This is a genomic window from Bacillus sp. M6-12 (genome assembly GCF_002860285.1).
Classification (GTDB): Bacteria; Bacillota; Bacilli; order Bacillales; family DSM-1321; genus Peribacillus.
Genome location: NZ_PGVF01000004.1, coordinates 1 through 57,671, shown reverse-complemented (window position 1 = coordinate 57,671; position 57,671 = coordinate 1). Strand labels below are relative to the sequence as shown.

Annotated in this window: 53 protein-coding genes and 1 pseudogene; 51 read left to right on the top strand and 3 right to left on the bottom strand. The window is 43.7% G+C overall.

All coding sequences use genetic code 11. The features are described 5' to 3' along the window. Positions 1-164: 164 nt before the first annotated feature. The 4 genes from speE to argS all read left to right on the top strand — a co-directional run bounded on the left by speE (position 165) and on the right by argS (position 4,608). Positions 165-992 carry a spermidine synthase gene (gene speE, locus CVD28_RS06820; protein ID WP_101591625.1) on the top strand — a complete coding sequence of 276 codons (828 nt, stop codon included), beginning with the start codon at positions 165-167 and terminating at the stop codon, positions 990-992. Between the two features lie 404 nt (positions 993-1,396). Then, complete coding sequence (speB, locus tag CVD28_RS06815; RefSeq protein WP_101591624.1) at positions 1,397-2,278, top strand: agmatinase; 882 nt, start codon at positions 1,397-1,399, stop codon at positions 2,276-2,278. A gap of 215 nt (positions 2,279-2,493) precedes the next feature. Further along, positions 2,494-2,934: a DUF1934 domain-containing protein gene (locus CVD28_RS06810; protein ID WP_180954020.1), complete on the top strand. Its 441-nt coding sequence runs from the start codon at positions 2,494-2,496 to the stop codon at positions 2,932-2,934. 3 nt (positions 2,935-2,937) lie between these two features. Then, positions 2,938-4,608, top strand: coding sequence for an arginine--tRNA ligase (gene argS / locus CVD28_RS06805; protein WP_101591622.1), 1,671 nt, complete (start codon positions 2,938-2,940; stop codon positions 4,606-4,608). A 664-nt stretch (positions 4,609-5,272) separates the two neighbouring features. On the opposite strand, the gene uvsE is transcribed toward argS, so the two are convergent. Further along, a complete protein-coding gene (gene uvsE, locus CVD28_RS06800; protein WP_101591621.1) occupies positions 5,273-6,229 on the bottom strand; it encodes a UV DNA damage repair endonuclease UvsE in 957 nt (318 codons plus the stop codon). 16 nt (positions 6,230-6,245) lie between these two features. Next, positions 6,246-7,451, bottom strand: coding sequence for a cardiolipin synthase (gene cls / locus CVD28_RS06795; RefSeq protein WP_101591620.1), 1,206 nt, complete (start codon positions 7,449-7,451; stop codon positions 6,246-6,248). A 219-nt stretch (positions 7,452-7,670) separates the two neighbouring features. On the opposite strand from cls, the gene CVD28_RS06790 reads away from it, so the two are divergent. From CVD28_RS06790 to CVD28_RS06750, 11 genes are all read left to right on the top strand, one after another. Continuing rightward, the gene (locus tag CVD28_RS06790; RefSeq protein ID WP_101591619.1) at positions 7,671-9,782 is read left to right on the top strand and encodes a heterodisulfide reductase-related iron-sulfur binding cluster; all 2,112 of its coding nucleotides are present in this window, start codon (positions 7,671-7,673) and stop codon (positions 9,780-9,782) included. A 314-nt stretch (positions 9,783-10,096) separates the two neighbouring features. Continuing rightward, positions 10,097-11,287, top strand: a complete 1,191-nt coding sequence (locus CVD28_RS06785) for an acetyl-CoA C-acetyltransferase (protein ID WP_101591618.1) — start codon at positions 10,097-10,099, stop codon at positions 11,285-11,287. Between the two features lie 55 nt (positions 11,288-11,342). Further along, positions 11,343-12,194 (top strand): 3-hydroxybutyryl-CoA dehydrogenase, encoded by an 852-nt coding sequence (locus tag CVD28_RS06780; protein ID WP_101591617.1) that lies wholly within the window; start codon positions 11,343-11,345, stop codon positions 12,192-12,194. Next, the gene (locus tag CVD28_RS27945) at positions 12,181-12,354 is read left to right on the top strand and encodes a hypothetical protein (RefSeq protein WP_180954018.1); all 174 of its coding nucleotides are present in this window, start codon (positions 12,181-12,183) and stop codon (positions 12,352-12,354) included. Before CVD28_RS06780 ends, CVD28_RS27945 begins: the two co-directional genes overlap by 14 nt. Continuing rightward, the gene (locus CVD28_RS06775) at positions 12,338-13,468 is read left to right on the top strand and encodes an acyl-CoA dehydrogenase (RefSeq protein ID WP_101591616.1); all 1,131 of its coding nucleotides are present in this window, start codon (positions 12,338-12,340) and stop codon (positions 13,466-13,468) included. The genes CVD28_RS27945 and CVD28_RS06775 overlap by 17 nt, the downstream gene beginning before the upstream one ends. A gap of 26 nt (positions 13,469-13,494) precedes the next feature. After that, positions 13,495-14,637, top strand: coding sequence for an acyl-CoA dehydrogenase (locus CVD28_RS06770; protein ID WP_101591615.1), 1,143 nt, complete (start codon positions 13,495-13,497; stop codon positions 14,635-14,637). Between the two features lie 447 nt (positions 14,638-15,084). Continuing rightward, positions 15,085-15,732, top strand: coding sequence for a TetR/AcrR family transcriptional regulator (locus tag CVD28_RS06765; RefSeq protein ID WP_101591614.1), 648 nt, complete (start codon positions 15,085-15,087; stop codon positions 15,730-15,732). Between the two features lie 12 nt (positions 15,733-15,744). Then, the gene (gene icmF / locus CVD28_RS06760) at positions 15,745-19,011 is read left to right on the top strand and encodes a fused isobutyryl-CoA mutase/GTPase IcmF (RefSeq protein WP_101591613.1); all 3,267 of its coding nucleotides are present in this window, start codon (positions 15,745-15,747) and stop codon (positions 19,009-19,011) included. Positions 19,012-19,369: 358 nt separating this feature from the next. After that, a complete protein-coding gene (locus CVD28_RS27940; protein ID WP_180954017.1) occupies positions 19,370-19,531 on the top strand; it encodes a hypothetical protein in 162 nt (53 codons plus the stop codon). Positions 19,532-19,731: 200 nt separating this feature from the next. After that, positions 19,732-20,316 carry a DNA-directed RNA polymerase subunit delta gene (gene rpoE / locus CVD28_RS06755; protein WP_101591612.1) on the top strand — a complete coding sequence of 195 codons (585 nt, stop codon included), beginning with the start codon at positions 19,732-19,734 and terminating at the stop codon, positions 20,314-20,316. 340 nt (positions 20,317-20,656) lie between these two features. Then, on the top strand, positions 20,657-22,261 hold the full coding sequence (locus CVD28_RS06750) for a CTP synthase (protein WP_101591611.1): 1,605 nt from the start codon (positions 20,657-20,659) through the stop codon (positions 22,259-22,261). Between the two features lie 174 nt (positions 22,262-22,435). Here CVD28_RS06750 and CVD28_RS06745 read toward each other — a convergent pair whose 3' ends face one another. Continuing rightward, on the bottom strand, positions 22,436-22,975 hold the full coding sequence (locus CVD28_RS06745; RefSeq protein ID WP_101591610.1) for a DUF2529 family protein: 540 nt from the start codon (positions 22,973-22,975) through the stop codon (positions 22,436-22,438). 311 nt (positions 22,976-23,286) lie between these two features. On the opposite strand from CVD28_RS06745, the gene CVD28_RS06740 reads away from it, so the two are divergent. The 36 genes and pseudogenes from CVD28_RS06740 to CVD28_RS06555 all read left to right on the top strand — a co-directional run. After that, positions 23,287-23,658, top strand: a complete 372-nt coding sequence (locus tag CVD28_RS06740) for a response regulator (RefSeq protein WP_101591737.1) — start codon at positions 23,287-23,289, stop codon at positions 23,656-23,658. A gap of 285 nt (positions 23,659-23,943) precedes the next feature. Next, positions 23,944-24,801: a class II fructose-bisphosphate aldolase gene (locus CVD28_RS06735; RefSeq protein ID WP_101591609.1), complete on the top strand. Its 858-nt coding sequence runs from the start codon at positions 23,944-23,946 to the stop codon at positions 24,799-24,801. Positions 24,802-24,906: 105 nt separating this feature from the next. Beyond that, positions 24,907-25,557: a fructose-6-phosphate aldolase gene (gene fsa / locus CVD28_RS06730; RefSeq protein ID WP_101591608.1), complete on the top strand. Its 651-nt coding sequence runs from the start codon at positions 24,907-24,909 to the stop codon at positions 25,555-25,557. A 383-nt stretch (positions 25,558-25,940) separates the two neighbouring features. Further along, positions 25,941-27,224 (top strand): UDP-N-acetylglucosamine 1-carboxyvinyltransferase, encoded by a 1,284-nt coding sequence (locus CVD28_RS06725; protein ID WP_101591607.1) that lies wholly within the window; start codon positions 25,941-25,943, stop codon positions 27,222-27,224. Between the two features lie 149 nt (positions 27,225-27,373). Next, a complete protein-coding gene (glpX, locus tag CVD28_RS06720; RefSeq protein WP_101591606.1) occupies positions 27,374-28,336 on the top strand; it encodes a class II fructose-bisphosphatase in 963 nt (320 codons plus the stop codon). 850 nt (positions 28,337-29,186) lie between these two features. Beyond that, complete coding sequence (rho, locus tag CVD28_RS06715) at positions 29,187-30,476, top strand: transcription termination factor Rho (RefSeq protein WP_101591605.1); 1,290 nt, start codon at positions 29,187-29,189, stop codon at positions 30,474-30,476. A gap of 194 nt (positions 30,477-30,670) precedes the next feature. Further along, positions 30,671-30,883, top strand: coding sequence for a 50S ribosomal protein L31 (gene rpmE / locus CVD28_RS06710; RefSeq protein WP_101591604.1), 213 nt, complete (start codon positions 30,671-30,673; stop codon positions 30,881-30,883). 225 nt (positions 30,884-31,108) lie between these two features. Further along, positions 31,109-31,729: a thymidine kinase gene (locus tag CVD28_RS06705; RefSeq protein ID WP_101591603.1), complete on the top strand. Its 621-nt coding sequence runs from the start codon at positions 31,109-31,111 to the stop codon at positions 31,727-31,729. 370 nt (positions 31,730-32,099) lie between these two features. Beyond that, positions 32,100-32,558 carry a hypothetical protein gene (locus CVD28_RS06700; RefSeq protein ID WP_101591602.1) on the top strand — a complete coding sequence of 153 codons (459 nt, stop codon included), beginning with the start codon at positions 32,100-32,102 and terminating at the stop codon, positions 32,556-32,558. 81 nt (positions 32,559-32,639) lie between these two features. Then, positions 32,640-33,710 (top strand): peptide chain release factor 1, encoded by a 1,071-nt coding sequence (gene prfA, locus CVD28_RS06695; protein WP_101591601.1) that lies wholly within the window; start codon positions 32,640-32,642, stop codon positions 33,708-33,710. Then, complete coding sequence (prmC, locus tag CVD28_RS06690; RefSeq protein ID WP_101591600.1) at positions 33,703-34,572, top strand: peptide chain release factor N(5)-glutamine methyltransferase; 870 nt, start codon at positions 33,703-33,705, stop codon at positions 34,570-34,572. Before prfA ends, prmC begins: the two co-directional genes overlap by 8 nt. Before the next feature lie 326 nt (positions 34,573-34,898). Further along, the gene (spoIIR, locus tag CVD28_RS06680) at positions 34,899-35,669 is read left to right on the top strand and encodes a stage II sporulation protein R (protein ID WP_101591599.1); all 771 of its coding nucleotides are present in this window, start codon (positions 34,899-34,901) and stop codon (positions 35,667-35,669) included. A 372-nt stretch (positions 35,670-36,041) separates the two neighbouring features. Continuing rightward, entirely contained in the window at positions 36,042-36,491 is a 450-nt protein-coding gene (locus CVD28_RS06675) for a hypothetical protein (protein WP_101591598.1), read from the top strand. 171 nt (positions 36,492-36,662) lie between these two features. Continuing rightward, a complete protein-coding gene (locus tag CVD28_RS06670) occupies positions 36,663-37,706 on the top strand; it encodes an L-threonylcarbamoyladenylate synthase (protein WP_101591597.1) in 1,044 nt (347 codons plus the stop codon). A gap of 127 nt (positions 37,707-37,833) precedes the next feature. After that, complete coding sequence (locus tag CVD28_RS06665; RefSeq protein WP_101591736.1) at positions 37,834-38,349, top strand: manganese efflux pump MntP; 516 nt, start codon at positions 37,834-37,836, stop codon at positions 38,347-38,349. A 726-nt stretch (positions 38,350-39,075) separates the two neighbouring features. After that, positions 39,076-39,513, top strand: a complete 438-nt coding sequence (locus CVD28_RS06660) for a low molecular weight protein arginine phosphatase (protein ID WP_101591596.1) — start codon at positions 39,076-39,078, stop codon at positions 39,511-39,513. 65 nt (positions 39,514-39,578) lie between these two features. Then, positions 39,579-40,871 carry a methyl-accepting chemotaxis protein gene (locus CVD28_RS06655; protein WP_441296801.1) on the top strand — a complete coding sequence of 431 codons (1,293 nt, stop codon included), beginning with the start codon at positions 39,579-39,581 and terminating at the stop codon, positions 40,869-40,871. Between the two features lie 207 nt (positions 40,872-41,078). Beyond that, positions 41,079-41,525 (top strand): ribose 5-phosphate isomerase B, encoded by a 447-nt coding sequence (gene rpiB, locus CVD28_RS06650; protein ID WP_101591594.1) that lies wholly within the window; start codon positions 41,079-41,081, stop codon positions 41,523-41,525. Positions 41,526-41,781: 256 nt separating this feature from the next. Next, positions 41,782-42,375, top strand: coding sequence for a TIGR01440 family protein (locus tag CVD28_RS06645; protein ID WP_101591593.1), 594 nt, complete (start codon positions 41,782-41,784; stop codon positions 42,373-42,375). 274 nt (positions 42,376-42,649) lie between these two features. Then, complete coding sequence (gene glyA / locus CVD28_RS06640; RefSeq protein WP_101591592.1) at positions 42,650-43,894, top strand: serine hydroxymethyltransferase; 1,245 nt, start codon at positions 42,650-42,652, stop codon at positions 43,892-43,894. Positions 43,895-44,053: 159 nt separating this feature from the next. Then, positions 44,054-44,683: a uracil phosphoribosyltransferase gene (gene upp, locus CVD28_RS06635; RefSeq protein ID WP_101591591.1), complete on the top strand. Its 630-nt coding sequence runs from the start codon at positions 44,054-44,056 to the stop codon at positions 44,681-44,683. Positions 44,684-44,702: 19 nt separating this feature from the next. Beyond that, positions 44,703-45,854, top strand: a complete 1,152-nt coding sequence (wecB, locus tag CVD28_RS06630; protein WP_101591590.1) for a non-hydrolyzing UDP-N-acetylglucosamine 2-epimerase — start codon at positions 44,703-44,705, stop codon at positions 45,852-45,854. Positions 45,855-46,051: 197 nt separating this feature from the next. Further along, positions 46,052-48,277 (top strand): S8 family serine peptidase, encoded by a 2,226-nt coding sequence (locus CVD28_RS06625; protein WP_101591589.1) that lies wholly within the window; start codon positions 46,052-46,054, stop codon positions 48,275-48,277. Between the two features lie 245 nt (positions 48,278-48,522). Next, positions 48,523-48,744: an AtpZ/AtpI family protein gene (locus CVD28_RS06620; protein ID WP_101591735.1), complete on the top strand. Its 222-nt coding sequence runs from the start codon at positions 48,523-48,525 to the stop codon at positions 48,742-48,744. An 8-nt stretch (positions 48,745-48,752) separates the two neighbouring features. Then, the gene (locus tag CVD28_RS06615; protein WP_101591588.1) at positions 48,753-49,121 is read left to right on the top strand and encodes an ATP synthase subunit I; all 369 of its coding nucleotides are present in this window, start codon (positions 48,753-48,755) and stop codon (positions 49,119-49,121) included. Positions 49,122-49,142: 21 nt separating this feature from the next. Then, positions 49,143-49,877, top strand: a complete 735-nt coding sequence (atpB, locus tag CVD28_RS06610; RefSeq protein ID WP_101591587.1) for a F0F1 ATP synthase subunit A — start codon at positions 49,143-49,145, stop codon at positions 49,875-49,877. A 77-nt stretch (positions 49,878-49,954) separates the two neighbouring features. After that, positions 49,955-50,179 (top strand): F0F1 ATP synthase subunit C, encoded by a 225-nt coding sequence (gene atpE, locus CVD28_RS06605; RefSeq protein ID WP_101591586.1) that lies wholly within the window; start codon positions 49,955-49,957, stop codon positions 50,177-50,179. A gap of 170 nt (positions 50,180-50,349) precedes the next feature. Next, complete coding sequence (atpF, locus tag CVD28_RS06600; protein WP_101591585.1) at positions 50,350-50,877, top strand: F0F1 ATP synthase subunit B; 528 nt, start codon at positions 50,350-50,352, stop codon at positions 50,875-50,877. After that, on the top strand, positions 50,874-51,410 hold the full coding sequence (locus CVD28_RS06595; protein ID WP_101591584.1) for a F0F1 ATP synthase subunit delta: 537 nt from the start codon (positions 50,874-50,876) through the stop codon (positions 51,408-51,410). Before atpF ends, CVD28_RS06595 begins: the two co-directional genes overlap by 4 nt. A 25-nt stretch (positions 51,411-51,435) precedes the next feature. Continuing rightward, positions 51,436-52,944, top strand: coding sequence for a F0F1 ATP synthase subunit alpha (gene atpA / locus CVD28_RS06590; protein WP_101591583.1), 1,509 nt, complete (start codon positions 51,436-51,438; stop codon positions 52,942-52,944). Positions 52,945-52,979: 35 nt separating this feature from the next. Then, positions 52,980-53,837, top strand: a complete 858-nt coding sequence (gene atpG / locus CVD28_RS06585) for an ATP synthase F1 subunit gamma (RefSeq protein ID WP_101591582.1) — start codon at positions 52,980-52,982, stop codon at positions 53,835-53,837. 136 nt (positions 53,838-53,973) lie between these two features. Then, positions 53,974-55,371, top strand: a complete 1,398-nt coding sequence (gene atpD, locus CVD28_RS06580; protein ID WP_101591581.1) for a F0F1 ATP synthase subunit beta — start codon at positions 53,974-53,976, stop codon at positions 55,369-55,371. Positions 55,372-55,395: 24 nt separating this feature from the next. Continuing rightward, the gene (locus CVD28_RS06575; protein WP_101591580.1) at positions 55,396-55,800 is read left to right on the top strand and encodes a F0F1 ATP synthase subunit epsilon; all 405 of its coding nucleotides are present in this window, start codon (positions 55,396-55,398) and stop codon (positions 55,798-55,800) included. A 693-nt stretch (positions 55,801-56,493) separates the two neighbouring features. Next, positions 56,494-56,868: an NADH-quinone oxidoreductase subunit A gene (locus CVD28_RS06565; RefSeq protein WP_101591578.1), complete on the top strand. Its 375-nt coding sequence runs from the start codon at positions 56,494-56,496 to the stop codon at positions 56,866-56,868. Next, complete coding sequence (locus CVD28_RS06560; RefSeq protein WP_101591577.1) at positions 56,859-57,371, top strand: NuoB/complex I 20 kDa subunit family protein; 513 nt, start codon at positions 56,859-56,861, stop codon at positions 57,369-57,371. Before CVD28_RS06565 ends, CVD28_RS06560 begins: the two co-directional genes overlap by 10 nt. Before the next feature lie 2 nt (positions 57,372-57,373). Further along, positions 57,374-57,671: pseudogene (locus CVD28_RS06555) on the top strand (NADH-quinone oxidoreductase subunit C); the annotation flags it as partial.

Below are 57,671 nucleotides of genomic sequence, written 5' to 3'. Positions count from 1 at the left end.
ATAGGGCATTTGCATTTCTGGGTTTGTAATTTCTTTGTTGGGGAACTTTAATAATGACTCGGTATTAAAGCAAGGTTTCCTGTATTTGTCTGGAAACTATTGATGAACCTTGCTTTTGAAAGCGATAACTTCATTTAATTTGGAAAAAGGAAGGAAGAGATACAATGGGAATTTGGTTTACTGAAAAACAAACAGAGAATTTTGGCATAACGATGAAGGTGAATCGTACTTTACATACAGAACAAACAGACTTTCAAAAGCTTGATATGATCGAAACGGCAGAATGGGGCAATATGCTTCTTCTTGACGATATGGTTATGACATCAGTTAAAGATGAATTTGTATACCATGAAATGGTGGCACATGTGCCGTTGTTTACTCACCCGAATCCTGAAAACGTCCTTGTTGTAGGCGGGGGGGATGGAGGAGTTATCCGTGAAGTCCTAAAGCATCCAAGCGTAAAAAAAGCAACCCTAGTTGACATTGATGGCAAGGTTATTGAGTATTCCAAGAAATACCTTCCTGAGATTGCAGGAATGCTAGATGATCCGCGTGTTGATGTTCAGGTTGATGACGGATTCATGCATATTGCAAAAAGCGAAAATGAATACGATGTTATTATGGTTGATTCCACGGAGCCAGTCGGGCCTGCGGTAAATTTATTCACAAAAGGGTTTTATGCTGGAATTGCAAAAGCGCTTAAAGAAGACGGAATTTTTGTAGCTCAAACAGACAACCCTTGGTTTAAAGCTGACCTGATTACTGAGGTTCAAAGAGATGTTAAGGAAATCTTCCCGATCACAAGCCTTTACGTTGCGAACATCCCAACTTATCCAAGCGGATTGTGGACATTCACAATCGGTTCCAAAAAGCACGACCCTCTGCAAGTGAGCGAAGAGCGGTTCCATGAGATCGAAACAAAGTATTATACAAAAGAACTTCATAAAGCAGCTTTTGTATTGCCTAAGTTTGTCCAAGATTTGATTAAGTAATTATAGTAACTATATCCTTGCCGGAGGCCCACAGGACAAGGAAGCCTTCGCTGCGATGCATCGCACGACACAAAGCGTTGCTTTGTGAGGATGTGGGTCAAAACGGCCTTGCCACAGGACAAGGAAAGCTTCAGCAGCGATTCATCGCACGAAACAAAGCGACAGCTTTGTGAGGACGCGACTTTACCTTTGTGATAGGACAAGAAACTCTGCGCCAGCACATCGCACAAAACAAAGCGTGTAGCTTTGTGAGGATGTGCTGGCGTCGGCGTTTGGCACAGGACGGAGGTTGAAGAGGCCTTAGATTTCAGCCCTGCCAGTTACTAGCCGATGTTCCTTTTGTCTGCCGGCAAGGTTTTCTATGGTTTTCAAAAGCAATTTTAAATAAGAAAGAGGGATTCTCTATGCGTTTTGATGAAGCCTATTCAGGAAATGTTTTTATAAAAAGCCACCCGAATTTTGAAGAAGCAGAGGCAGTCATTTATGGAATGCCGATGGACTGGACAGTCAGCTACCGTCCGGGCTCACGGTTCGGGCCTGCCAGAATTCGTGAGGTATCAATCGGATTAGAGGAATATAGCGCCTATTTAGACCGTGAACTGGAAGAAGTAAAGTATTTTGATGCAGGGGACATCCCGCTTCCATTTGGCAATCCGCAGCGAAGCCTTGATATTATCGAAGATTTTATTGATACGCTTCTTGCTGAAGATAAGTTTCCGCTTGGCATGGGGGGAGAGCACTTAGTTTCCTGGCCGGTCATGAAGGCAGTTGCCAAGAAATATCCTGATTTGGCAATCATCCATATGGATGCCCATACAGACCTTCGTGAGGAATATGAAGGGGAGCCGCTTTCCCATTCCACGCCAATCCGTAAAATTGCCGAGCATATTGGGCCGCATAATGTCTATTCATTTGGAATCCGTTCAGGGATGAAGGAAGAATTCCAGTGGGCCAAGGAAAACGGAATGCACATCTCTAAATTCGAAGTGCTTGAGCCATTAAAGGAAATCCTGCCAACATTAGCGGGCCGTCCGGTTTATGTAACAATTGATATTGATGTTCTTGACCCGGCACACGCTCCTGGAACAGGAACAGTAGATGCAGGCGGCATCACTTCCAAAGAGCTTTTGGCGTCGATTCATGCCATTGCAAAATCAGACATTAAAGTGGTGGGCTGCGACTTGGTGGAAGTAGCTCCAATTTACGACGTATCAGAACAAACAGCAAATACAGCCAGCAAGCTTATCCGTGAAATGATACTTGGCTGGGTTCAAAAGCGAAAATAATAATTAATTGGCAGTCCGGATATATTTCCGGGCTGTTTTTTAATAACTAAATTCTGGCTTATGCAGTCCTGTCGATGTATGAAATATGGAAAAGAAGCTGCCTGTTCACCATTTTTATTGAACATTTGTTTTTTCTTAGAGGATAAGTTGAAACTTATGTAAAGAATAATTATACTTATTAAGTTATAGGGCAATAAATTATGGGAGCGGTCACGATGTCTCTTAATGGTACAGACAAGAAAAATGTCGCCATTACACTAAAAACAGCGATACATAACGGCGGAGAAACCGAGACATATGAACTGGTCTTATCCGGCATCCAAATCTTTAAGAATGCAGCAGTATATCTGCAATTTGAAGAAGCTGGTGAAAACGGTGCTATCAAAACCATTATTAAATATACAGAAGATGAGGCACTGCTGATGAGAAGCGGCGCAGTTAAGATGCGGCAGGTGTTCAGACCTGGCGAACTAACAAATGGGCATTATGAAAGCATCTATGGAACCTTGCCAATGGTAACGAATACTCATGAAATGGCTCGTAAAATAAGCGGCCAGGACCATTCTGAAGAAATTATTTTTCGATATAACCTGGAAATGAACGGAGACAATCTTGGTCTTTACGAAATGTCGATAAAATACAGGGAGGAAGAATAAACGATGAACATAGTTGCTCAGGTACAAGAAAAGCTGAAACAGGAAATTAAAGCTGCCGTGCAAAAAGCAGGGCTGGCCGCTGAAGACCAGATTCCAAATGTAGTACTGGAAATTCCAAAGGAAAAGGCACACGGGGACTATTCCTCCAACATGGCCATGCAGCTGGCAAGGGTCGCCAAAAAGGCACCGCGCATGATTGCGGAAGCCATTATTGAAAACTTTGACCGTTCAAAGGCATCGATCGAAAAAATTGAAATTGCAGGACCGGGCTTTATTAATTTTTATATGGACAACGGGTATCTGACTAAACTGATTCCCACTATTTTAGAAGCGGGAGAACGTTACGGGGAGAGCGATTTTGGCAAGGGAGAAAGGATCCAGGTTGAGTTTGTTTCCGCAAACCCGACAGGCGACCTTCACCTTGGACATGCCCGTGGTGCTGCAGTAGGCGATTCGCTGTGCAATGTTCTTGCTAAAGCAGGATATAATGTATCCCGGGAATATTATATTAACGATGCAGGAAACCAGATCAACAATCTGGCTTCGTCCGTTGAAGCACGCTACTTCCAGGCGCTGGGTCTTGATAAAGAAATGCCGGAGGACGGTTATCATGGTGCGGACATCATCGGAATCGGTCAGGAACTGGCTAAGGAATATGGCGATAAGTTTGTCGATGTACCTAAGGATGAGCGGTTTGAGTTTTTCCGCGATTACGGCTTAAAGTATGAAATGGAAAAGCTGAAGAATGACCTGGAAAACTTCCGCGTCGGCTTTGATGTATGGTATTCAGAAACTTCTCTTTACAAGAACGGCAAAATAGATGAAGCCCTTTCCGTTTTAAAAGAAAGAGGCCATATTTATGAACAGGATGGAGCTACGTGGTTCAGGTCTACAGAGCTTGGCGACGATAAAGACCGCGTATTAATCAAGCAGGATGGATCTTATACGTATTTGCTTCCTGATATCGCTTATCACCGTGATAAGCTTCAGCGCGGCTTTGAAAAGCTGATTAATATTTGGGGTGCTGACCACCATGGCTATATCCCGAGGTTGAAAGCGGCCATTGAAGCATTGGGCTATGGCCGTGAGCAGCTTGAAGTGGAAATCATCCAGCTTGTTCACCTGTATAAAGACGGCGAGAAAATGAAGATGAGCAAGCGTACAGGAAAAGCAGTAACAATGCGTGACTTGATCGATGAGGTCGGCCTCGATGCTGTCCGTTATTTCTTCGCCATGAGAAGTGCCGATACCCATATGGATTTCGATTTGGATCTTGCTGTTTCTCAATCTAACGAAAACCCGGTATATTATGCACAATATGCGCATGCACGTATCTCCAGCATTCTTCGTCAGGGGGATGAGCAGGAAGTTAGCTATGAGGGTGAAGTGGACTATTCACACATCTCTTCGGAAAAGGAAATTGAGCTGCTGAAGCGCCTTGGTGAATTCCCGCAGGCGATTGCCGAAGCAGCAGATAAGAGGATGCCTCACCGCATTGCCAATTATATCTTTGACCTGGCATCTGCATTCCACAGCTTTTACAATGCCGACAAAGTGCTTGATGCGGAGCATGTTGAAAGAAGCAAGGCTCGTTTATCTCTTGTAAAATCTGTTCAAATTACGCTGAAGAATGCTTTGAGTATAATCGGAGTATCCGCGCCAGAGAAGATGTAATGAAGAGACCGGTGTGGCCATGGCCATACCGGTCTTTTCAATGATTTTAGGCGATTTCCTGTGAAAAAAGCCGGAAATTTTTGAAAAACTGCCATGTTTTCAAATGAAATAAAATCATGGAGATTTATCAGACACTAATTCACTTTTTTCTTCTAAAGTTAATACTGTTATCATCAACTTTTTCGGCCTACTGAATAAATTTTGAGTATATATCAATTTTTCGACTTTTTTCTGGGAGAAAAAAGAGGGCCAAATTACTCCTCGGCAGTCTAAAGGGAGTACTTATCATACAACATTCGAAATTTATCGTACAACATCGGAATTTTATCTACCAACACTTCAAATTTTATCGTTCAACTTCTTAAATTTATCTATCAACATATGAAAAATACCGATTTCTCTACATATTTCGACATTATTCGGGACCGCCATGCAGGATTGCAGCTCAAATTTCCTCTTGACGGGCAGAAGTCCGTGAAGTGTTCCTGAATAACGTGGCTGTCTAAATCCTTAATTCGGTTTTCTCGGGGACAAACTGATTCTAGTTCCGTTATTTATGGGAAAGATCTATTTCCGAAATCCCTCCCGCGAAACGAGTCTTTCTTTTCACCCGCAAGCGTGAGTCCGGCCTCGCCCTGTCACCTGCCGGTTCATGCGGAGGGCTTTACTTCCATTCCACAGTTCCGCCATTCAATCGCTTCACTCCGCGTATTTTTGTCACGTCTTCAATAAGCTTTAGCATCGCTTTGTCCTTTGTTTTAGCTTCAATCATAAAATCGGTATCGAGCTGCAGTTCCTTGAGGAGGCGCAGCAGTGGCATGATAAAATCCAAATCGACAAAGTCTGCGTGGGAGCGGTATTCCTTATCTGATTTAGGAGAGGAAATATGGATCTTGGGTGGTATTCCTGTATGTGCCCAGGTTAAAGCAATGTCCGGCAGCAGCTGCTCTAACGGAATAGTGCTCGGATTGGCCATATGGTGGTGGTAGTCAAAAGCAAGGGGCACCTGCTCGTTCTGGCAAACCCGCAGTGTTTCTTCCGCTGTATATGTTTTATCATCATTTTCCAGGGTCATTTTCTGTTTAATATGGGCCGGCAGCTGTTTAATATTTTCATCAAACCGGCCAAGGGCAGCTAGTTTATCGCCGTAAGCTCCGCCGATATGAATATTCATGTAAGAATGGCTGTGTATTCCCATTGCTTCGAACATCCGATAATGATATTCCAAATCTTTTATAGCGTTTGCGGTAATATGGGGCTTATCGCTCGTAAACAGTGTGAACTGATTCGGATGGAAGCTGACCCGCATATTATGCCGCCTAATCCAGTCTCCGATTGCCTGCCACTCTTCCTTAAAGGGAGTGACAAAATCCCAAAGAAGCTCGGGGTGGGTAGCAAGGGGGACGATGGAACTGGACAGGCGGTAAACAGAGATTTCCTGCGCTGTATTATAGTATAGAGTCCGTAAAGTATTACGGAGGTTTTGGCGGGTTACCTCCAAGACTTTTTCAAAGCCTTGTTCGCTGCCCAGCTCCTTAAATCGTTTAAACGTAACCGTTCTCGCAGGAGAGGACTCCCAAAGTGAAGTTGCGGTCGAAACATAGCCATACCGGATAATCATGGAAGCCTCCTTCAGGTTATAAAAAGTTGGAAATCAATAGGGCGCACAACTCCTTAAACTTGCCATATAAGTCTGGATTGTCTAATAGCTCCTTTGAAATCGGAGTTGAACCAAGAATATCTTTGTCAAGCTCCTTCTTAAGCGCATGGATGCAGCTTTGGTCATACACATAGCAATTCATTTCATGATTCAGGAAGAGGCTTCTTTTATCAAAATTAGCCGTTCCGATATCGCAAACTTTATCATCAATTAAAATAATTTTCGAATGATAGAAACCGTGCTGAAACTGCAGAATATTGGCTCCGTGTTTCAGCAGCTTGCGGAAAAAAGGAAAGGAGGCTTCCTGCACAAGGGCGTGGTCGGCTATCTGCGGTACAATAATAGTAATCTCAACGTTCCTGCCAAGTGCATCAACCAGCGCAGACATTAGCCTGTCGCTTGGGATGAAGTAGGGAGTGCCAATCACAATTTTCTTTTCGGACATTCTGATTAGTCTTTGATAATTATCCTCCAGTCCAATGCCCTCGGTCGACATGAATTGATGCTGGCACTTTCCGATACGCTCTTCAGTCCAGTGAAAGCTGGAGTCAGATCGTAAATCTTCTCCAGTGGCATTTAGCCAATCCTGAAGAAATTCAGCCTGCAAATCTTTTACACCCTCGCCTGTCATCTTTAGGTGATAATCACGCCATGGACTTAGTTTGGTATCTGCTCCGATGTACTCGTCACCAATATTGAAACCGCCCAGGTAACCCAACCGGCCGTCAATTATACAGATTTTTTTATGGTTCCGTACTTGAGAGGAATAAAAGAGGTAGGGAAACCTTGGAACCTGGCAAAAAGAAAAATGTACCCCTGCGTCCCTTAAGTCCTTGATTATGCGCGGGTTTATCGTGTGGCTCCCAACCCAGTCTAGCAAAAGCCTGACCTGCACTCCTTCTTCTGCCTTTGCTTTTAATAATGAAAAGAACTGATGGCCAATAGAATCTTCTCTTACAATGTAAAAAATTAAATGAATGTGCTTCTTAGCCTGGAGGATCTCCTCGAATAAATCGGAAAAAAGCTTATTCCCTTCAGTAAAAAAAGTAAAGTCGGCGTGCCTAATCGGATAATCTTTTCTTTTGTATTTCTGTTCATGCATTTTCTTGCCGTGCAAAAAGTCAATACGCAGCCAGAGAGCGGCCAGAGCCAATGCCATTATGATGATAAAAACAATTGCCATCTAACCCCCTCCTCCGTTTATAATGATAATAATAGCGTTTCTCATTTTTGGCTTATTCATCCATATTAATAAGAGTTCCCGGAACAGAATCACTGAGAAAAAATGGTTGACTGAATGCTCATTCATTTTTATAATAAGGATAAATAATCCCGTTTGTCAGAAAAGTAGAACTGTTTTAATTTTTATACTAACTAAGGATCGGGAAAGGAGCAGGGAAGTATGAATCCGCTATTATGGATCAATCTTATTGCGTTTCTAATTGTAACCGCTTACGCTGCCAGCTTGTTTGTCTATTTGATCAGAACAAGGATGGAATACATTAAGCTTGGTAAAAAAGTGGAGTTTGATAACCGTGTTAAGGAAAGGCTCGACAAGGTTTGGGTAAATGTCTTTGGCCAGAAAAAGCTTCTCAAGGATAAGAAGAGCGGGGCAATCCACGTCATGTTTTTCTATGGTTTTATCCTCGTTCAGCTTGGAGCTATTGATTTTATCATTAAAGGAATTAAGCCTGGTGCGCACCTGCCTCTAGGGCCTTTATATCCGGCGTTTACATTCTTTCAGGAAATTGTAACCCTGGTTATTCTGGTTGCAGTTGTCTGGGCATTCTATCGCCGCTATGTTGAAAAGCTTGTCCGGTTAAAGCGCGGCTTTAAATCAGGTATCGTATTATTGCTGATCGGCGGGTTAATGCTTTCCGTTCTTTTAGGAAATGGAGCAGGCATGGTATGGCATGATCATGCAGGGGCATGGTCAGAGCCTGTAGCGTCCAGTATTGCAGCCGCCTTAGGCTGGATGGGTGAAACGGCAGCCATCGCAGTTTTCTACGTTTCATGGTGGATACACTTGCTGTTCTTGCTGACTTTCCTTGTATATATTCCGCAATCTAAGCATGCCCACTTAATTGCCGGGCCTGCAAATGTTTACTTTAGCCGCCTTGATAATCCGGGCAAACTGAAAAAGATCGACTTCGAGGATGAGTCCCAGGAATCATTCGGTGCCGGTAAAATTGAAGATTTCAATCAGTATCAGCTCATTGACCTCTATGCTTGCGTAGAGTGCGGGCGCTGTACAAATATGTGCCCTGCAACAGGGACAGGAAAAATGCTTTCTCCTATGGATATCATATTGAAGATGCGTGATCACCTGACGAACAAGGGTGCAGCTATTACGGCGAAACAGCCATGGGTACCGACATATGTCTTCTCCAACACACAAGGCAATCAGCTTGCGCTGGCTGGAGCTTCCCAGGGGGCCCAGGAATCAGCTGCCGCTTTGGACTACAGTCCAAGCCTGATCGGCGAAGTTATTACGGAAGAAGAACTTTGGGCTTGTACGACGTGCCGGAACTGTGAAGACCAGTGCCCGGTTATGAATGAGCACGTGGATAAAATTATTGATATGCGCCGTTATCTTGTGCTTACGGAAGGAAAAATGAATGCCGACGCACAGCGTGCGATGCAGAATATTGAACGGCAGGGCAATCCTTGGGGCCTTAACCGCAAGGAAAAGGAAAACTGGAGGGAACTCAGGGATGATGTTCATATTCCTACAGTGAAGGAGCTTAGTAAGGCCGGCGAGGAATTTGAATATTTGTTCTGGGTTGGCTCAATGGGGTCTTATGACAATCGAAGCCAAAAGATTGCTCTTTCATTTGCCAAGTTAATGAATGAGGCCGGCGTTAAGTTTGCGATCCTGGGCAATAAGGAAAAGAACTCCGGGGATACACCTCGCCGTTTAGGAAATGAGTTCATTTTCCAGGAACTTGCCACCAAGAACATTGAGGAATTTGAAAAGAATGAAGTAAAGAAAATCGTTACAATCGACCCTCATGCCTACAACATCTTTAAAAATGAGTATCCTGATTTCGGCTTGCAGGCTGAGGTATATCACCATACAGAATTGCTTGCCAAGCTTGTAAAAGAAGGAAAACTTGTTCCAAAGCATGCGGTTAACGAAACGATTACCTTCCATGACTCCTGCTACTTGGGACGATACAACGAAGTGTATGATGCACCTCGTGACATCTTAAAAGCTATTCCTGGAGTCAAGCTGATAGAGATGGAACGAAACCGCGAAACAGGTATGTGCTGCGGTGCTGGCGGCGGATTAATGTGGATGGAAGAAGAAACTGGCCATCGCATTAACGTGGCCCGTACTGAACAGGCCCTTGCTGTGAATCCTTCGGTCATTAGCTCAGGCTGCCCGTACTGTCTAACAATGATCACGGACGGCACGAAAGCTAAAGAAGTAGAAGAAGATGTAAAAACTTATGATGTAGCCGAGCTTCTGGAGAAATCCTTAATCGGTGAGAAAGAAATGTTAGTTTCCTAATAAACGAAAAAAATTACAACTATGCCTGCTCCTAAACTCGAACATGATTCTGGATGCAGGCATTTTTTTATCTAAATCTTTAAAAAATGTGAATATGAAATACTTTTGGAATTTAATCACAAATTGTTTAACATTTTCATAAAAATTGGTACTATATAAGAGTGAATAAAGCGCTTACATAATCTTGGGCGGAATTAAAAACACAATTTTTAAGCTCGGACTGGTTCCGGGCTTTTGTCCCAAACCAAGGTGAACGAGCGTTCAGTCAGTCTGATTGCCAATAATAATATAAAGAATAAAAGAGGAGGAGAATTATGGGGAAAACAGTAATTATAAGCGGAGTGAGAACACCTTTTGGAAAGTTTGGCGGGGGTCTAAGCAGTCTAACAGCTTCGCAGCTAGGCGGTATCGCCATTAAGGAAGCGCTCAGCCGTGCAGGAATCGAGCCAAATCAGGTTGATGAGGTAATCATGGGAAATGTTCTTCAGGCTGGACAGGGGCAAATCCCTTCAAGGCAGGCTTCAAGGCACGCTGGCATTCCGTGGGAGGTAAAGACGGAAACGATCAACAAAGTCTGTGCTTCCGGTCTTCGCAGTGTAACCCTGGCTGACCAGATCATTCGCTCAGGTGATGAAGAAGTTATTGTAGCAGGTGGAATGGAATCAATGAGCAACTCCCCGTATTTTGTGCCTAAAGCAAGGTGGGGTTTGCGCATGGGAGATGCCCAAATGAAAGACCTGATGATCCATGACGGATTGAGCTGCAGCTTCACAGGTGTCCATATGGGTACTTATGGAAACAGCACAGCGGAAGACCTTGAGCTTTCGCGTGAGGAACAGGATCAATGGTCCTTTAATAGCCATCAGAAGGCTATCGCAGCAATAGAAGCAGGGGTATTGGCGGAAGAAATCGTACCCGTAACTGTTCCTGTCCGAAAAGGAGAGCCGGTTACGGTGGCAAACGACGAGGCACCAAGAAAAGACACCTCTATTGAAAAGCTTGCTAAGCTCGGTCCAGCCTTTGGTAACGAAGGGACTATTACAGCCGGGAATGCGCCAGGAGTTAACGATGGAGCAGGAGCACTTGTTCTGATGAGTGAAGAAAGGGCCGCAAAGGAAGGGAAGACACCTTTTGCCTATATTCTTGGCCATGCAGAGGTCGCAGTGGAAGCAAAGGATTTTCCAAAAACTCCTGGACTTGTAATCAATGAAATTTTGAAAAAGACTGGAAAATCGCTTGAGGAAATAGATTTATTTGAAATCAACGAAGCGTTCGCCGCTGTCGCTCTTGCAAGCGGAAAGATTGCAAACGTGAACCCTGATAAAGTCAATGTCAATGGGGGAGCGGTTGCGCTAGGACACCCAATCGGCGCAAGCGGGGCAAGAATCATCATCACTCTCATGCATGAACTAAAGCGCCGAGGCGGAGGTTTGGGAATTGCAGCCATCTGCAGCGGCGGCGGCCAGGGCGACGCAATCCTGATTGAAGTGCCTAAACAGGCGTAATTAAAGCTAAATTCGAAGATTTATGACGGTATTTGATTTTTTTAGGGGTGTGTCAATGGAAATCAAAAAGGTGATGGTCATCGGTGCTGGGCAGATGGGTTCGGGAATTGCGCAGGTTTGTGCAATGAGCGGCTATGATGTTGTGCTGCATGATCTTAAACAAGAGTTTGTCGACCGGGGGTTAGGGATTATTAATAAAAACCTGTCCCGCCAGGTGGATAAAGGAAAAATGAGTGAAGAGGATAAAAACAGCGCATTGGAAAGACTGCAGCCTTCGATAGACTTGGAAACTGCCGCTAATATGGACCTTGTAATCGAAGCAGCCATTGAAAATATGGAAATCAAGACAAGGCTATTTGCGCAGCTGGATGGAATCGCTCCTCCGCATGCGATTTTGGCATCCAATACATCTTCGCTTCCCATTACAGAGATTGCGGCAGCGACAAAGAGACCGGAAAAAGTTATCGGAATGCATTTTATGAATCCCGTGCCTGTCATGAAGCTGGTGGAAATCATTCGCGGGCTGGCAACAGCAGATGAAGTGTATACCGCGATTGAAGAAATGTCCAAATCTCTGAATAAGGTTCCGGTTGAAGTAAACGATTTCCCTGGCTTTGTTTCCAATCGGATTTTGATGCCAATGATCAACGAAGCGGTTTACACGCTTTATGAAGGAGTTGCATCCAAGGAAGCGATCGATGAAGTGATGAAGCTCGGCATGAACCATCCAATGGGGCCGCTGGCACTAGCAGATTTTATCGGGCTGGATACATGCCTGTATATCATGGAAACATTGCATGAGGGCTTTGGTGATGACAAATACCGGCCTTGTCCGCTGCTCAGAAAATATGTGAAAGCTGGCTGGCTTGGAAAGAAATCAGGCCGCGGCTTTTATGAATACAGCTAAGGTTGTCGCTGCTACTGGTGACAATGAAAGTTGTTGGATTTTGAGACAGCAAAAGGCTGTCAAGGCTTTTGGTGACAATACAAGGTTCTCATTGCGTGATAACAGCCATGGGAATCTATTCGGCATCCTGGAGGCATTATTCTATGAATCTACTGTTTAATGAAGAACAAAATATGATGCGGAAAATGGTCCGCGATTTTGCCCGAAGTGAAATTGCCCCCTTTATCGAAAAAATGGAAGAGGGAATTTTCCCCACCGCCATCCTCAAGAAGATGGGCGAACTGGGATTGATGGGAATTCCGGTTCCTGAACAATATGGCGGTTCAGAAATGGATTATATGTCATATATCATTGCGATACATGAAATTTCCAAGGTCAGCCCGACCATAGGCGTTATCCTTTCTGTCCATACATCGGTCGGAACCAATCCAATTCTATATTTCGGAACCGGGGAGCAAAAGCAAAAATATGTGCCAAAGCTTGCTTCAGGTGAATACTTAGGGGCTTTTTGCCTGACTGAGACCAGCGCCGGATCTGATGCCGGAGGCCTTAAATCTCGAGCTGTTAAAGAAGGGGACTTTTACCGGATTAACGGTTCAAAGGTGTTTATAACGAACGGAGGCGAAGCAGATGTTTACATCGTATTTGCTTCAACAAATCCGGATGCTGGAAGTAAAGGTATTTCTGCTTTTATCGTGGAAAAGGGAACTCCTGGCCTGGTGTTTGGGAAAGATGAGCATAAAATGGGGCTGCTCGGATCAAGGACGCTCCAGCTTACCTTTGAAGATATGATGGTCCCTTCTGAAAATTTGCTGGGCGGGGAAGGGGACGGCTTTAAAGTCGCCATGGCAAATCTGAATGCCGGAAGAATCGGCATTGCGGCCCAATCACTCGGAATCGCTGAAGGAGCATATGAACACGCGGTCCAATATGCAAAGGAACGCAGGCAATTTGGAAAACCGATCGCATCTCAGCAGGGAATCGGTTTTAAACTCGCTGATATGGCAACTGCCATTGAAGCTTCAAGGCTATTAGTTTATCAGGCCGCTTATCTGCGCTCGCAAGGAATAGATTGTAAAAAAGAAGCATCTATGGCTAAGTTGTTTGCCTCAAGGACCGCTGTTGAGGTGACCACAGAGGCAATTCAGGTGTTCGGGGGCTATGGCTATACGAAAGAATATCCGGTGGAACGGTATTTCCGCGATGCCAAGGTAACTGAAATCTATGAGGGAACAAGCGAAATTCAAAGAATCGTAATTAGCAAACAGCTTTAAACACACAAGAAACGAGGGATTCTGCCATGCAATTTAAATTATCGGAAGAGCATGAAATGATCAGAAAAATGGTTCGCGATTTTGCGAGAAATGAAGTAGCTCCGACAGCGGCTGAAAGAGATGAAGAAGAGCGATTCGACCGCGAAATTTTTGATAAAATGGCCGAGCTGGGCCTTACTGGTATTCCCTGGCCTGAAGAATATGGCGGCATTGGCAGTGACTATCTTGCCTATTGCATCGCAATTGAAGAGCTTTCCCGCGTTTGCGCATCTACAGGGGTAACTCTCTCGGCTCATACTTCTCTTGCAGGCTGGCCAATCTATAAGTTTGGATCAGAGGAGCAAAAGCAGAAATATCTTCGCCCAATGGCAGAAGGAAAAACAATTGGTGCATATGGACTTACAGAGCCGGGATCAGGCTCAGATGCAGGAGGAATGAGGACAACAGCTAAATTGGATGGCGACCATTATATTTTAAATGGTTCAAAAATTTTCATTACAAATGGCGGAATTGCTGATACTTATGTAGTGTTTGCCTTGACTGATCCTTCTTCCAAGCAAAAAGGAACAAGCGCCTTCATTATTGAAAAGGACTTTCCTGGCTTTAGCGTAGGGAAAAAAGAGAAAAAGCTTGGGATCCGGTCATCACCTACTACAGAAATTATTTTTGAAGACTGCAAGGTTCCAAAAGAAAATCTCTTGGGCAGTGAGGGAGAAGGCTTCAAGATTGCGATGATGACCCTTGACGGCGGGCGGAACGGCATCGCGGCACAAGCAGTCGGAATTGCGCAGGGAGCTCTTGATGCAGCCGTTGACTATGCAAAAGAACGAGTACAGTTCGGAAAACCGATTGCAGCACAGCAGGGGATCGGCTTTAAGCTTGCAGACATGGCAACAAGCGTGGAAGCTTCCAGGCTATTAACATATCAGGCAGCCTGGCTGGAGTCAGAAGGATTACCTTACGGAAAGGAATCAGCTATGTCAAAGCTTTTTGCAGGAGATACTGCAATGAAGGTTACAACAGAGGCTGTTCAAGTATTTGGCGGTTATGGATATACAAAGGATTATCCGGTAGAGCGGTATATGCGTGATGCGAAAATTACACAAATCTACGAGGGAACCCAGGAGATTCAGAAACTGGTGATTTCCAGAATGATCACAAAAGATTAAAGCGGCATCCTTTGCAGGCTTTATTAAGAAAGTATAACTGTTTTAAAAAATATGGATGTCTAGCTCCAGCGCCCAGTAACTTTTTTTCCGCAGGAAAATAAAGCCCCGACGCCCACGACGTGCTAGTGCCGACGTCGCTAAAGGATAAGGAATGCTTCGGCAGCGATACATCGCACGAATTAAAGCTGCAGCTTTGTGCAATGTGCTGGCGTCCACGTTTGGCACAGGACAAGGAACGCTTCAGCAGCGATTCAATCTCACGAAACAAAGCGACAGCTTTGTGAGGACGTGCCAGAACTTAGTCGACGTTCCTTTGTCAGGATGTGGGTCAGAACGGCGTTGCCACAGGACGAAGGCTGTAACATGGTTTAAGTTACAACACTGGCGATCTTGGCTGTTTTTCCTTTTCCCAGGGCGCTTGCGCTTTTCTTAAAAAGGCGGTGACGTATGAAAAAAAGAGAGATTCACGCATCTGTAAAAGATGAGAGGCTTGTTAAAAAGAGACGGAATCAAATGATTAAGGGTGCTGTCGCACTTTTTAAAGAAAAAGGCTTCCATCGTACGACCACCCGGGAAATCGCAAAGGCAGCGGGCTTCAGCATCGGTACGCTGTATGAATATATCCGTACAAAGGAAGATGTCTTATATCTGGTGTGCGACAGTATTTATGATGAAGTAAAGGACCGGCTTCAAAAGGATATCCCCATAAATGAAGGGACACTGGAAAGCCTAAAGCTTGCGGTTGCCTTTTACTTCAAAGTAATGGATGAGATGCAGGATGAAGTATTGGTCATGTATCAGGAATTGAAATCGTTAACAAAGGATGCATTGCCTTATGTGCTGAAGAAGGAGCTCGAAATGGTGTCCATGTTTGAGCATGTGATTAGCCGATGTGTAAATAACGGAGAACTCGATCTTTCTGAACCATATATTCGTCTGGCAGCCCATAACATTGTTGTTCAGGGCCAGATGTGGGGGTTCCGCAGATGGTCACTGCAAAAGCTCTACAAGCTGGAGGATTTTGTTGAGCTGCAGACTGAATTATTGATTAAAGGGCTTGCGATTGAAACAGTGGGCATGGCTACTTTGGAATAAGGGGGCACAGGAATGAGTACAGCCAAAGTGTATAAATTAAAAAACCATATTCGTTTTGTTACAGCATCGAGCCTGTTTGATGGCCATGATGCGTCCATTAATATTATGAGGCGTATCCTGCAGTCAAGCGGGGCCGAGGTTATCCATTTAGGGCATAACCGCTCTGTCGAAGAGGTTGTAAACGCTGCTATTCAGGAGGATGTTCAGGGAATTGCCATTTCTTCTTATCAGGGCGGACATATGGAATATTTTAAATATATGTATGATCTATTGAAGGAAAAGGGTGCCTCCCACATCCGTATTTATGGCGGTGGCGGAGGGGTTATTCTTCCCCGCGAAATAAAAGAGCTCCATGAGTATGGAATTGCCCGTATTTTCTCCCCGGAGGATGGAAGGGTTAATGGCCTTCAAGGAATGATAGACCTGATGATCGAGGAGTGTGATTTCTCCACAGTCCAGCCGGCGCTGCAGGAAAAGCTGGATGACCTTAAGGGAGGCAAGGCGGGAGTAGTTGCCCAATTCATTACTTTTGCCGAAAACCGGATAGATGCCTCAGCAGAATCTGCGGCTGCAGTTGAAACGCTCCTTGAACAAATTAAGACTCAGAAAAAAAAGGTACCGGTTGTTGGAATTACTGGAACAGGAGGCGCCGGAAAAAGCTCGTTAACGGATGAATTGATCCGCAGGTTCCTTAATGAAATTCCTGACAAGAAGCTGGCTGTACTGTCTGTCGATCCGACTAAGCAAAAGACGGGAGGTGCTTTGCTTGGAGACCGGATCCGGATGAATGCAATTTTCAATAATCGGGTTTATATGAGAAGCCTTGCTACCAGACTATCAAAAAGCGAACTCTCATTAGCCATAAAGGATGCCATTTCAGTTGTAAAAGCGGCAGATTATGATTTAATAATTGTCGAAACAAGCGGAATCGGCCAGGGAGATGCCGAGATTACCGAAATTTGTGATATCAGCATGTATGTCATGACAAGTGAGTTCGGAGCTCCATCCCAGCTTGAAAAAATTGATATGATTGATTTTGCGGATTTAATCGTTATTAACAAATTTGAACGTAAAGGTTCCGAGGATGCATTGCGACAGGTTCAGAAACAGTACCAGCGTTCCCATATGCTTTTTGACCAGGATACGTCAGAAATGCCGGTATATGGAACCATTGCTTCTCAATTTAATGACCCTGGAACGAACGCAGTATTTGCTGCCTTGATTGAAAAAATTAATGGAAAAGCAAATACGGATTGGAAGACAGCTTTCTCCCGGGACGAGAAAGTGCAAAAGCAAAATGTAATTATTCCAACTGACCGTCGTTATTATATGAGAGAAATTGCTGATACGGTCCGAAATTATCATAAGAATGCAGAAGAACAGGTTAAGCTGGCCCGCAGGCTGTTCCAGCTTGATGGAGCAATCGCAGCAGTCAAGGAACAAGGGGAAATTGAACAAGTTCTAACTCCGCTCCAGAGCTTAAGGAATGAAACAGAAGCAAAGCTATCTGAGGAATCAAGAAAAATCCTCGCTGGCTGGGATGAGTTTAAAGCAAAATACTCCGGAGACCGTTTTATTACAAAAATCCGTGATAAAGAACTTATCACTGAATTGAAAACAAAAAGTTTATCAGGGCTTGATATACCGAAAATTTCATTGCCTAAATATGCTGATTACGGTGAAATTTTGCGCTGGGTTTACCGCGAAAACGTTCCGGGACATTTCCCGTATACAGCTGGTGTATTCCCGTTCAAACGGGAAGGGGAAGATCCAAAGCGCCAATTTGCCGGAGAGGGCTCGCCAGACCGCACAAACAGGCGATTCCATTACCTGTCCAAGGACGATAATGCCAAGCGGTTAAGTACGGCGTTTGACTCCGTTACCCTTTATGGTGAGGATCCGGATTACCGTCCTGACATTTATGGTAAAGTCGGTGAAAGCGGCGTCAGCATTTGTACGCTGGAGGATATGAAAAAGCTTTATGCCGGCTTTGATCTTATTCATCCCTCTACTTCCGTTTCTATGACAATTAATGGTCCTGCGCCGATTATTTTAGCTATGTATATGAATACAGCAATTGACCAGCAGATTGAGAAAAAGGAAGCAGAACTGGGACGCATGCTGACTTCAGAGGAATTCGCTGAGGTTAGGGCCATCACCCTTCAGACGGTAAGAGGAACGGTCCAGGCTGACATTTTAAAAGAAGACCAGGGGCAGAATACCTGCATTTTCTCTACAGAATTTGCCCTGCGGATGATGGGGGACATCCAGGAATACTTTATTGAAAATAGAGTGCGAAACTATTATTCTGTTTCGATATCCGGCTATCATATCGCTGAAGCAGGAGCTAATCCAATTTCCCAGCTTGCTTTCACCCTCTCAAATGGATTCACCTATGTGGAATACTATTTGAGCAGAGGAATGAAAATTGATGATTTCGCTCCAAATCTATCCTTCTTCTTCTCGAACGGGCTTGACCCGGAATATACAGTGATCGGCCGCGTGGCTCGAAGAATTTGGGCAACTGTAATGAGAGAAAAATATGGAGCTAATGAGCGTAGCCAAAAACTTAAATACCATGTCCAGACATCAGGAAGATCACTGCATGCGCAGGAAATTGACTTCAATGACATCAGGACGACTCTGCAGGCTTTGATGGCTCTACAGGATAACTGTAATTCATTGCATACAAATGCGTATGACGAAGCAATCACAACCCCTACCGAGGAGTCTGTACGCCGGGCGATGGCGATCCAGATGATCATTACAAAAGAACTGGGTCTATCGAAAAATGAAAACCCGCTTCAAGGCTCTTTCATTGTCGAAGAATTAACAGATCTTGTGGAGGAAGCTGTGCTGCAGGAATTTGAACGTCTCGACGACCGCGGCGGCGTGCTGGGTGCCATGGAGACTCAATACCAGAGGGGTAAAATTCAGGATGAGTCAATGTACTATGAAATGAAAAAGCATACCGGAGAACTTCCTATTATTGGAGTTAACACATATTTAAATCCAAATCCGCCTTCGGAGGATGAAGTCAACAGCATGGAAATCGCCCGTGCTACAAAGGAAGAAAAGGAGCTTCAAATTGCCAACCTGCGTTCATTCCAGGAAAAAAATAAAGAACGCTGTGAAGAAGCGATCCGATCGTTAAAAGCAGCTGCTGTAAGCGGCGGCAATATTTTCGCAGAGCTGATGGAATGCGTAAAGTATGCCAGTCTCGGCCAGATCACCCAGGCATTATATGATGTGGGCGGCCAGTACAGAAGAAATATGTAATAAATAAAGATGTTTGCTGTCTGGTCTCAAGTGAGTGAAACTGTTCTCGTGACTTAAATAGAAAGGGCTGTTCCCAAGAACATTTGGGAAGGCCCTTTTGTTTTCTAAGTTTGCTCTAGTAAATGGCAAACAGAGTTTACTCGGATAAACCGCAGCTCTTGTGAAATAATTAAAGCCAAAACAGAAGTTTTTCCTTATAATAAATGGATAAAGGGGTAATAATAAGTATTTAGACTGGTGTATACGGTCGGAATGATATTGATACAGCCATTCTGGTTTGGGTTAGCAGTCCGGTAATTGTTCAAAATGCAAATATCCCTTTTGCTAAAACTTCTAAGTGATTTCTGGAGATGGATAAATGATCAAAAGACGGATTTTACAAATTCTGTTTGGCGCCGCTGCACTTGTCTTGTTTTATGTGCTGTACCAGCATGCCTTAGGTGCGGTAGGATTTCTGCTGCTTTCCATTTTCTTTTTTGTTCTGGCATATAGCCAGAAGAAAAAAAGAAAAGATCAGTAAAACATATCAGAACCCTTATCGTTAAAAAAAGAAAAAGCTGTAAGGCACGCCAGATAGAACTGGCATAAACCCATTTATATTGTTTATAATGGGTAATATCGGCAAAACACCTGCAGTTATCGGCGATTCGTTTTTGCCGTGCTTTTTACATAGGCATTAACTTTTATAGAAGGTTTGAAAAAGGAAAGGAAGTGCAAGTATTGAGTTTACAAAATTTTTCTAAAGAACAGCTCATGGAAATGTCCATGATTGAAATTGCATACGAATTGCTTATAAATAAAAAACAGCCTTACTCTTTTAAAGAGTTAGTGGATGAAATCGCGTCCTTGCAGGATTTAACGCAAGAGGATATTAAAAGAAAGATTTCACAATTTTATACAGATTTAAATGTTGATGGCCGCTTTACTTCTCTTGGAGAAAATCGCTGGGGATTAAAAACCTGGTATCCAGTTGATCAAATTGAGGAAGAAGTTGTCCATGCAGTTAAACCGAAGAAGAAAAAGGCGAAGAAGGCTGCGGACGATGATCTTGATGACCTGGATGAAATCGAAGATGAAGACCTTGACTTCGACGATTTTGACGAGGAAGATGAAGACGACGAACTTCTTGATGACGTGGATGATGATCTGATTGATGATGCGGATGATGCAGACGCTGATGTCGAAGATGATGAGGACTTAGAAGATCTTATTGATGATGATGAAGAACTGCTGGATGACGATGAAGAAGATGACGAGGAAGAAGATGACGAGGAAGATCTTGAAGAAGACAAAGATGATCTTTAAACAACTTGACTTTTTAGTGCTTAATTTGTAGAATCATTTTTGGGCTCCTTTAAATAGGACACGTTATTTGAATTTTAACGCTCCCTTACATTTTTGTAAGTGGAGCGTTTTTATTTTTTGGATTTATTAAAACTCCGCTCCGGAAACAACCGGCTACGAAGGATATCTTAAGTGAATGGTGTTGGGTCTCCTGATTGTAACCGGGACCCTGCCGATTTTGAAAAGACAGGCCAATTGCAGAGTTTTCTAATAAAGACCGGGCTGAAAGGTAAAAATAAATCTGCTTAAACAAAATTATGTACTAGCGGGCATTTTTTATGAAAAAAGAGGGGGAAATAGTATGACTAAGTATATTTTTGTCACAGGAGGAGTTGTATCTTCTCTTGGTAAAGGGATTGTGGCAGCTTCTTTAGGGAGATTGTTAAAGAATCGCGGCCTGAATGTAACTATTCAAAAATTTGATCCATATATCAACCTTGATCCAGGAACAATGAGTCCTTATCAGCACGGTGAAGTTTTTGTTACGGATGATGGTGCGGAAACGGACTTGGACTTGGGTCACTATGAGCGCTTTATCGATATTAATCTTGGAAAGCACAGCAATGTGACAACAGGTAAAATTTATTCTACTGTATTGCGCAAAGAACGCCGCGGCGACTATCTTGGAGGCACAGTACAGGTTATCCCCCATATAACAAATGAAATTAAAGAGCGCGTTTTCAGGGCTGGGCATGAAACAAATGCGGACGTAGTCATTACTGAAATTGGTGGAACAGTAGGTGATATTGAGTCCCTGCCTTTCCTTGAAGCAATCCGCCAGATTAAAAGTGATATTGGCCGTGACAATGTAATGTATATCCATTGTACACTTGTCCCTTATATTAAAGCAGCGGGTGAAATGAAAACAAAACCAACACAGCACAGTGTTAAGGAACTTCGAAGCCTTGGTATTCAGCCAAATGTAATCGTGGTACGTACCGAAATGCCAATTTCCCAGGACATGAAGGATAAAATCGCTCTATTCTGTGATATTGATACAAAAGCAGTTATTGAGTGCCAGGATGCAGACACACTATATTCTATTCCTTTAGCGCTGCAGGATCAGAAGTTCGATCAGATTGTTTGTGACCATCTAAAACTTAACTGTGGAACAGCTGAAATGACTGAATGGAAAGCACTGGTTGAAAAAGTAACGAGTCTTTCTAATAAAACCAGAATCGCCCTTGTAGGGAAGTATGTTGAGCTGCAGGATGCCTACATTTCTGTTGCAGAATCTTTAAAGCATGCAGGATATGCCTTTGATTCAGAAATTGAGATCAAGTGGGTAAACTCCGAAGAGGTTAACCGCGAAAATGTTGCTGAGCTTCTCAGTGATGTTGACGGAATCCTTGTTCCAGGTGGATTTGGTGACCGCGGCATCGAAGGTAAAATTGCAACAACTGAATTTGCGAGGGTCAATAAAAAGCCTTTCTTTGGTATTTGCCTTGGCATGCAGCTGGCATCTGTAGAATTTGCCCGTAATGTTCTGGGGCTAGAAGGTGCACACTCCGCTGAGATTGACGCGGAAACACCATACCCGATCATTGATCTTCTTCCTGAACAGAAAGATGTCGAGGACCTTGGCGGAACGCTGAGACTTGGCCTTTATCCTTGTAAGCTTGTTGAAGGAACAAAAGCTTATGAGGCATATAACGATGAAGTGGTGTACGAGCGTCACCGCCACCGTTACGAGTTTAATAATCATTTCCGCCAGGCAATGGAAGCAAAAGGCTTTATCTTCTCAGGAACAAGTCCGGATGGGCGTTTGGTAGAGATCATTGAGCTTGAAGACCACCCTTGGTTTGTGGCTTGCCAATTCCACCCTGAATTTACTTCAAGGCCAACCCGCCCTCAGCCGCTTTTCCGCGACTTCGTAGAGGCATCACTAAAATTAAGCAAGAATTAAGCAGAACAGCAAAAACCTTGTCATGGATAGGCCATGACAAGGTTTTTTTACTTTATTGGGATTCCAGGCGATAGTTTTTGGGAATGTAAGCAGTGGTTCTGCCTTTAGATTTACTAGTGCGGAAAAGGTAAAACACTTTTTTGTTTTACGCTTCATTTCGTATGCTTTGTTGGCTTACTCCGCATTATATTCCTGTAAAATTTCTGCGAGGGTAAATTTTAATCCATAATAAGCAAAAAGCGCGGCCATTGAATAAGGCAATCCAATCCGGTTTCCTGTTTCGTCTGGAATAAGACCCTTAACAAGCTGGAGGTCAATATGGACATCAGCCATAGATGCAATGTTAGGCTCTTGGGCAGACTGATAGCCGGTTATGGCAATAAAAGGCGTATTCATATCGGATAATTTTTTCGCTGCCTCGATAGCGGAAGGCTCATTTGCATCCCGGGAAATCAAGATGACCCGGTCAGCAGGACCTGCAGCTGCCATTACGGCCTCACTTATCAGCAGTTTGACCTCAGGTTCGAAAGGCTCGGCACCATGAAGAGCTTCCAATGCCACTCCCTGCATTTCTCCAACTCCATGAATATATATAGTTCCTTCACCAAGTGCCCCTTGGGCTAGCAGGCGGGCTCCATCCTCAATGGCCATTTCTTCTTTATCAGAAATCCTTTTAAAAAGCCCAGTGAGCTGGGTAGTAAACATTTTAAGCATTGCAATTACTCCTTTATCATTGTCGGTGTAAACAGATTCATTATAAAACATAGCGGTTTTTCACGCTAATAGGGGCACAAATAAATATCTTTGTAATGGAATTATACCAGCTGAAGGAAAATAATTGAAAACAGACCCCGATAAAGAAGGATTATAAAGGGAATGAAACGAATATGTAAAAGTGGTAATTTAGAGAGATAAAGGTTCTTTAGCGGGTTAACAGGGTTAGTACTGACTAGGGAATTGGGTATAGAAGAGTAAGAATAAAAATGACTGGCCTTACGGATTGAAGAAGGGGGAAAGTGATGAGGATGGAGCAGAAAATCTTAATTGTAGATGATCAATTTGGTATTAGGATTTTATTAAATGAAGTCCTTCAAAAGGAAGGGTTTAAAACATTCCAAGCCGCCAATGGGGTTCAGGCGCTTAGTGTAGTTACAGACCATTCACCGGATCTTGTCCTGCTTGATATGAAAATACCGGGTATGGATGGCATTGAAATATTGAAGAGAATGAAAAAACTTGATCCGGACATAAGGGTGATTATCATGACTGCGTACGGCGAGCTTGATATGATTCAGGAAGCGAAGGATCTCGGAGCCATGACCCACTTTGCCAAGCCGTTTGATATTGATGATATAAGGAAAGCGGTAAGAGAGTATTTGCCAGTTCAAGCGGAATAATCGTAATGGGAGTTTCCTTTTCAGCTGCTGAAGGTAAAGCAGATTGAGGCAGATTTTCCCGGATTGGGTAATAGGATAATCCTTGCTCCAAATCCATACAATTCAATATATTTCGAATAAGTGTTTCATAAGTGAATTTCTTGCCGATTCTTTCTTGTACTGATATGCTAAAGGTGGATTGAGTAACCTCATTTAAGAATGTGTATAGCAGGCTCATTTTTGAGGGATTATTCTAAAAGAGATACTGCATTTGCAGAGCACTATCTACTATAAGGAGGAACCAAAATGCCTTTAGTATCAATGAAAGACATGCTTAACCAAGCTTTGGAAGGTAAGTATGCTGTCGGTCAGTTCAATATCAATAACCTGGAATGGACTCAAGCTATCCTAGCAGCTGCCGAACAGGAGAAATCCCCTGTAATCCTTGGGGTATCCGAGGGTGCAGCTCGCCATATGGGCGGTTTTAAGACAACGGTTATGATGGTGCAAGGCCTTTTAGAGGACATGAAAATTACGGTTCCTGTTGCTATTCATTTGGACCACGGTTCAAGCTTTGATAAGTGTAAGGAAGCGATTGATGCAGGTTTCACATCTGTTATGATTGATGCTTCTCACCACCCGTTAGAAGAAAACATCGAAACAACTTCAAAAGTTGTCGAATATGCACATTCTAAAGGTGTTTCTGTTGAGGCTGAATTAGGTGTTGTCGGCGGTCAGGAAGATGACGTAGTAGCAGATGGCGTTATTTATGCTGACCCGAAGGAATGTGAAGAGTTGGTCAAACGTACTGGAGTAGACTGTTTTGCACCTGCTCTAGGTTCAGTTCACGGTCCTTATAAAGGAGAACCAAACCTTGGCTTCAAAGAAATGGAAGAAGTTCGTGACGTAACAAACGTGCCTCTGGTTCTTCATGGAGGAACTGGAATCCCAACAAATGATATCAATAAGGCTATCTCTTTGGGAACTTCCAAAATTAATGTAAATACAGAAAATCAAATTGCATTCACAAAAGCAGTACGTGAAGTATTAAACAGCAATTCAGAGGTTTACGATCCGCGTAAATTTATCGGACCTGGCCGTGATGCCATTAAAGAAACAGTGGTCGGCAAAATCCGCGAGTTCGGCTCTGCTGGAAAAGCTTAATCATTTTATGAATAATTACAGAAACCGCCTAAGCTTTTAAGGCGGTTTCCTTTTAATTAGATAATAAAGAAAATTAAAACTATAAGTGTGAGTGGAGGAACAGCAATGAAGTTTTTTATTGATACTGCAAATATGGAAGAAATACGTGAAGCACACTCTTTAGGAATTTTAGCAGGAGTAACAACCAATCCCTCTTTAGTTGCAAAGGAAAAGAATGTATCTTTCCATGACCGCTTAAGAGAAATTACCTCACTTGTTAAAGAATCGGTGAGCGCTGAAGTTATTTCTCTCGACTATGAAGGAATGATGAAAGAGGCAAGGGAGCTGGCGGAAATTGCTCCCAACATTACGATTAAGGTGCCAATGACTCCCGATGGATTGAAAACTGTTGCAGCACTGACCAAAGATGGAATTAAAACAAATGTGACCCTTATTTTCAGCGCCAATCAGGCTCTCCTTGCAGCAAGGGCAGGAGCAACCTATGTATCTCCGTTCCTTGGAAGGCTGGATGATATCGGCTTTAACGGACTTCAGCTAATTTCTGACATTGCAGACATTTTTGCAATCCATGGAATTGAGTCGGAAATTATTGCAGCTTCTATCCGCCATCCAATGCATGTCACGGAAGCAGCATTAAAAGGGGCTCATATTGCAACCGTTCCATTAAAAGTAATCATGCAGCTATTTAACCATCCGCTTACGGAAAAAGGCATTGACGCCTTCCTTGCAGACTGGAATGCAAGATCCGGATCATAATTTTTCCTTAACAGCAGCTCCACGCACAAGCAGTGAAATAAGAAGCAGAATCAGTGTTTTCAATCTAGCGCAAGGAACCATGCCCGCACTATAAGAATAATTTTACAAAAGCATTTGCCGCAGCAGGCAGGCTATAAATTAATTCAATGATAGCCTGCCAGCTATACTGCTGTTCCTTTTAATACGGTATTTTCATATTACATATGGCCTATTTTTATTTTTTTTCCATATTTCTACATGACTTTCTGTTTTTTGTGTAAACTATATAAAAATAGATAGGAAATATGCAATAATATGATTATTCATGTTGGAAAATAATACCTAATAATAAGGTATTTATCACAAATATACTCTATACTGCTATGCGTGAAAGGGAGTTTGTTATGGAAAAACTAAAAATTTCCGGCGGATACCCATTAAAGGGAAGCATTCGTGTAAGCGGTGCTAAAAATAGTGCGGTTGCGCTGATTCCTGCAACGATTTTGGCTGATTCTCCCGTGAAAATCGAAGGGCTGCCGGATATTTCTGATGTTGAAATCCTGAAGGGGCTGTTAGAGGAAATCGGCGGGACTGTATCATTGAATGATGATGAAATGTCCGTGGATCCAAGCAGGATGATTTCAATGCCGCTTCCAAATGGAAGAGTCAAGAAGTTAAGGGCTTCCTATTATTTAATGGGAGCGATGCTTGGCAGATTTAAAAAAGCTGTTATTGGATTGCCGGGAGGCTGCCATTTGGGACCAAGGCCAATTGACCAGCATATCAAAGGATTTGAAGCACTTGGAGCACAGGTCACGAATGAGCAGGGAGCGATTTATCTCCGAGCGGACGAGCTTAGGGGTGCCCGTATCTATCTTGATGTAGTGAGTGTAGGAGCAACAATTAACATTATGCTGGCTGCCGTTAAGGCAAAAGGAAGGACAATCATCGAGAATGCGGCAAAAGAGCCGGAAATAATTGATGTCGCAACGCTGCTGACAAATATGGGAGCCAATATTAAAGGTGCAGGAACTGATATTATCCGTATAGATGGTGTGGAACACCTGCATGGCTGCAGGCACACCATAATTCCTGACCGTATTGAGGCCGGTACATTTATGATTCTTGCTGCAGCTGTGGGGGAGGGCATTGTAGTTGATAATGTTATTCCTCAGCATCTGGAATCTGTTACTGCCAAACTTAGGGAAATGGGAGTAAACGTGGAGGCGGGTGATGACCAGATCTTTGTTTCGCCTGGCTCCGGATTCAAAGCTGTCGATATAAAGACTCTGGTGTATCCTGGATTTCCAAATGATTTGCAGCAGCCATTTACTTCGCTGCTCACAAAAGCTGCGGGATCAAGTGTCGTAACTGATACGATTTATGGTGCACGGTTTAAGCATATTGACGAGCTGCGCCGCATGAACGCCAATATTAAAGTAGAAGGCAGGTCCGCCATTATTAATGGTCCGGCCCAGCTTCAGGGAGCAAAGGTGAAGGCGAGCGACCTTAGGGCGGGAGCTGCCCTCGTAGTGGCTGGGCTGATGGCAGAAGGAATCACAGAAGTGACAGGCCTTGAACATATCGATAGAGGATATAGCAATCTGGTTGAAAAACTTACTGGACTTGGTGCTACGATCTGGCGTGAGAAAATGACAGCCGACGAAGTAGAACAGCTAAAGAACTAGTACTTCGATGCCCGTTTGAAAAAGTCTGTACCGGACATTTCATCGTAAAAAGCTTTAAGTTCAATCTCTAATTATGTTACATTATTTCCTCGAATGTGTTACACTATTCACGGATAAAGTTGATGCTGATGTACTGAGGAGGAACATATATGGAGAGAAGCTTATCAATGGAGCTTATACGAGTTACGGAAGGTGCTGCACTTGCATCGGCCCGCTGGATGGGAAGAGGCAAAAAAGATGAGGCTGATGATGCGGCTACTTCCGCAATGCGTGACGTTTTCGACACGGTTCCAATGAAAGGTACCGTTGTGATAGGTGAAGGCGAAATGGATGAGGCACCTATGCTTTATATCGGTGAAAAATTGGGAACCGGTTACGGTCCCCGTGTCGATGTTGCAGTGGATCCTTTAGAGGGGACAAACATCGTCGCATCTGGCGGGTGGAATGCCCTGGCTGTGCTAGCCATAGCGGATCATGGAAATCTCCTGCATGCCCCTGATATGTATATGGATAAAATTGCTGTTGGACCTGAGGCGGTCGGACAAATTGATATAAATGCTTCTGTAATTGATAACTTAAGAGCAGTAGCGAAAGCAAAGAATAAAGATATCGAGGATGTTGTGGCAACTGTCCTAAACAGACCTCGCCATGACAAGATCATTAAAGAACTTCGTGAAGCAGGTGCACGCATAAAACTGATCAATGATGGCGATGTTGCAGGAGCAATCAATACGGCATTTGATCAGACTGGTGTGGACATTCTATTCGGTTCAGGAGGCGCGCCGGAAGGAGTTCTTGCGGCTGTAGCTTTGAAATGCCTCGGCGGTGAAATCCAGGGCAAGCTGCTTCCGCAAAACGAAGAGGAAGCAGTGCGCTGCCTGAAGATGGGTATCGACGTTCAAAAGGTGTTAAGGATGGAAGACCTTGTCCGCGGTGATGATGCAATTTTTGCTGCAACCGGTGTAACGGACGGGGAACTTCTGCGCGGGGTACAATTTAAAGGTACATACGGAGAAACACACTCCGTCGTTATGCGCGCTAAATCCGGAACTGTCCGCTTCATTGACGGACGGCATAGCCTGCACAAGAAGCCGAACCTTGTTATACGATAGACCTCAAGAATGTTCTTATTCCTCAAAGAATTGATAATTATTAAATAAAAATAATCCTTCCTGTGTTTCAAAACCATTGAAAGTGGATATTTTGATAAGGAAGGATTTTGACAGGGCGAGCGGATAGGCGCTCGCTTTTTCTTGCTAGATAAGTAATTAACAATTTTCAACGTGTACAGATGTCTAGCTCCAGCGCCCAGCAACTTTTTTTCCGTAGGAAAATAAAGCTCCGACGCACAGGACAAGGAACGCTACGGCAGCGATACATCGCACGAAACAAAGCGTCAGCTTTGTGAGGACGTGCTAGTGCCGACGTCGCCTCAGGAAGTGGCGATTTTAGCAGTTCTTCCTCTAAGAGGATGGGCGCTTCCGCTTTTCTGCTAGATAAGAAAAGAAACATTTTCAACGTGTACAGATGTCTAGCTCCAGCGCCCAGCCCCTCGAGGTCATAAGCCAATCGCTTCGGAAGGCAAAAAGCGCCTTCTGTCAGCGCTTGTCTTATGCTTGTCGGAGGCCCACAGGACGTGGGTCAGAACGGCGTTGCCACAGGACGTGGCGATTTTAGCCGTTCTTCCTCTAAGAGAATGGGCGCTTCCGCTTTTCTTAACAAAATATTTAAGTTGAATATTTAGTATAAAGAAAGTAAAATAAAGTTTGTTTTTATTTCTTCATTCAAACTCCAAGAAAGCCTTCAATTATTTCTTCATTACTTTTTTAAGAATGAAAAAATCCTTTCTTAGTTTCATATGAAAAACAGCCGTTTCCTCCAGGGCAAGGGCGAGTTTTCTATTGCATCCCTTACTTTTAGGAATGGATGTTGCTTCTTAATTTTATAAAGTGTGGTGTCATAATGAGTTTAACTATTTCCAATTTAGAGAACATGAAGCTGAAGGATTTGTATGAACACGCACGTACGTACAAAGTGTCATACTATAGTAAGCTTTCCAAGAAAGAATTGATATTTGCTATTTTAAAAGCTCAGGCAGAGCAGGACGGACTCCTATTTATGGAGGGCGTGCTGGAAATTATACCGTCTGAAGGATTTGGCTTCTTGCGGCCAATCAATTATTCCCCAAGTTCTGAGGATATTTATATCTCTGCATCCCAAATCCGCAGGTTTGACTTGAGGAATGGAGACAAGGTATCCGGTAAGGTTAGGCCTCCGAAGGAAAACGAGAGGTATTACGGGCTTTTGCATGTTGAAGCCGTAAATGGCGAAGAGCCTGAATCTGCGAAGGAGCGTGTGCATTTTCCTGGTTTGACGCCTTTATACCCAAATAGGCAAATCAAGCTTGAAACAGCTCATAAAAACCTGTCGACCCGTATTATGGATGTCATTTCTCCTGTGGGATTCGGACAGCGCGGACTGATCGTTGCACCGCCAAAAGCAGGTAAGACAATGCTGTTAAAGGAAATTGCCAACTCCATTACAACAAATCATCCTGAGGCCGAGCTGATCGTCCTCTTGATAGATGAACGTCCAGAAGAAGTAACCGATATCGAACGCTCTGTTGCGGGGGATGTTGTCAGCTCTACTTTTGATGAGGTGCCTGAAAACCATATCAAGGTAGCTGAATTGGTGCTGGAACGCGCTATGCGCCTTGTTGAGCACAAACGGGATGTCATTATCCTGATGGACAGTATTACCCGCTTAGCCAGAGCTTATAATCTGGTTATTCCTCCAAGCGGACGGACTCTTTCCGGAGGGATTGATCCTGCTGCATTCCATAGGCCTAAACGGTTCTTCGGGGCAGCAAGGAATATTGAAGAAGGCGGCAGTTTGACCATCCTGGCAACGGCTCTTGTTGATACTGGATCCCGTATGGATGATGTGATTTATGAGGAATTTAAAGGAACCGGAAATATGGAGCTTCACCTTGACAGAACTCTGGCAGAACGACGCATCTTCCCTGCCATCGACATTAGAAGGTCTGGCACAAGGAAAGAAGAGCTCCTTATCCAGAAAGATCATCTGGATAAGCTGTGGGCGATCCGAAAAACAATGTCAGATACCCACGATTTTGCCGAGAAGTTTTTGCGTAAATTAAAACAAACAAAGAGCAATGAAGATTTCTTCAGCAAGCTTGACGAAGAAATGAAGACGGTAGCAGCGGGTGGATCAAAACGCAGCACAAATTAAATTGCTGCACATTGTTGTCAGCCCTGTCGTATGCATAAGCATTTGACAATCTATTGGGAAAAACACTTGCATTTCATTGTTCCAGCCAGTATAATGAAGATAATGTGTTCTAATAAATCTGCGAGGAACAAGTTTCCCGCATTGCAGTATATAACTCTGTCTCGAATGATTCAGGGCGGAAGGAGATGAAAAGAATGAAAGCTGGAATTCATCCAAATTACAAAAAGATTACTGTAACTTGTGCTTGCGGTAATACATTTGAAACTGGTTCTGTTAAAAATGAGGTACGCGTTGAGACTTGCTCTGAGTGCCACCCATTCTATACTGGCCGTCAAAAGTTCGCTGAGGCTGGCGGACGTGTAGACCGTTTCAACAAAAAATACGGCATTAAGCAACAACAACAATAATAATATCAATAACTACTGCAAAAACAGGCAAGGTAAGTCTATCTTGCCTGTTTTTTTCTTTGGATATATTTAGAATTCAAACATTACATAGAAGTCGATGGGCTGCTAAGGATAATATTCCTTATAGCAGGGGAAGCTTTGGTGTGATTGAATAACTAGTGTGGAAAAATATATATGGTTATTGGCCTATTAATATATAAGCGTTCTGAAAGGAGAGACCGTTTCGTGTACGTAATGAAACAAACCGGCTGGATTGAAGTAATTTGCGGCAGTATGTTTTCCGGTAAATCTGAAGAATTGATAAAGCGGGTTCGCCTTGCGCAATTTGCTAAACAAAACATCGCGGTGTTTAAACCGGTGCTCGATAACAGATATGCGGAGGAATCTGTTGTTTCTCATAACGGAAATTCTGTAATGGCAAAACCGGTTGCCCTTTCGACTGATATTTTCGCGAATCTTGAGGAAGGGTTGGACATCATTGCAATTGATGAAGTGCAATTCTTTGATGAAGAAATTATAGAAGTTGCCCAGCATCTTGCCGATAGCGGATATCGGGTTATACTTGCCGGTTTGGATCAGGATTTCCGTGGAGAACCATTCGGTCCTATGCCTGCACTTCTGTCCGTGGCCGAATCTGTGACCAAGCTTCAGGCGGTATGTGCAGTCTGCGGCTCTCCGTCAAGCAGAACGCAGCGGCTGATTAATGGGGCCCCGGCTTCCTTTGATGACCCCGTTATCCTGGTAGGTGCTTCAGAGGCATATGAGCCGCGCTGCAGGCATCATCATGAAGTACCCGGAAAGGGCGAGCGGATCCAAAAGCCCTCCGACATATTGAAACTTCGTTAAAAAAACTGCTCAAAGACAATGTCTTTGACAGTTTTTTTGTTTAACGACTTAGTAAACCTCTTTTTACAAGTACAGATGCCTAGCTCCGGCGCCCAGCAACTTTTTTTACGAAGTAAAAATAAAGCTGCTTTTTTTGTATGAAAATAAAGCCCCGACAAACAGGACATAGGCACGTTTCGGCAGCGATACATCTCAGGATACAAAGCGTTAGCTTTGTGAGAATGTGCTGGCGTCCGCGTTTGGAACAGGACTGAGGCTGTAAGGGGTTTATGTTACAACCCTGCGTTTGTTTTAACCAGGGCGCTTGCGCTTTTCTTTAAATACTAGCCTCTTTGTTAGGAAAGAATAAATAACAGGAGGTGTGTGTCAGATGAAAAGAATGTTATTTTTCATCCTGTTAGCAGCGCTTTTCACTTTGGGCGCATGCAATACAAAGAATGAATCTATAAACACTAAGATTCATGATAAGGATGGAGTCCGTACCATATCAAATGATAACGCCAGAAATGGCAATGATGCTGATTTACAGGATCCTGCCGGTGAATTGCCTTTGGAGGAAAATCCGAATATGCTCAATATGTCAGGCGATAATAACCCGACGCTTGAGGATTCGGCAACAAAGGCAAAGGATGTTATCAACCGCCAGACGGGTTATGAGGCAGGAGCTGTATGGATAAATGGGGGAGATATGACTGTTACGGTTCATAAAAAAGGTGCGTTTGAAGGCAATCAGGAAAGAAAGCGTGAACAGGATCGTCTTCACAGGCTCCTAATAAAAGCTTTGCCTCGATATAATATAGAAGTTAATCTGGAAGAGAACGGCAGGTAAGATAAATCCCGAATGTTTTTGACGTTGACAATTCACCTATACTATAATAGATGTTATGGATAAAACTACGAGGTGAATACTGTGTTAGATCGTCTGCAAGCAGTTGAAGATAGATATGAAAGATTAAATGAATTATTAAGTGACCCTGAAATCATCAATGATACGAACAAATTAAGAGAATATTCCAAGGAGCAGGCAGGTATCCAGGAGACTGTGATGGCTTATAAGGAATACAAAACTGTACGCGAACAATACCAGGACGCAAAGGCAATGCTTGAAGAAAAGCTGGATGCCGAAATGCGTGAAATGGTAAAAGAAGAAGTAGGCGAGCTCGAAGAACGGATGGAAGAGCTTGAGGCAAGACTGAAGATCCTGTTAATCCCAAAGGACCCTATGGATGATAAAAACGTAATCATGGAAATCCGCGGGGCTGCAGGCGGCGATGAAGCTGCGCTGTTTGCCGGAAGCCTATACCGCATGTATAGCCGCTTCGCGGAGGCGCAAGGGTGGAAGACGGAAGTTATGGAAGCGAATCCCACAGGGCTGGGCGGTTTTAAGGAAATCATTTTCATGATCAATGGCAATGGAGCATATTCCAAGCTTAAATTCGAAAATGGCGCCCATCGGGTTCAGCGTGTTCCTGAGACTGAATCAGGAGGCCGTATCCATACATCCACAGCCACTGTAGCGGTATTGCCTGAAGCGGAAGAAGTTGAGGTCGATATTCATGAAAAAGATGTGCGTGTCGATACATTTGCTTCAAGCGGTGCAGGAGGACAGAGTGTTAACACAACGATGTCAGCTGTCCGGATGACTCACCTTCCAACCGGTATCACTGTTTCCATGCAGGATGAGAAATCGCAAATCAAAAATAGGGAAAAAGCGATGAAGATCCTTCGTGCTCGTGTATATGACAAGTACCAGCAGGAAGTACAAGCTGAATATGACGAGAATAGGAAGCTTGCTGTCGGGACCGGTGACCGTTCTGAACGGATCCGGACTTATAATTTCCCGCAAAATCGTGTAACAGACCATAGAATTGGTTTAACCATTCAAAAGCTTGATCAGGTTATCGAAGGAAAGCTTGACGAAGTCATTGATGCTCTTATGTTAGAGGACCAGGCTTCCAGGCTGCAAAATGCAGATGACTAATCCTGGATGGAAGGTATATGAAGCCCTGAATTGGGCTTCTTCTTATTTAAAGGATTCAAAACGGGATGAAAATGCCGGGGAAATCCTCCTCCGGCATTTTTTGCAAATGGAAAGATCGGGTCTGTTTGCGAACTTTCACACAGAGATTCCTGATCCAATTCAAGTAAAGTTTAAAAAAGCAGTGGAACTTCACGTTCAGGGTACCCCGATCCAGCATATTATCGGACATGAAGATTTCTATGGAAGAAGCTTTAAGGTGAATGGAGAGGTACTAATTCCAAGACCTGAAACCGAAGAGCTGATTTATCATATCCTAAGGAAAATCCCATCTTTATCTGGAGGGGAAACCGAATTAAGCCTTTTGGATGTTGGGACAGGGAGCGGTGCAATTGCTATTACAATGAAGCTGGAGCAGCCTGCCCTTGCTGTAACGGCCACTGATATTGCTGAAGCTTCTCTTGAAGTTGCGAATGAAAATGCTGCTATCCTGGGAGCTGATGTCAGGTTTGTTTGCGGTGATTTGCTGCAGCCGTTGATCGAAAAGAAAGAAACGTTTGATATCGTCTTATCAAATCCTCCATATATTCCGCTTCAGGATAAAGAGTGGATGTCCGAGGTTGTGACGGAGCACGAACCTCATCGTGCCTTGTTTGCGGGTGAAGATGGACTGGACTTTTACAGGCGCTTTATGGAAGAACTGCCGCTTGTGTTGCGGAAGCCTGGTCTTATTGGATTTGAAGTTGGAACAGGACAGGGAGACAGTGTTGCAGGTATGCTGCGCAAAACTTTTCCAAACGCATTGATTTCCGTTGAATATGATATAAATGGCAAGGACCGCATGGTATTTGCAGAATTGAGTTGAATTTATTGAAAAAACGCCTCATAGCCTGGGAAACTAGGCTTGAGGCGTTTTTTTCTTTGCTGTGTTAAAGCTCATTGTCGATTTTGCTACTATGTTGATTGGAGCGGAAGGCGTGAGACTCCTGCGGGAATAACGGGTCAAGGGAGACCCCACAGGCGCAAAGCGCCGAGGAGGCTCCCGAACCGCCCGCGGAAAGCGAGTGCCTGGAGCGGAAATCAACAGCCAAGGTTAACAGAGCCTTTTCTTTAGAAAAAAATTTCATTTTGCTAGTTTAAGATAAAAGAAATCAGGCCAGACTGTAAGTGTGAAAGGGAGGAGCGAAAAACATGAACAAAAAATACATTCCATTAGCTTATCTATTAATCTTAACGATCGGTACGATCTTAAGTTTATATATGCCAAAACAAGAGACTGCGTCTGCCGAAGAAACGTTGGTAATTCCAAAAGAGGCTATTCGCCTGCGTATACTGGCAAATAGCGATAAACAGAAAGATCAGGATATTAAGCGGCTGATCAGAGACGAAGTAAATGCGGATATTTCCGAATGGGTGAAGGATTTAACTTCTCTGGACGACGCAAGAAACGTAATTGAGTCCCATCTGCCGGATATTCAAAAAACAGCCGAGCAAGTGGTTCATGAGAATGGTGTCAGCCAAACGGTGAAGGTAGATTTTGGACGGGCGAGCTTTCCGACGAAGCTTTATGGACAATATCTGTATCCTGCAGGAGAATATGAAGCAATCGTGATTACACTTGGTGAGGGAGAAGGAGCTAACTGGTGGTGCGTACTGTTCCCGCCGCTTTGCTTTCTTGATTTTTCAAACGGGACAGCTGTCAGCCAGAGCCCTATGAACGATGAACAGCCGGTAAGCGAAAAGGAGTTACAGACAGAGGTGGCACCAGCAGCGGAAAAAAGCAGTGAGACACAACTTCCGGAAGCTAGTGTAGCCGTTGAAGAAAATGATAAGTCTATTAGTAAACATGAAAAGAAGGAACAAGTTGTTGCTCAGGCTCAAGAGCCGGTATACGTTGAGCAGGATGAACAGCCAATAAAAGCTAAATTCCTTATTTTAGAGCTTTTTGAAGATATATTTTAATAATTAGAAAGAATGGATCGCTTTTCCTTACCGGGAATGCGGTCTTTTCTTTTTTTAAGAGTAAATTTTGAAAGCAATCCGCCTAAGGAACTAGTGCCGTTAGCCGGATTTTAGCAGTTGTTAAGTCAATAATTATAGAAAGGACGCTGACAATTTTTCAAAAAAGTTATCCGTCCACAAAGGCAATAAATTCATCCACAAAATGTGGATATTACACTATCTTCTGAGATTTTAAGCTTTATTTGTGAATAAATTTATTTTTTATAAAAATTCTTATCCACAAAACATCCACTGTTCTCAAATCTATTAAGGTTCTTTTTTAATAGATTGTGCATAACTTAGAGTAAAAGCATAGAAAGTGGAGGTACGTAAATGAACATTCAATTTCGAAGTACAGAAGCTTCTGATATAAAGGAACTTGAGGATTTCTATCGGATCGCGGGGATCAGTTCCGAGGGTGTAAGGGAAAACTATCAATTCTATTTATTAGCAGAAAATGAAGCGGGCAAAAAATTTGCGGCAATTGGCATGGAGCCGCTGCGGCAGATTGCGCTGTTAAGGTCATTTGTTTTTGATCGGTCTTTCCCGATTGAACGAATACCTGCAATGCTCCAGCAAGTTCTTTGGCTTGCACAAGCCCGGGGGCTTGAGTCGGTATTTCTTGCAACCGATAAGGAGTCGTCCTTGTTTTTATTTGAAACGCTGGGTTTTAGCAGGAAGGAGTATGATCAGCTTCCTTCTGAATTGTTTTCTTCTTCCAGTGTCACAGAACTTATTCACAAAAAGTCAGCCGTCTTTATGTGTAAAACGTTTTCACTATAACTAAATATCCACAAAGTTATCCACTTTTTAACTGTAATTATCCACAATTTGTGGATAAACCTTGTTTTAACAGCAGTCTTCTTTTATACTTTCAAAGTAACTTTTTTGTAAAACTCCAGAAATAAATGTAATTATATAATAAGTAGAGAACTTAAATAGAAGGTGCTATAAATGAATACAAAAAAATGGACTGTGGATAAACATGTGGACAATCTGAAGGATTATCCACAAATAACGGAACCTGCTGAATTGTTAATAACGAATGAACTTGTTGCTTTCCCCACAGAAACAGTATATGGCCTTGGAGCGAATGCCAAGAGCGACGAAGCTGTGGAAAAAATTTATTTGGCAAAGGGCCGTCCATCAGATAACCCGCTGATTGTACATATTGCCTCTAAAGAACAGCTGCAGCAAATTGCAGATGAAGTCCCTTCCAAAGCGGAATCACTGATCGATGCGTTTTGGCCTGGTCCTTTAACGCTAGTTTTGAAGAAAAAGCAAGGGGTTCTGTCCGGGCGGGTAACAGCCGGATTAGACTCAGTAGCTGTCCGCATGCCTGATCATCCTGTTGCTTTAAGCCTGATTGCCGCTGCCAATATCCCGATTGCCGCACCGAGTGCCAATACCTCTGGCCGTCCGAGTCCTACGAACGCCCAGCATGTGCTGGATGACTTAGAAGGCAAAATAGCCGGGATTGTGGATGGAGGTTCAACAGGTGTGGGACTTGAATCCACAGTTGTGGATTGCACGGAAGCAATCCCAGTCATTCTTCGTCCAGGAGGAGTAACGAAGGAAGAGATTGAATCAGTCGTTGGAGCTGTAAGAGTGGATGAAGCCCTTAAAAATGCAGCGGCAGCTCCGAAATCACCTGGCATGAAATATACGCATTATGCGCCTAAAGCAGACTTTTTCCTGGTGAAAGGTGAACCATCCTTTATCCAGAAGCTTATTGATGAAAACAAAGCTAATGGTTTGAGAACAGGCGTATTTACCACTTCTGAAAAAAAGGAAATGTACAAAGCTGACGTTATTATCGCCCCAGCCGCTGAAGGAGACTTAAAGAAGATAGCGGCCAGCCTGTATGCTACCTTGCGCACCTTTGATGAAAAAGAGGTCGATATCATATACGGAGAAGTATTTTCAGAAGCAGGCTTAGGAAGCGCCATTATGAACCGCCTTTTAAAAGCGGCCGGCCACCGCGTAATCGAGCAGTAAGCCTCAAAAAATCTTGGACATGTTTTAATTCTAATTGGCCTCTGACAAGCATACTCTGTTTGTAGGCAAGTCCAAGGAGGTAAAAGAGGTGAATTCGTTTGCTGGAGAATTGTTTACGCTGCTATTAATGGCATTTGCGCTGGGGATGGATGCCTTTTCAGTAGGATTGGGAATGGGAATGTTTAAGCTCAGACTGAAACAAATCTTCCTTATCGGTTTGACAGTAGGGGTCTTCCATGTTTTCATGCCGCTATTGGGAATGGCGGCTGGCCGGTTTATTTCTGGACAATTTGGTACCTTCGCCGCCTATGCGGGAGGAATCCTGCTAGTAATCTTAGGACTGCAAATGTTTTACTCGGGATTAAAAGGCGGTGAAGAGACTCTTCTTGCTCCAGTAGGGGCCGGCTTATTTGTGTTTGCATTAAGTGTCAGCCTGGACAGCTTCTCGGTCGGCTTGACTCTTGGAATATATGGGGCACGGACGGTAGTCACCGTTATTTGCTTCGGGGCCGCCGCTGCAATTCTCACATGGCTTGGGCTGCTGGTCGGCAGAAAAGTTCAGGGGATCCTTGGAGTGTACAGTGAAATACTGGGAGGAAGCATATTGTGTGCCTTCGGAATTAAATTGCTATTTTCAATGTGAAATTAATAGCTAGTAAAGTGCAGAACCCTGGCATTTGGGGACTGACCCCATAAAGTGAGACAAATAAAAACACCTTCAAGTTGAAAAACGGGTATGGAATACCTAATAAACAACTTGGAGGTGTTTTTTCTATGGGTACTTGAGTGAGTTATCCAGCAGAAGTGAAAATGAAGGCAGTTGAAATGAGACTGGGAGGAGTGCCTGTTAAAGAAGTGATGGATCAATTACAGATTAAAACAAATCGCAACTGAAAACCTGGATGCGTTGGTATAAAAACGGGGAAATCCATCTATTTGATCAGCCAGTGGGAAAACAGGCACATCCTATGAAACAGGGTTTGGGTGAGCGAAAATAAAAGAAGAACTGCTCATAATTGGACAAAGACAGCCGATATAAGGGAAAGAGCCTATTTAATTATTCTGTGAAATTCGTTGGTCAGTTGCGTGCTTATTTTTAGGCTATTCAAGCTCCTTGTTTATTTTGCTGCATGTTGATTGCAGCGGAAGGTGCGATACTCCTCGAAAATGCTTCGCATTTCCTTCGTGCGGTGTTTTTTCAAGGATGCTTATTCAACGTCCTGCGGAAGGCGGGCGCGTGGAGTGGGAATCAACTGCTAAGGTCAACAGCGCCTATTTTAAAATAGGTCTTTGGAAACAAAGACCAAATGAATTATAATGGACAATAGAGAAACGTAAGCGAAATGCGGGATAAAGGAGGCTTGCAGGAATGATTCGTGTTCTATTTGTTTGCACAGGAAATACATGCAGAAGTCCGATGGCTGAAGCAATTTTAAAGAGCAAAAATATACCAGGCATAGAAGTGAAATCAGCAGGAGTTTTTGCAGCAGAAGGGGATGCTGCTTCCCGCTACGCCAAGGAGGTTATGGACCTTAACTCCATTGTTCATGAGCATTCTTCTACGACGTTGTCCCCCGCTGAGATAGAGTGGGCAACACATATTTTTACGATGACAGAGAGCCATAAGTCAATCATACAGGACTTATATCCCCAGGCCATTGAAAAAACATTCACCATAAAAGAGTTTATTGTAGGCAGTCAGGGCGACAGAGACATTTCCGATCCGTTTGGAGGTTCCCTCGCCACCTACAAGAAAACCTTTCAAGAGCTGGAAAGCCTGATCAGCCAGCTGCCCGAAAAATTATAGAGAACAAAAAGGCATGCGAGGCTGACAAAAGGATAAAGAAGGATTGGGAGATAAAAGGGGGAGAAATTGTGTCTGAAAAGAAAACTTACAAATTTAGCTTGCGCAAAAAATTGGTGGTCTTCATTACAGCTTTGGCGCTTATCACTTACGGTACGTCAGAAGTGTTTATTTATGTGATTTATCCGAGGTTTTTCAGCGGGATTAATGAGGCGCTCTACAATGTTGCAATCCTATCGTTAGGGATCATATGGTCAGGGATTTTGGCATTTTTCGCTGCGGGATTTATCACCAAACCGCTAGAAAAACTGGAAAGGGTAGCGTTGAAAGCGGCAGATGGAAACATCAAGGAAGATGTAGAGGTTTCGAAATCAGATGATGAGATTCGCTCGCTTGGAATTGCGTTTAACCATATGCTGTTTAACTTAAGAGAAATGGTTCAAAGCATTGATGAAAACTTCCGCGAAACTAATGATAAGGTAATCTCGATTTCTAAAGAATCTTCACGTGCGGCAGAACAGGCAGAAAATATCGCCAGAACGATTGAAGAAATATCAATGGGTGCAGACAATTCAGCAGTCTCCATTCAAAACACGGCTGAATCCGTAGAGGATGTCATTTTAATTGCTAAAGAAGTGCAGGACAAAGCACAGGCTTCTGCCCAAACATCGAGTGAAATGGTTAATGAGCTGATGAACAGCAAAGAAGTTATCCATTCCTTAATTGCCGGCATCCAGCATCTGGCCAAAGAAAACCAGGATTCACTGCAGTCGGTAAAACGGCTGGAAGATAATGCGAAGAAGGTTGAGCAAATTATCCAGCTTGTTGGCGACATCGCTGCCCAGACTAATTTGCTTGCCTTAAATGCATCTATTGAAGCAGCGCGGGCAGGGGAGCATGGAAAAGGATTCGCAGTAGTTGCTGAAGAGGTTCGCCTTCTTGCTGATGAAAGCGCCAAGGCGGTACAAGGAATATCTTCTCTAATCCAGAATATCCAGCAGGAAGTTCAGGGAGTAGTGAAGCAAATAAGCGAACAGGTTGAGTCGGCTAATAGCGAAGCGAAAAAAGGAGCAGAAACAAATGCGGTCATTGAGGAAATGACGAAAACGGTCAACAAGGTTGCAGCGGCCGTTCAGGATATTACCGGACTGGTTGACCGCCAGATGAATACCATTCAGCAAACAGCGAGCCAATCGGAGGAGGTTGCGGCAATTGCAGAACAAACCTCTGCTGGAGCAGAAGAAGTAACGTCTGCTACACAGGATCAGGCTGATGTAATTGAAAACGTCGAAGTATTAGCAAATGATTTGAAGGCGCAAGCTGAAAAACTGCAGCAAACAATTATTCGATTCCAGGTTTAAAGCAATTTTAAATCTATTAATTAATCCAAGTCCGGTCTGTAAAAACTCCTGGCTGCCAGTAAAAGCAGATCAAAGGAATTGCCAGGCCGGATTTTTCTGCAGAAAAAATGTATTCTGGCAGTGCATTCATAAAAAAGGAACGTTGCTTTATCTTTTAATTTGATTGTGTCAAAATATAAACAAAGAAGGTCATAAGGAGGCAATAATATGAAGGTAGCTATAGCTTCAGACCACGGCGGATTAAATATCCGCGAGGAAATAAAGAATTTGCTAACAGAACTGGGTATTGAGTTTGAGGATTTCGGCTGTGATTGCGGTACATCAGTCGACTATCCGGATTACGCCCTTCCAGTAGCTGAGAAGGTGGCGAACGGGGAATTTGACCGCGGCATTTTAATTTGCGGTACTGGAATCGGGATGAGTATTGCTGCGAATAAAGTGAAAGGCATTCGCTGCGCGCTGGTTCATGATGTATTCAGTGCAAAAGCGACCCGCCAGCATAATGACAGCAACATTCTCGCGATGGGCGAACGTGTAATTGGCCCAGGGCTGGCCAGGGAAATTGCCAAGACTTGGCTTGGAGAAGAGTATGAAGGCGGCCGCCATGCTGCGCGTGTCGGAAAAATCACAGAATACGAAAAAGCAAATCTCTGATAGCATTATTTACTAGCTAAGAAAGTATATCTTTTTTAATAAGGTACAGATGTCTAGCTCCAGCACTCAGCCCCGACGCACAAGACGTGCTAGTGCCGGCGTCGCCACAGGACAAGGAACGCTTCGGCAGCGATTCATCGCACGAAACAAAGCGACAGCTTTGTGAGGACGTGGCAGACCTTAGTCGACGTTCCTTGTATCAGGGGCTTGCGCTTTTCTAATAACCACTCTAAATTCGGAAAGGATGGGCTTTGTTATGGCATTCGAGCAATCTGTTTCATCTGATTTGGAGGTATGGCGAACACAGTTGCGGACTTTATTGGGGGATTTACAGGATGAGGCCCAATTACAGGACAAGCATCTTCTGGTTGTTGGCTGCAGTACCAGTGAGGTAATTGGAAAAAGGATTGGAACCGAAGGAACACTTGATGCCGCTGCCATTATTTTTAGAGAATTTGAGGCATTTCAGCAAAAAACCGGATTGAATTTGGCTTTCCAATGCTGTGAACACTTGAACAGGGCGCTTGTTGTCACTCGCCAAACAGCTGAAAGCCGCGGGTATGAAGAGGTTGCGGTCATCCCAGTACAAACAGCGGGCGGTGCGATGGCTGCATATGCGTTCAACCACCTGAATCAGGCTGTTGTTGTGGAGCATATTAAGGCTGATGCCGGTATTGATATCGGTGATACCTTTATCGGCATGCATTTAAAGCATGTGGCGGTGCCGGTGCGAAGTAAAATCAGGCAGGTAGGCCATGCGCATGTAACGATGGCAAAGACACGCCCCAAGTTAATCGGCGGCGAGCGGGCTGTATATGATAATAAGCCAGAATTAAAGAGCTGTACGTAAAGACAGATTAAATTAAAAGCTCTGCCGTTTTTATAAAGAAGGCAGGGCTTTTTTGATGCTTAATTATATTAAACGGTTAAAAACCGAATGTTTTTATACCAATCAGTAAAAATGTTCGTAAAAAAATACCTTTCGGCTACTACCATAACTATTTTGAACGTGATAATATAGAATAGAATTTTCGAAAAATACCGCTTTTTGCAAAGGTCTTTCCTGGGAACGGACTTTTGTACATAACCAAAAACAAATGCACTATTATCTGAGGGGGATTCCAATGAACCATTTGGCGAAGCAGGATGAGCAAGTATGGAAGGCAATACAAAAAGAACTCGGACGTCAACGAAGCAAGATTGAATTGATAGCTTCAGAGAACTTCGTAAGTGAATCAGTGATGGAAGCGCAAGGTTCAGTATTGACGAACAAGTATGCAGAAGGTTATCCCGGAAAACGTTATTATGGCGGTTGTGAATATGTAGATATCGTGGAGGATTTGGCACGTGACCGGGCGAAAGAAATCTTCGGCGCAGAGCACGCAAATGTCCAGCCTCACTCAGGTGCACAGGCAAACATGGCGGTTTATTTCACCATTTTGGAGCAAGGGGATACGGTCCTAGGGATGAATCTTTCCCACGGCGGCCACTTAACACATGGAAGTGCCGTTAACTTCAGTGGTGTGCAATACAATTTCGTTGAATATGGTGTCGATAAAGAAAAGCAAATGATTGACTATGAAGACGTTCTCGAGAAGGCTCGTACACATAAGCCGAAGCTGATTGTAGCTGGTGCGAGTGCTTATCCGAGAGAGATCGATTTCAAGCGCTTCAGGGAAATCGCTGACGAGGTAGGAGCATATTTGATGGTTGACATGGCGCATATTGCAGGCCTTGTAGCGGCGGGACTTCACCAAAATCCAGTGCCTTACGCTGATTTTGTTACTACTACTACTCATAAGACACTTCGCGGACCTCGCGGAGGGATGATCCTTTGTAAGGAAGAATTCGCAAAGAAAATTGACAAGTCTATTTTTCCGGGCATCCAGGGCGGCCCTCTTATGCATGTTATTGCAGCTAAAGCAGTTGCTTTTGGCGAAGCGCTTCAAGAGGATTTTAAACAGTATGCACAGAATATTATTGATAACGCCAAGCGCCTTGGCGAAGCTTTGAAAAAAGAAGGAATTACTCTCGTTTCTGACGGAACTGATAATCACCTCCTGCTTCTTGATGTCCGTTCGCTAAACCTTACTGGAAAAGTGGCTGAAAAAGCACTGGATGATATCGGAATCACTGTAAACAAAAACACGATTCCATTCGATCCGGAAAGCCCATTTGTTACAAGCGGCATCAGAATCGGTACAGCCGCTGTTACTTCACGCGGGTTTATCCTTGAAGACATGGATGAAATCGCAGCGATTATCGGTCTAGTACTGAAAAACCATGAAGATGAATCCAAACTGGAAGAAGCCAAGCAGCGTGTAGAGGCACTTTCTGGTAAATATCAGTTATACCCAACATTGTCATAAAGCTTACACTAAACCTTTCCGGCCCATTTCCGGAAAGGTTTAGTTATGTTTTAGGGAAAAGTAAGCTTTCGGCATAAGTTGAAGAAAAATGTTTTTTTCTGTAGAATGAGTTGAAGTGCAAATTTTACTGGAATAAGAATATGAAAAGGAGAGATCCTTATGGGAAAGGTATACGTTTTTGATCATCCTTTAATCCAACACAAGCTTACATACATCCGTGATATAAGAACGGGTACAAAGGAATTCCGTGAATTGGTCGATGAAGTCGCAACCTTGATGGCGTTTGAAATTACAAGGGACATGCCGCTTGAAGAAGTGGAGATTGAAACGCCTGTCCGAAAAGCCAAATCAAAGGTCCTTTCCGGCAAAAAGCTTGGTATAGTACCGATTTTGCGTGCCGGTATCGGTATGGTAGATGGTATTTTAAAGCTGATTCCTGCTGCAAAGGTAGGACATGTCGGCCTATATCGCGATCCAGAAACGCTGAAGCCTGTGGAATATTACATCAAGCTTCCTAGTGATGTTGAGGAAAGAGAATTTATCGTTGTGGATCCGATGCTCGCGACTGGCGGATCAGCTATCGAGGCTCTTCATTCACTGAAAAAGCGCGGTGCGGCTAACATTAAATTTATGTGTCTGATCGCTGCGCCAGAAGGTGTCGATGCACTTAAAGAAGCACATCCTGATGTGGATATTTATATTGCGGCACTTGATGAAAAATTAAATGACCATGGCTATATCGTTCCGGGCCTTGGTGATGCCGGAGACCGTTTATTTGGGACGAAATAAATCCCAAAAGGAGTAATGCATGAATAATCCAATTAGAGTAATGACCATATTTGGTACTAGGCCTGAAGCTATTAAAATGGCACCGTTAGTGCTTGAATTGAACAAACATCCTGAGTTTGAGTCAATTGTTACAGTAACTGCCCAGCACAGGCAGATGCTCGACCAGGTTCTGGATATTTTTTCAATAAATCCTGACTATGACCTGAATATTATGAAGGATCGCCAGACACTTATCGATGTTACGACGAGAGGGCTGGAAGGGCTTGATAAAGTTATGAAAGAAGTAAAGCCGGACATTGTCCTTGTACATGGTGATACGACGACTACCTTTATCGCCAGCCTTGCTGCTTTTTATAATCAAATAGCCATCGGCCATGTGGAAGCGGGCCTTCGCACATGGAATAAATATTCTCCGTTCCCTGAGGAAATGAACCGTCAATTGACTGGCGTAATGGCTGACCTGCATTTTGCGCCAACAACAAAATCGGCTCACAACCTGTTAAATGAGAACAAAAAGGAAGAGTCTATATTTATTACTGGGAATACGGCAATTGACGCATTGTCGACAACTGTAAATGAAGATTATTCTCATCCTGTTCTCGATAAGCTTGGGAATGACCGTTTGGTATTATTAACAGCACATCGCCGTGAAAATCTTGGTGAGCCTATGAGGAATATGTTTAGAGCGGTAAAACGCCTGGTAGAAGAGAATGATGATGTTCAAGTGATTTATCCAGTTCACCTCAATCCTGTTGTCCGTGAACTTGCAGATGAAGTCTTGGGCAATGATCCAAGAATCCAGCTGATCGAACCTCTTGATGTCTTTGATTTCCATAACTTTGCGGCACGGGCACATTTGATTCTTACAGATTCGGGCGGTGTTCAGGAAGAGGCCCCGTCTCTTGGTGTTCCTGTATTGGTATTAAGGGATACAACAGAGCGTCCAGAAGGAATTGAAGCAGGAACCCTGAAGCTTGCGGGTATCGAGGAAGAAACCATTTACAGCCTTGCTTCTGAACTTTTAAATGATGATGCAGCACATGCGAAAATGGCAAAGGCCGGAAACCCGTATGGAGATGGAAAAGCATCTGGCCGTATAGCAGAAGCGATCAAGTACTATTTTCAAAAACTCGACAGCCGTCCAGAACCATATAACCCATTAGAACAATAATAATTCCCTATATATCAGAAAACCCTGTTAGATAAATCAGACAGGGTTTTTTGGTATTTTTAAAAGGTTTAATAATAAAATTGCGATAGATCAGCTTAAGGTTGAAAAAAATTCCTTATACCAGTGCTGCAGAAAAAAGAGTTTCTTGTATATGTCCTTTCCTCCGGTGAAACGCTATTCAAAAAGGAGGAGTTGGGATGACTATCAAAACGGCAAGTATTATATTAGTGTTAATGCTTATTACCGGTTCATCCGCTTCTTCATCCATTAACAAGCTTCCTCCGCTTCCGAAGCAATCGCAGACGGAACAGATTCTTGCGATTGTGACGCTTGAAGCATCGGTTACAAAGCCACAAATTGATAAAATCCTATCATCCTACTCATCCATTCAATTGCGAAAACATTTCCAGTATGCTTTAAATGGGTTCTCGGTTCTTGGCAATCGCCAAGACCTCCAGCGATTAAAGACCAGCCCTTTAGTAAAGGAAGTTTCTGAAGCCTTGGTGTATAAGGTAACCCTTGATGAAAGTGTCCCATTTATCGGAGGCAGGGCAGCAAGGGGGATTTTTGACTCCTCCCATCATCGCCTCACAGGAAAAGGTGTAAAGGTAGGAGTAATTGATACAGGCATTGATTACAGCCACCCCGATTTACGAAGGTCATACAAGGGTGGGTCCGACATGGTAGACGGTGATGAGGATCCTATGGAAACAAGAGGGAAAGAAGGAGTGGCTACTTCGCATGGTACCCACGTAGCCGGGATCATCGCTGCAAACGGAAAAATCAAGGGAGTTGCACCTGAAGCGGAAATTATCGCCTACAGGGCACTCGGACCCGGCGGTATGGGTAATACCGAACAAGTAATTGCAGCCATTGACCGGGCTATTAAGGATTCAGTTGATGTGCTGAACCTGTCGCTTGGGAACAACGTAAATGGACCTGATTTACCGATTTCAATGGCCTTGGATAAGGCAGTGGAAAGCGGGATTACAGCTGTTACCTCAAGCGGTAATTCCGGGCCTGGCGTATGGACAGTGGGAACCCCGGGCACAGCCGGAAAATCTATTACCGTTGGAGCATCCACACCACCATTAGATGTTCCGTTTCTTGCGGCTGGACTCGGTGCGAGTAAAGCAAAGATAAGACTTTCTGAATTTCAGGGAAGCAAGCCGTGGAACTTTCGTAATACCCAGGAAGTCGTCAATGGAGGCATTGGGAAAAAAACTGAACTCAAACATGTGAAAAATAAAATAGCTCTAATTAAACGGGGCACATTGACATTTGCTGAAAAAATTAACAATGCTCAAAAAGCTGGAGCGGACGGTGTTATTATCTTTAATAATATCAACGGACCATTTACGGGCGGCTTGGTGGAGCCACAGGATATACCTGCTGTAAGCATTTCAAAGGAAGATGGTATTCGGCTTATAAACATAATGGAAGAAACTGGTTCTCTCACTGGAGCTTTTTATTATAAAAAAGAACAGGATCGGCTCGCGGATTTCAGTTCAAGAGGGCCTGTTACCGTTAATTGGGGAATAAAACCTGACCTGCTGGCCCCTGGAGTCTCTATTAAAAGTACGGTACCCTCAGGGTATTTAACGATGGCTGGAACAAGCATGGCGGCCCCGCATATAGCGGGTGCCTGCGCGTTATTAAAACAGGCTCACCCTGACTGGGGACCGGAAAAAATTAAATCTGCATTGATGACTACCGCAAAGCCGTTAAAAAAAGAAAGTGGCCAGGCATACCATACATTTGAACAAGGAGCAGGCCGGGTGGATCTAATCAGGGCTATAAAGGCTGACACCCTTGTAATCCCAGCTTCCTTATCTTTTGGGATGTTTACAGGTATAGCTGGACGTGAGGAGCGCCAGGTAAAAATAATCGTCGAGAATAGTGGAAACAAGACCAGACGTTATTCATTTAAATACCCGCCAAGAACAAACGGGGTAAAGTGGCGGATGCCTCAGGACTTTTTATTGAAGCCGGGGGAAAATAAGGCAGTGATAATCGGTGCAGCAGTGGATACCAGGAAATCCCGGGAGAAAATTACAGATGGTTATATAACGTTATCAGCAGGTGCCAAAGAAATTCAGCTTCCATACTTATATGTAATGGAAGAACCTAAGTACCCGCGGGTGATGGGGTTTGCGTTCGCAGCAGCTGATTCTCCGGACAGCTATAGATATGAGGTGTATTTGCCTGGAGGAGCTGAAGAATTTGGCATTGCTCTGTATGATTATGACAGTCTCCGGTTTGCAGGATACCTGGATTGGGCTTACAATGCACCGAGAGGCTTGATCAAAAGGGAGCTCTCTATAAAAAGCATGCCTCCAGCAGGAGTTTACAGAGCTGTTATTTTCGCCAGAAAAGCTGGCAGGGAAAACAGAATAGATCAGATAATCCAAATTGAGAAGTAAATAATTATCAAGTGGGAATTAATGGTTATTTTTGGATTTTTTAATGAAAATGTGAACAAATCGTTAATTATTACGAAGGTGTGACATTTTTCACTATGGAGCGATTGACAACGTAAGGTGCCTATTGTATGCTAACAAAGGGCATGAATGACAGGGTTTCCAACACTGCTGTGCAATTTTATTCCCGTTTGTGCACAATGCAATTATATGTTTTCACCCTCAAAATTACCCGCGAGGAAGTTGCCATGCGTCAAAAAGAACGCCACTTATTCAGGGCAATGGCATTAACATCTGCAATTCTATCCCAATTGGTCGGATGCACTTTAGTAGGTTTGTTTGCCGGAAGATTGTTCGACAGCAAGCTGGACTCTGCTCCGTTTTTAATGGTGGTAGGTCTTCTTTTAGGACTTGCTGCTGGCACATATGCCATGCTGCGCACTGTCCGACAATATTTCTCAGGAGATTAATTATTATAATGCCAGATTTAGAAGCAATGTTTATCAGGCAACGTAAATACATAATGTATATGTTGTCCTTTTATCTTTTATGTGCGGGAATAACTCCGTATAAAACCGTTTTCCTTGGCCTGGTGCTGGGAACGGCTATTAGTCTGTTCAATTTCTGGTCAATGGTCCAGAAAAACAGGAAGTTCTCCGAAGCGGTTGCTGCAGGGAAGAAAGTGAAATCCCTCGGCATGGTAACGAGGTTATCCATGGGAGCCCTGGCTGCAGTCATTGCCTTGAGGTATCCGGATCAATTTCATATGGTTAGTGTGGTAGTTGGATTAATGACATCCTATTTGGTCATTATGATAGATTATTTTATCCAAAATCTACGTCGATAGTAAAAAGAGAGGTGAATACTGATGAATCATGAAGCTCCAATAGTAGAATTTCTGGGACTGCATTTCAACTTGGCGAACATCATGATGATTACTATTGCAAGTCTTATAGTTTTCATACTCGCTGTTGTTTCTACCCGCCGGACTGAGATGAAACCGACGGGGATCCAAAACTTTATGGAATGGGTCCTGGATTTCGTGAAAGGTATCATTAACAGTTCGATGGATTGGCAAACTGGCGGGCGCTTCCTTGTACTTGGAATGACCCTGATTATGTATATCTTTGTTTCAAACATGTTAGGTTTGCCTTTCTCAATAGTGGTAGGCCACGAACTGTGGTGGAAATCACCAACTGCTGACCCGGCTATCACCATGACACTGGCAGTAATGGTAATGGGTTTATCCCACTATTATGGTGTCAAAATGCTGGGGCCGAAAGCATATGGAAAAACATTTTTCCAGCCAATGAGTTTTATGTTCCCGTTAAAAATTATCGAAGAGTTTGCAAACACCCTTACATTGGGTCTGCGGCTTTACGGTAATATCTATGCAGGCGAAATCCTTCTGGGATTGCTTGCCGGCCTTGCCACAAATGGTTATGCCAATGGAGTGGGAAGCGGTATTATAGGTACATTATCTGCAGCTGTTCCAATGCTTGCATGGCAGGGATTCAGTGTCTTTGTAGGTTCAATTCAGGCGTTTATTTTTGTAATGTTAACAATGGTTTTCATATCACATAAAGTGAGCCAGGACCATTAATTATAAACTTTGTTCATTTTTTGAACACCAAGTTGCAAAAAAATAAAAACATATATTTCCAAGGAGGAAAAATTATCATGACAGGTTCTTTAGGTCTTATCGCAGCAGCGATTGCAGTTGGTTTAGGTGCGCTTGGCGCCGGTATTGGTAACGGTCTTATTGTTGGACGTACAATCGAAGGTATGGCACGTCAGCCAGAAGCTCGCGGTATGCTACAAACAACAATGTTCATCGGGGTTGCGTTAGTTGAAGCCCTTCCAATCATTGGGGTAGTTATCGGTTTCATCGTTTTAGGAAGATAAGCAGCAGTATTGAAATGATGGCGAAGATCATTCGATAAGAACCTTCGCCATTACTTTATGTCTATAATCCTTAAACACAGGTAATTTAACCTAGAAATCTCTTTTCAAATATATCTATTTGAAAATTTCAAAGACTATAGAGCGAATCTTTTGAAGGGAGTGAGCCGAGCGTGTCAACGAATGTTTTTGTTTTGGGAGCAGCTGAGGGAGGTCTTCACTTTAACAGTGGTGACATTATATTTCAGCTTGTAATCTTTATTATCCTGTTGGCGTTGGTAAAGAAATTTGCATGGGGCCCTTTAATGGGAATCATGAAACAGCGTGAAGAATTTATTGCAAATGAAATCACTGCTGCAGAAGCGAGCCGTGCGGAAGCAAGCAAGCTTCTTGAAGAGCAGCGTGAACTTCTAAAGCAATCCCGTGTTGAAGCGGGCCAGTTAATCGAAAACGCGAAGAAGCAAGGCGAAGCGCAGCGTGAAGATATTATTACGACTGCACGTGCTGAGGCGGAACGCTTGAAAGAATCAGCTAGACGTGAAATCGTACAGGAAAAGGAAAAAGCAGTTTCTGCTTTGCGTGAGCAGGTTGCATCCTTATCTGTTCTTATTGCGTCCAAGGTTATTGAGAAAGAACTTTCTGAAGCAGACCAGGAAAAGCTGATTAAGGAGTATATTCAAGAGGCAGGAGAAGAGCGATGAGCGATATCTCAGTAGCAAAGCGATATGCTGTCGCGCTTTTTCAAATTGCTAAAGAGCAAAACCTTTTTGATCAGATTGAAGAAGATCTTCGTGCGGTCAAGGAAGTATTCAAAACCAATGGAGAACTGCTTGAATTCCTGAAGCATCCTAAAGTAACAAATGAAGCTAAAAAACAGCTTATTGAAGATACTTTCATTAATATTTCGGATCCGGTCAAGAACACGCTTAAGCTAATGACTGACCGTCACCGTACAGATGTGATTGTACAGATGGCTGTTGATTTCATCGAGCTTGCCAACGAAGAAAAATCAGTGGCAGATGCACAGGTTTACACTGTTCGTCCGCTTTCAGATTCCGAACGGGATGCTGTTTCTTCTTCATTTGCAGCTAAAGTCGGCAAAAGCACATTACGAATTGAAAATATAGTAGACCGCGGTCTATTGGGCGGCATTAAGCTTCGCATTGGCAACCGCATTTTTGACGGAAGCGTAAGCGGCAAGCTTGAGCGTCTTGAAAGAGAACTATTAAGGTAATATTTCGCAGATAGGGGTGAAATTCATGAGCATCAAAGCTGAAGAAATCAGTGCGCTGATTAAAAAGCAGATTGAAAATTATCAATCGGAAATTAAAGTAAGCGATGTAGGTACTGTTATCGTAGTTGGTGACGGTATTGCTCGCGTTCATGGTCTAGATAATGTCATGGCCGGAGAGCTCGTAGAATTTTCAAACGGTTCAATGGGTATGGCACAGAACCTGGAAGAAAATAACGTTGGTATCGTTATTCTTGGGCCTTACGCAGAAATTCGCGAAGGCTCTGAAGTACGCCGTACAGGACGCATCATGGAGGTACCTGTAGGTGAAGAACTAATCGGACGTGTAGTTAACCCGCTTGGCCAGCCGGTAGACGGACTTGGACCAATCAACTCAACAAAAACTCGTCCAATTGAAAGCCCAGCAACAGGTGTAATGGACCGTAAATCTGTTCATGAACCGCTTCAGACTGGTATTAAAGCGATCGATGCTCTTGTGCCAATCGGGCGCGGACAGCGTGAATTAATCATCGGTGACCGCCAGACTGGTAAAACGTCTGTTGCCATCGATACAATCTTAAATCAAGCAGATCAAAACATGATCTGTATCTATGTTGCAATCGGACAAAAAGAATCTACAGTACGTAATACTGTTGAAACATTGCGTAAGCACGGTGCCCTGGATTACACAATCGTAGTTACAGCATCTGCTTCCCAGCCTGCTCCTCTATTATACTTGGCTCCTTATGCCGGTGTTACTATGGGAGAAGAGTTTATGTTCAATGGCAAGCATGTTCTTATTGTTTATGATGATCTATCAAAACAAGCAGCAGCTTACCGTGAGCTTTCCCTATTACTTCGCCGTCCTCCAGGCCGTGAAGCATTTCCAGGGGATGTATTCTATTTGCACTCACGTTTATTGGAGCGTGCAGCAAAACTGAACGACACACACGGTGCAGGTTCAATCACTGCATTGCCATTCGTTGAGACTCAGGCTGGCGATATCTCTGCTTATATCCCAACAAACGTTATCTCTATTACAGATGGACAAATCTTCTTGCAGTCTGACTTGTTCTTCTCAGGCGTACGCCCTGCCATCAACGCTGGTCTTTCCGTATCCCGCGTAGGTGGATCTGCTCAGATCAAGGCGATGAAGAAGGTTGCGGGTACACTCCGTCTTGACCTTGCTTCTTTCCGTGAACTTGAAGCATTTGCACAGTTTGGTTCTGACCTTGATAAAGCAACTCAGGCAAAGCTTGCCCGTGGTGCACGTACTGTTGAAGTTCTTAAGCAGGATTTGAACAAGCCTGTAGCAGTTGAAAAGCAAGTTATGATTTTCTACGCTCTTACACGCGGACATCTTGACAGCATTCCTACTGAGCAAATCCGTCGTTTTGAATCAGAATTCCATGCTTGGCTAGATCGCAACCACACTCATTTATTAGACCATATCCGCACAACCGGCGACCTTCCTAAGGACGACGGGATGACAGCGGCAATCACTGAATTTAAAAAGACATTCGTTATTGCTGAATAATTGGTCTATAAATTGTAAAAGGGTGGTGAGAATGAATGGCATCATTACGCGATATAAAAAGCCGGATAACATCTACTAAAAAGTCGAGCCAGATTACGAAAGCGATGCAGATGGTTTCCGCATCAAAATGGAACCGTGCTGAAGGTAATGCGAAAAGGTTCGTTCCTTACATGGATAAAATCCAGGAGGTAGTTGCGAGCATTGCAGCTGCAAGTACTTCTGTAAGACATCCTATGCTTGTTTCACGTCCCGTTAAAAAGACAGGTTATCTTGTCATTACATCGGATCGTGGACTTGCTGGAGCATACAACAGCAGCATTCTGCGCCATGTCTTTCAAACAATTAAAAGGCGCCACAAATCCCAGGATGAGTATACAATCATCGCTATCGGGAGAGTGGGAAGAGACTTTTTTGTTAACCGGAAAATCAATGTTGAACTGGAAGTTGTCGGCCTTTCCGACCAGCCTTCCTTTGCTGATATAAATGATCTTGCAAGATCTGCAGTCGGACTGTTCCAGCAGGGAGCATACGATGAACTGTACATGTATTATAACCATTATGTCAGTGCGATCCAGCAGGATGTTACAGAAAAGAAATTGCTGCCATTGACGGATATCAAGCCTTCCGGCAAATTGGCTTCATATGAATTTGAACCATCTGCTGAAGAAATTCTTGAAGTGCTGCTTCCTCAATATGCAGAAAGCCTAATCTATGGTGCTTTACTGGACGGGAAAGCAAGTGAGCACGCTGCTCGTATGACTGCTATGAAAAATGCAACGGATAATGCGGCTGAACTGATTGATTCTCTTTCACTGCAATACAACCGAGCACGCCAGGCAGCCATTACCCAGGAAATCACTGAAATTGTCGGCGGTGCCGCCGCACTGGAATAAAAGAAAAACCGGAGCCAGCAGGTTTGACGGACAATTATTGTTCAGTTCAAGGGGGGAAGACAAGCCTTTCTTATCCTGTGGCCTCCGGTATTTATATGAATGGATAGTGTCATAAGTTATGTTAGGAGGGAACAAGATGAATAAAGGACGCATTATACAAGTTATGGGTCCGGTTGTTGACGTTAAGTTTGAAAGCGGTCAGCTTCCAAAAATCCATAACGCGTTAAGAATAGAAGATGCAGCATCCGGCGACAGCTTAACTCTTGAAGTTGCCCTTCATCTAGGAGATGATGCTGTTCGTACGGTTGCGATGTCTTCAACTGACGGTTTAACTCGTGGAACAGTATTTGTAGATACAGGTGCACCAATTTCTGTACCAGTTGGTGACGTTACGCTTGGACGTGTTTTCAACGTACTTGGAGAAAACATCGACCTTGATGCACCGATTGCTGCAGAAGCTACAAGGAATCCAATCCACAGACAAGCACCATCATTTGAGAACCTTTCTACAGAAGTAGAAATTCTTGAAACAGGGATCAAGGTAGTAGACCTTCTTGCTCCTTATATCAAAGGTGGAAAGATCGGTCTGTTCGGTGGAGCAGGTGTTGGTAAGACTGTATTAATTCAGGAGCTTATCAACAACATCGCTCAAGAGCACGGCGGTATTTCCGTATTTGCTGGTGTTGGTGAACGTACTCGTGAAGGAAATGACCTTTTCCATGAAATGAGCGATTCTGGCGTTATCAAGAAAACAGCAATGGTATTCGGTCAGATGAATGAGCCTCCTGGCGCACGTATGCGTGTTGCCCTAACTGGTTTGACAATGGCTGAATATTTCCGTGATGAGCAAGGACAGGACGTTCTTTTCTTCATCGATAACATCTTCCGTTTCACACAAGCGGGTTCTGAAGTTTCCGCCCTATTAGGACGTATGCCTTCTGCCGTTGGTTACCAGCCAACTCTTGCTACTGAAATGGGACAATTACAAGAACGTATTACATCTACAAACGTAGGTTCCGTAACGTCTATCCAGGCGATCTACGTACCTGCGGATGACTATACTGACCCTGCTCCGGCAACAACTTTCGCTCACTTGGATGCTACAACAAACCTTGAGCGTAAGCTTTCCGAAATGGGTATCTATCCAGCGGTTGACCCGCTTGCTTCAACATCACGCGCATTGTCTCCAGAAATCGTCGGGGAAGAACATTACAATGTTGCCCGCCGTGTACAGCAGACTTTACAGCGCTATAAAGAGCTTCAGGACATCATCGCCATCCTTGGTATGGATGAGCTGACTGATGAAGATAAGCTTGTTGTTGCACGTGCACGCCGCATTCAATTCTTCCTGTCACAGAATTTCCACGTTGCCGAGCAGTTCACTGGACAAAAAGGCTCTTATGTACCAGTTAAAGAAACTGTTAAGGGCTTCAAAGAAATCCTTGAAGGAAAGTATGATGACCTTCCAGAGGATGCATTCCGTCTGGTAGGAAGAATTGAAGAAGTTGTTGAAAAAGCAAAACAAATGGCTTAATAAAGGGACCAAGGAGGGTATTAGATGAAGACGGTTAAAGTCAGTGTTGTTACTCCCGATGGCCCTGTATATGATTCTGAAGTCGAGATGATAAGCACAAAAGCGCAAAGCGGGGAGCTTGGCATCCTGCCAGGGCATATTCCTATGGTCGCTCCTCTGAAAATCGGTGCTGTTCGCCTTAAAAAAGGCGCAGAGACTGAATATTTAGCAGTAAGTGGCGGCTTTTTAGAAGTACGTCCTGATGTTGTAACCATTCTTGCCCAATCGGCAGAATCTACAGAAGACATCGATCTGGCACGGGCCCAGGCAGCGAAAGCGCGGGCTGAACAGCGTTTACAGGATAAACAGGACAATATAGATGCAAAAAGAGCAGAGCTTGCTCTGCAGCGAGCCATCAACCGTATATCTGTTGCGGAAAAGAATTTTTAAAAAAAGCACTATTCACCCTACAACTACGGGGTAGAATAGTGCTTTTTTTTGCTATGTTAAAGTTCATTCTTGATTCTGGAACTATGCTGATCGCAGCAAAAGGCTCGAGAATCCTCAATAATTTTTTTTTCCTTACTGCGGTGGTCAAGTTTAGTGTACCCGGGAGAAGCGGATCCAGGGAGACCCCGCAGGAGTATAACGCCGGAGGCTTCAGAACCGTCCGAGGAAAGCCAGTGCCCTTCGCTGCAATCAACAGGCAAGTTTAACAGAGCTTTCGGGTTATGAAAAACCATCCCTTTTTGTCTAAAGTATGACATCTCTCACAGACGAAAAAAGAAAATTGGGCGTAAACTAGTTAGGAGATTTTTATTTGGTCTGCAAAAGAGATATAGAACAGTTTTCCCGCCATTCTGCCGAACTGCGGTTTTGACTATGTATAATGCACTTTTCTAGCAATCTATTCGTGTTAAAAAGTCGTGGACCGGCATATAGTAAAGCAGTGCCAAATTACTTGGAAACAAATTCTAAGCTTTATCGACACACATTTTTAAGAGTGATATAATGTATTCGGTTACATTTATAAAAGTGTGAGCATTCTTACAATTTAGAGGAAATACCTTGTGCCAGAGTGCAGCTATAAAAGCTGACCCGCCTGACACAAAAGAATATCTTACATAATAAAGGGGGATGGGCATGGAACTTTTGAATCAGTATCAGAATAATTATCTGATAGTTTTTGTGTTTCTATGTCTAGGGATTTTACTGCCAGTTGTAGCTATATTAATAGGTAAGCTGCTTCGGCCTTATAAGCCATCCGAAGCTAAGTACACTACCTATGAAAGCGGGATTGAACCATTCCATGATTCAAGGGTTCAATTCAACGTCCGCTACTATATTTTTGCCTTAATGTTTGTCATTTTTGATGTAGAAACAGTATTTCTTTATCCTTGGGCGGTTGCCTATGAAAAACTGGGCATATTTGCACTTATTGAAATGCTGATTTTCGTTCTATTGCTGCTTATTGGACTTATCTACGCGTGGAAAAAGAAGGTGCTAAAATGGACTTAAAGATGGATAACATTTCTCCTGAAGAGATGGAAGAGCTGCAAAGGAACGTGTTTATGGCAACGCTTGAGCAAATAAAAGCATGGGCCAGGAGCAACTCCCTCTGGCCGATGACATTCGGTCTTGCCTGCTGTGCTATTGAGATGATGGGCGTTGGATCCTCCCACTATGACCTTGATCGTTTCGGTTCTTTTTTCCGTACATCCCCAAGACAATCTGACGTAATGATAGTGTCTGGAACGGTAACTAAAAAAATGGCTCCGATTGTAAAAAGGCTGTATGACCAAATGCCTGAGCCGAAGTGGGTAATCGCTATGGGATCTTGTGCAACAGCTGGAGGCCCATACGTAAGATCATATTCAGTTGTAAAAGGTGTCGACCAAATCGTTCCCGTTGATGTATATATTCCGGGCTGTCCGCCCAACCCAGCCGCTCTTATTTATGGAATCAATAAATTGAAAGAGAAGATTCGCTATGAGGCGAAAACCGGGAAGAAGGTGATTTAACCATGAGCGATGTAAAAGATCTCGATCAATTAAAGAAAGAGGCAGCCGCCAAGGCAAAAGCCGCCGCCCTCGAGAAGATGAAAGCGAAGGAAGAGGCAGAAGCGCCTGCAGAGCCAAGTGATGAAGCGGACCTGGCGAAGAAAAAAGCCGCCGCAGCAGCCAAGGCAAAAGCAGCAGCCCTCGCGAAGATGAAAGCGAAGGAAGAGGCAGAAGCGCCTGCAGAGCCAAGTGATGAAGCAGACCTGGCGAAGAAAAAAGCCGCCGCAGCAGCCAAGGCAAAGGCCGCTGCCCTCACGAAGA

Excerpts from the sequence above, each read along its gene's own strand:
- rho (WP_101591605.1), top strand. The coding sequence starts at position 29,187 with ATGAGTTTAACTATTTCCAATTTAGAGAACATGAAGCTGAAGGATTTG.
- icmF (WP_101591613.1), top strand. The coding sequence starts at position 15,745 with ATGAGTACAGCCAAAGTGTATAAATTAAAAAACCATATTCGTTTTGTT.
- prmC (WP_101591600.1), top strand. The coding sequence starts at position 33,703 with ATGACTAATCCTGGATGGAAGGTATATGAAGCCCTGAATTGGGCTTCT.
- CVD28_RS06645 (WP_101591593.1), top strand. The coding sequence starts at position 41,782 with ATGGCATTCGAGCAATCTGTTTCATCTGATTTGGAGGTATGGCGAACA.
- CVD28_RS06670 (WP_101591597.1), top strand. The coding sequence starts at position 36,663 with ATGAATACAAAAAAATGGACTGTGGATAAACATGTGGACAATCTGAAG.
- CVD28_RS27945 (WP_180954018.1), top strand. The coding sequence starts at position 12,181 with ATGAATACAGCTAAGGTTGTCGCTGCTACTGGTGACAATGAAAGTTGT.
- CVD28_RS06560 (WP_101591577.1), top strand. The coding sequence starts at position 56,859 with ATGGACTTAAAGATGGATAACATTTCTCCTGAAGAGATGGAAGAGCTG.
- atpA (WP_101591583.1), top strand. The coding sequence starts at position 51,436 with ATGAGCATCAAAGCTGAAGAAATCAGTGCGCTGATTAAAAAGCAGATT.
- CVD28_RS06735 (WP_101591609.1), top strand. The coding sequence starts at position 23,944 with ATGCCTTTAGTATCAATGAAAGACATGCTTAACCAAGCTTTGGAAGGT.
- atpE (WP_101591586.1), top strand. The coding sequence starts at position 49,955 with ATGACAGGTTCTTTAGGTCTTATCGCAGCAGCGATTGCAGTTGGTTTA.
- speE (WP_101591625.1), top strand. The coding sequence starts at position 165 with ATGGGAATTTGGTTTACTGAAAAACAAACAGAGAATTTTGGCATAACG.
- CVD28_RS06725 (WP_101591607.1), top strand. The coding sequence starts at position 25,941 with ATGGAAAAACTAAAAATTTCCGGCGGATACCCATTAAAGGGAAGCATT.
- CVD28_RS06785 (WP_101591618.1), top strand. The coding sequence starts at position 10,097 with ATGGGGAAAACAGTAATTATAAGCGGAGTGAGAACACCTTTTGGAAAG.
- glyA (WP_101591592.1), top strand. The coding sequence starts at position 42,650 with ATGAACCATTTGGCGAAGCAGGATGAGCAAGTATGGAAGGCAATACAA.
- atpB (WP_101591587.1), top strand. The coding sequence starts at position 49,143 with ATGAATCATGAAGCTCCAATAGTAGAATTTCTGGGACTGCATTTCAAC.
- CVD28_RS06660 (WP_101591596.1), top strand. The coding sequence starts at position 39,076 with ATGATTCGTGTTCTATTTGTTTGCACAGGAAATACATGCAGAAGTCCG.
- CVD28_RS06750 (WP_101591611.1), top strand. The coding sequence starts at position 20,657 with ATGACTAAGTATATTTTTGTCACAGGAGGAGTTGTATCTTCTCTTGGT.
- CVD28_RS06575 (WP_101591580.1), top strand. The coding sequence starts at position 55,396 with ATGAAGACGGTTAAAGTCAGTGTTGTTACTCCCGATGGCCCTGTATAT.
- CVD28_RS06665 (WP_101591736.1), top strand. The coding sequence starts at position 37,834 with ATGGCATTTGCGCTGGGGATGGATGCCTTTTCAGTAGGATTGGGAATG.
- CVD28_RS06625 (WP_101591589.1), top strand. The coding sequence starts at position 46,052 with ATGACTATCAAAACGGCAAGTATTATATTAGTGTTAATGCTTATTACC.
- rpiB (WP_101591594.1), top strand. The coding sequence starts at position 41,079 with ATGAAGGTAGCTATAGCTTCAGACCACGGCGGATTAAATATCCGCGAG.
- CVD28_RS06745 (WP_101591610.1), bottom strand. The coding sequence starts at position 22,975 with ATGCTTAAAATGTTTACTACCCAGCTCACTGGGCTTTTTAAAAGGATT.
- wecB (WP_101591590.1), top strand. The coding sequence starts at position 44,703 with ATGAATAATCCAATTAGAGTAATGACCATATTTGGTACTAGGCCTGAA.
- CVD28_RS06615 (WP_101591588.1), top strand. The coding sequence starts at position 48,753 with ATGCCAGATTTAGAAGCAATGTTTATCAGGCAACGTAAATACATAATG.
- CVD28_RS06770 (WP_101591615.1), top strand. The coding sequence starts at position 13,495 with ATGCAATTTAAATTATCGGAAGAGCATGAAATGATCAGAAAAATGGTT.
- upp (WP_101591591.1), top strand. The coding sequence starts at position 44,054 with ATGGGAAAGGTATACGTTTTTGATCATCCTTTAATCCAACACAAGCTT.
- CVD28_RS06700 (WP_101591602.1), top strand. The coding sequence starts at position 32,100 with ATGAAAAGAATGTTATTTTTCATCCTGTTAGCAGCGCTTTTCACTTTG.
- atpG (WP_101591582.1), top strand. The coding sequence starts at position 52,980 with ATGGCATCATTACGCGATATAAAAAGCCGGATAACATCTACTAAAAAG.
- uvsE (WP_101591621.1), bottom strand. The coding sequence starts at position 6,229 with ATGATTATCCGGTATGGCTATGTTTCGACCGCAACTTCACTTTGGGAG.
- CVD28_RS06775 (WP_101591616.1), top strand. The coding sequence starts at position 12,338 with ATGAATCTACTGTTTAATGAAGAACAAAATATGATGCGGAAAATGGTC.
- CVD28_RS06565 (WP_101591578.1), top strand. The coding sequence starts at position 56,494 with ATGGAACTTTTGAATCAGTATCAGAATAATTATCTGATAGTTTTTGTG.
- CVD28_RS06790 (WP_101591619.1), top strand. The coding sequence starts at position 7,671 with ATGAATCCGCTATTATGGATCAATCTTATTGCGTTTCTAATTGTAACC.
- CVD28_RS27940 (WP_180954017.1), top strand. The coding sequence starts at position 19,370 with ATGATCAAAAGACGGATTTTACAAATTCTGTTTGGCGCCGCTGCACTT.
- CVD28_RS06595 (WP_101591584.1), top strand. The coding sequence starts at position 50,874 with ATGAGCGATATCTCAGTAGCAAAGCGATATGCTGTCGCGCTTTTTCAA.
- atpD (WP_101591581.1), top strand. The coding sequence starts at position 53,974 with ATGAATAAAGGACGCATTATACAAGTTATGGGTCCGGTTGTTGACGTT.
- spoIIR (WP_101591599.1), top strand. The coding sequence starts at position 34,899 with ATGAACAAAAAATACATTCCATTAGCTTATCTATTAATCTTAACGATC.
- speB (WP_101591624.1), top strand. The coding sequence starts at position 1,397 with ATGCGTTTTGATGAAGCCTATTCAGGAAATGTTTTTATAAAAAGCCAC.
- argS (WP_101591622.1), top strand. The coding sequence starts at position 2,938 with ATGAACATAGTTGCTCAGGTACAAGAAAAGCTGAAACAGGAAATTAAA.
- CVD28_RS06780 (WP_101591617.1), top strand. The coding sequence starts at position 11,343 with ATGGAAATCAAAAAGGTGATGGTCATCGGTGCTGGGCAGATGGGTTCG.
- glpX (WP_101591606.1), top strand. The coding sequence starts at position 27,374 with ATGGAGAGAAGCTTATCAATGGAGCTTATACGAGTTACGGAAGGTGCT.
- CVD28_RS06620 (WP_101591735.1), top strand. The coding sequence starts at position 48,523 with ATGCGTCAAAAAGAACGCCACTTATTCAGGGCAATGGCATTAACATCT.
- cls (WP_101591620.1), bottom strand. The coding sequence starts at position 7,451 with ATGGCAATTGTTTTTATCATCATAATGGCATTGGCTCTGGCCGCTCTC.
- CVD28_RS06740 (WP_101591737.1), top strand. The coding sequence starts at position 23,287 with ATGGAGCAGAAAATCTTAATTGTAGATGATCAATTTGGTATTAGGATT.
- CVD28_RS06675 (WP_101591598.1), top strand. The coding sequence starts at position 36,042 with ATGAACATTCAATTTCGAAGTACAGAAGCTTCTGATATAAAGGAACTT.
- CVD28_RS06810 (WP_180954020.1), top strand. The coding sequence starts at position 2,494 with ATGTCTCTTAATGGTACAGACAAGAAAAATGTCGCCATTACACTAAAA.
- rpmE (WP_101591604.1), top strand. The coding sequence starts at position 30,671 with ATGAAAGCTGGAATTCATCCAAATTACAAAAAGATTACTGTAACTTGT.
- fsa (WP_101591608.1), top strand. The coding sequence starts at position 24,907 with ATGAAGTTTTTTATTGATACTGCAAATATGGAAGAAATACGTGAAGCA.
- CVD28_RS06765 (WP_101591614.1), top strand. The coding sequence starts at position 15,085 with ATGAAAAAAAGAGAGATTCACGCATCTGTAAAAGATGAGAGGCTTGTT.